Raw genomic sequence first — 56969 nt, 5'->3', positions numbered from 1 at the left:
AAATTGCCAATATTGGTAAGCCTGACAAGGCTGAGATAGAGGAATTTTATAAACAGAATCCTAAGTCGTTTAGTGAGCGAAAATTGGTCGAGATGGAGCAGCTTTTATTGGATTCTCGTTATATAAGTGATGAATTCAAGACTGCATTGAGTGGTTTCAAAACTCTGCAAGAGGTTGGAGGTTGGTTGGATGCCAAGGGTATTCAATATGATCGTGGTCAGGTGGCAAGAAGTGTTGCCGAACTGCCGCCTCAAATCTCTGAAAGGTTGAAGGATGCTCGTCGTGGTCAACTTTTTGTCATTGGTATGGGGCCTCGAACCATGTTGGTATTAATGGATAGCATTAAAGACAGTCCTGTATCACTGAATGATGCTACTCCTGCCATTGAGCAAATATTATTAAATAAAAAACGCAAAGAGGCGGGCGAGAATGAAATTGCAAAACTACGATCTGAAGCCAAAATTGAATATCTGGACAAAAATTTCTCTGAACGAGCACCAAAGGATGATGTTTCAGGAAAACAGGCATTGCCAACTAGCAACAATGCCCAGAGCGATATAGATAAAGGTGTGAGTGGTTTGAAATAAGGCTGGATTTAGAAGTATCGATCCAGGACTACTAAATTTTAACTAAAAGATCTTATGACATTATGAATAAGCTAATTTTATGGTTTGTGACTATATTTCTCGCGATTTTTGTGAATAGTTTGGTTGCTGCAGAAAATGATGTCTTGCTTGGTGCGGGTGACGTTTTAAAGATATCGGTATTTGAACAACCCGATCTTACTCTGGATGTAAGAGTGAGTGAGCGTGGAATGATTACTTTCCCATTGATTGGCGAAGTTCAGGTTGGTGGGGGTACTACGGCTGATGCGGAAAGAAAAATAGCCCATCTGTTGGAAAGTGGTGGTTTTCTGAAAAATCCTCATGTCAATATTATTGTGGCGCAGACCCAAAGTCAGCAAGTATCTGTGTTGGGACAGGTCAACCATCCCGGTCGATACCCTCTAGAGGGCGCGAGAACATTAAGTGATGTGTTAGCTCTAGCTAGCGGTATTAATCCGGAGGGTGGTGATTTGGTGACTGTGTTGCGTAACGCTAAGGAAGGCACAATTCGGGAAGTTGTCGATATCGCTGAAATGATGCGGACAGGGGATGTTCATCGTAATTTTTCTATTTCAGGTGGCGATATCGTATATGTGGAGCGTGCCCAGCGTTTCTATATTTATGGTGAAGTACAAAGGCCTGGTCAGTATCGTTTAGAACGTAATATGACGGTATTGCAAGCACTTTCATTGGGGGGGGGGTTAACACTTCGTGGAACTGAGCGTGGCGTTAAGATCAAACGTTTGGATGCAAATGGCGTAATGCAAGTCTTGAAGGCAAAACATGATGATCTGTTGCAGCCTAATGATGTTGTTTACGTTCAAGAGAGTCTTTTTTAAGCTATATCTGGATGTATTTTAGACAAAGGTAATTAAATGAGTTTTTCTCAGTTTCTGCTTATTTTAAGGTCGCGATACAAACTGATTCTGATCACGCTGGTGCTAACTGTCGCTACGACTGTGATCATTAGTTTGTTGCTTCCCAAGAGCTATAAGGCATCGGCCACTGTCATAGTCAATTACAAGGGGGCCGACCCTGTTACTGGTATGATGATTCCAGCTCAACTAATGCCTGGGTATATGGCGACTCAGACAGATATTATTGCAAGCAGAAATGTGGCACGTAAGGTTATTGACGAACTCAAGCTTGCGGAAAGTCCTTCAGTGCGACAAAGTTTTGTTGATGATACGGAAGGTCAGGGTGACATAAAAGATTGGTTGGCGGATTTGTTGCTAAAGAAACTTGAAGTAACTCCTTCACGGCAAAGTAGCATGATCGAAATCAGTTTCTCGGGCGTAACTCCACAATTTGCAGCAGTAATTGCCAATGCATTTGCTGATGCCTATATGAAAACCTCTGTCCAGCTCAAGGTTGAACCGTCTCGCGAAGCTGCCGCCTATTTTACCGAACAAGTAAAAGAATTACGAGACAATCTTGAAAATGCACAGAAACGTCTCTCTGATTATCAGCAAGAGAAGGGTATTGTGAGTGTGGACGAACGCCTAGATGTTGAGAGAGCAAGATTGAATGAATTATCTACTCAATTGGTTGTAGCCCAAGCGCAAACCATGGAAGCGTTGTCTAGGCAAAAGAATGCCAGCGGTACTAGTGCTTATCAATCTCCGGATATTGCTTCCAATCCTATCATTCAAAACTTGAAAACAGAAATCGCACGTGCAGAGTCGAGATTTGCAGATATTTCTCAGAAATATGATCGCAACCATCCACAATATTTAGGCGCTAAAGCTGAAATCGATAACCTAAAGGAAGAGCTTAATCGTCAAACGCAATCAGTATCAACCAATGTGGCAAGCAATTACAAAATATTACAACAGCGAGAAGCAGAAATTAGGGCTGCACTAGTATCCCAAAAGGCCAAAGTACTTGAGTTAAATCGTGATCGTGATGCCTTGGCAGTATTAACACGCGAATTTGACAATGCTCAGCGTGCATATGATTTGACCACACAAAGATTTACCCAAACCAATATCGAGGGGAAGTCAAATCAATCTGATATATCTCTCCTCAATCCAGCTGTGCCTCCGTTGAAACCTGCAAGTCCAAGGGTGCTGCTCAATACTGCTCTTTCTATTATCGTAGGATTTTTCTTGGGGATTGGGTTGGGGGTGTTGGCTGAGTTAATTGATGGGCGAGTTCGATCTAGACAAGACTTGGTGACTATTTTGCAAGCACCAGTATTTGGCGTACTCACCAAGGAGCAAAAGAAACCTAAAAGAATTTTTCTTGCTAGCAAACAAAATAAATTGACAGCGAAGGGAGCATCTTTATGAGCTCAAATTTACAATCTGAAATAGTGTCGACTACTTCGCTAAACCCAGCAGAAAACAAAAAAATTTCTGATTTTAGTATTGGAAACCTATTGCTGCGTATGGGAAAAATTACCCATGAAGATGCTGAACGCATAATGAAACTGCATAACGAGCAGGGAATGAAGTTTGGTGAGGCTGCACAAAGTCTGGGTTTGGTTTCTGAGTCCGATATTCAACAGGTGCTGGCACGTCAATTCGATTACCCATACTTGCTGCAGGAGCAGGGTATCTTTTCGAGTGAACTGGTAGCTGCATATCAGCCTTTCAGTGCGAGAGCAGAGGTGTTGCGGGAGGTGAGAAGCCAATTAATGCTTCATTGGATTGGCGCAGGGAAGAAGGCGATTCCAATTTCCAGTGCGGATCCTGGCGAAGGGGTATCCTATTTATCTGCTAACTTAGCTATTACATTCTCTCAGCTTAGTGTGCGTACATTGTTGATCGATGCAAATTTGCGTCAACCAAGACAGAGTGAAATATTTAGGTTAACTCAAAAGTCCGGCTTATCTGACATTCTTGCGGGGCGCGCAGGTCATGATGTAATTACTAGGGTAGGATCTTTTGAAAATCTCTCCGTTATTACAGCCGGTACTTTGCCTCCCAATCCGCTGGAATTACTTAGCCGATCAACATTTACTCAATTGATAGAGGCATGTGCTGAAAATCATGATGTTATTGTGGTAGATAGCCCGGCGTTCTCAGCAGGTGCTGATGCATATGCTATTTCTGCACAGTTAAGAGGCGTGTTGCTTGCGACTCGTCAGAACAAAACTAGTCTTAGCGATATTGAATCGATAGCTGAACAGCTGAAAAATAACAGTACTCAAGTCATTGGTTCAGTAATACTAGATTTCTAATTTGATATGCATAATTCGTCGATTCAAAGCCTCTGGGTAAAAACTGCTATTAGTTTTTTACCCATAATAATTGGGCTTTTAGTATTAGCTATCCCTACTTATTATGACCTTTTGACAGGGTTATGGCGATCTGAAGATCAAGCACACGGCCCACTGGTCTTAATGGTAGTTTTGTACTTATTTTATGACAAGCGTGCTGCGTTTTACCAAGAATCGAAGCCCGCAACATTTTCTGGGACGGCTATTTTCTCGGTTGCATTGCTGTTGTACATCGTCGGCCGATCACAGGATATTTTAATTTTTGATCTTGGTGCTCAAATCCTTATATTGTGCGCATTAATATTGTTATTCAAAGGATGGCAGACTCTGATTGCGTTATGGTTCCCATTGTTTTTTATGGGCTTTATGATTCCACTTCCTGGTTTCTTCGTGGATGCTGTTACGATGCCCATGAAGATTGCAGTATCTCATGTGGCAGAGCAAATACTTTATTGGTTTGATTATCCTATTGCTAGAACAGGCGTTATTTTGCAAATGGGACAATATCAATTATTGGTGGCAGATGCCTGTGCAGGAATGCATACACTTATTTCACTTGAGGCACTGGGGTTACTTTATCTCAATTTGGTTAAGCATGCATCATTGAAGCGTAATGTCCTGCTTGCTTTATGTATAGTGCCAATTTCATTTACCGCAAACACCATACGAGTGATTGCCATTACATTAGTAACCTACTATTTTGGAGATGAAGTGGGGCAAGGGTTTGTACATGGTTTTGCTGGTATCGTACTTTTCCTTGTGGCATTAATCTTGATTATCGCTATTGATTCTTTAATTCAATCTGTAGTCAAGTCTAAACCTTTAGAGGCTAAATAGAATGGCTGTGAAAAAAATAATTCTAATGATCCTCATGATAGCCTCGGCAATTGCGGCAGTATATTTGCGGCCTACGCATAAAATAGCTGCAGATAGGAATGATTTTGTATTGGAAGAAATTATTCCTTCTCAATTGGGAAGTTGGCGCATGGATGAAGATGGAGTCAAAGCAATTGTCAATCCGCAGCAGGAAATTCTAATCAACAAACTGTATTCTCAAACGCTATCCCGTACTTATGTTAATGAAAAAGGCGAAAGGATAATGTTGGTGATTGCATATGGTGAAGACCAGAGTGACAGTAATCAAATGCACTATCCAGAAGTTTGTTATCCGGCACAAGGGTTTCAGATTTTAAGAAAAAATGTCGGAGTTATAAATACATCATTTGGTGAAGTAAGAGTAAAGCATCTGGTTGCAGTTCTTTCAAGAAGAGTTGAGCCTATTACTTACTGGACAACCATAGGTGATAAAGTTGTTGTTGGTAATAGAGAGACAAAATTGGAAAAGTTAAAATTTGGCTTTAATGGAAAAATTCCAGATGGTTTGTTATTCAGGGTTTCTAGCATTAATGAAGATGAACAGGCGGCTTTTAATTTGCAGGAGAATTTCATTAATATGCTACTTGAAAGTTTAAATGTGAATAATCGCAAGCAAATAGCGGGCATTTAAATATTTTGTAATTTGATAGATAATTTATAAAGTTAATTCAGTGGGAAACACAGTTTTTACAACAAAAATTATCCCTAAGGTCTTGGTGCCAATTGGTTTTATTGGTGCTGCTTTATTGATAAGTTTGATGCTGGCATTTGGGTTTATTATCCCGGCAATCGTTTTGTCAGTATTGGTATTATCACCTATATTTTTTGCTTTTTTTATCAGTTTTTTTAAGACAAAAACAGATGCTTTATTTTGGTTGCTGCTGATACTCATAATGTTTTCATCAGTGTTAGCCACAATAACGAGACAGTCGTTTTCTTTTTTGCCAACAGGGCTATTGCTGTTATTTAGTCCAATATTGTTATTAAATCTTGTTAGGCAAAATAAAGGTTTTGCTAATAGTGGAGTTTTACTTTTCTTAGTAATTGGCTTTTTCTTGACCGGTATAATTTCTAGTATATTGGGTAGGTCTGGTTTGTTTCCGGCTATCTATAGCTGCTTGCTAGCGTTGAAGCCTTACTTATTAGTGGCCTTTGGTGCTTCTATGCTGTGGACTGCAAGAAGTCAATGGTGGTTTGCCATGATACTGAAATGGGCCTGGTTGCCCTGGCTGTTAGTAGCTTTATTACAGTGGTTTGCTCCTAGCATATTTCACTATATCAATGCTGACTTGGAATATATGCCTGAAATTAATCCTTTTTTCCCAGGTTTTCCTAGAGCAACGAGTATTTTTCCTCAAGCATCTGTAATGGCCGCATTTTCGGCAATATTTGGGTTGATTTTAGTTATCGATGGGATAATGACTAAGAAAATTCAGCCCTATCTCAATAGTTTTATGTATTTTTTCTTGATACTTATGGCTGGACAACGTCAAGAATTTTTGATCGCTTTTGCGGCGGTACCCGCTATCTATATCATATACAAATGGCGCCCCACTCTGACTGTACTTGGCATATTCACAGGATTGGGATTGGGTTTCTCCTTATTAGTGATATATCTAGTCGCTCCCGAGGTAATCAATAGTGAGATGCAGAATTGGGATTTCAGTGGGCAAGGTATTTTTATCAAGTATTTGAGTGCTCGTGCGATTTTATATTCCGATTCAATTCGACTAGCCAATCAATATTGGCCTTTGGGAACAGGCTTTGGTACTTTTGCAAGTGTTGGGGCTGTTAAGTTTGATCAGAGTTTGTTTATGGAGTTGGGTTATGGTGCTTTCTGGTGGTATGTTCAGCAGAAAAGTTGGCTAATGGATGCTTATTGGGCAAAGTATATTGCAGAAACAGGTTGGATAGGTTTTGGTCTACAGCTTTCATTTTATGTATTTATATTGAAAAAAAACATCAACTGGTTAAGAGATCCATTAGTTAATACTGACCAAGCAACATTACGACTTTGTCTAATTTCTTTTGTAGGTGTTTTTTTCGCGTTGCTATCTTCACCTACAGCATTCAATCTGGCTGAGCCACACGGCGGTTTGATATCTCTAATGTTCTTTGGAATTGCCTGGACAAGAGTATCATCATTAAGAAATAAAAGTGGCGATGAAGCCTTCGCTTCATATAATAAAAATTAAATATCTTGTGACTTAAGAATCACTAGTCCTTGCCTTGAGGTGGATTAACATAAATGTTGCTCTCAATAATTATTAAAACGCTTAATGAGGAAATTGGAATTAAAGGGGCAATCGAGAGCGCGTTGCAGGCGATTGCGGAAATAGGGGGCGATGGTGAGGTCATTCTCGCAGACTCTATTTCTACAGACAGAACTATTGAGATTGCTACGGGTTATCCTATCAAAATAGTGCAGTTGATGTTTCATTCAGACAGATCATGTGGGATTGGAGCTGAGCTTGGGTATCGTTTCAGTTCAGGAAAATACATTTATATACTAGATGGTGACATGCGTCTTTCCCCAGGCTTTATTGATGAGGCTATTCGGACGCTAGAAAATTTTCCATCCTTGGCAGGTGTGGCAGGACTTGTTGAAGAAATGGTAGTTACTAATTCTGCGATGGCGGGAAGAAAAGCTAAGGCGGAAAATTCTACACCTGCATCCTCAGTATCTTGCCTTAACATGGGTGGATTATATAGAAGGTCTGCGATTGAGAAGGTTGGGTATTTAACCAATAGAAATCTTCACTCTTTTGAGGAGTTTGAGCTTGGCTTGAGGTTGCATTCTGCTGGGTGGGATCTCAAAAGGATTAATGTACAATCTATCAAGCATTTCGGTCCTAATTGTTCATCGATAAAGTTATTATGTCGTCGATGGAAGACATTATATGCTTGTGGCAATGGTGAGCTGTTCCGAGCTACATGGTCTAAGCCCTATTTTTTAAATGCCCTTATGCAATTGAGAGTTTATCGGATTCAGTTGGCTGTTCTCATTGTGTGGATCGGTTTAATCTTTAACCTTTTTCTAAATAATTTTACATTACACAGCATCGGTCATATTTTCTTTTTATGGGTGGCAATTTTTATTTATATATCAATTGCGAAACGTAGTTTGGCAAGAGGCATGTATTCCATCGCAGCGTGGCATGTCGGCGTATTTGGTTTTTTTAAAGGTATTTTTATAAAGAAGAATCATAAGCCTACAGATCCTATTGCATTTCTAGTAGTTAAGACGGATTAAGACCTGATGAGATTATTCGGCGGAGCCCACTTTAGAAGCTCATTAAGGGATTATGTCATTGGTAGAGTTGGCCAAGCTTGTCTGGCATTACTATTTACATTTCTAACTATCAAACTCATGACTCCTCTAGATTATGGGGTGTATTTGGTATTGTTTGGTATATGTGACTTTTTCCGACCTTTGAGTTCATTAGGCGTGTTACCGACGCTACAGCAATTCCTGCCAGAAATGGCTCTTCATGCATCTAAACAGCAGTTGAAAAGGTTTACAGATGTCATGCGTATTGCACGGTGGGGATTATTGCTGATACTGACGATTGCTGTTTATATATGCTGGCAGCCTTTGCTTGGATTTATTGGAATTTCTGATACTTCGGCGTATACCGTTTACCTTGTTATGCTGATGATTTTTAGCTTTTTGTCGCTGGAGTATTCTGAGGCAGTGCTTGAGGCTATTCTTGATCAGAGATCGGCTCAATATGCCAGGATTTTGCATATGAGCTTGCGATTACTAGGTGTGGTTGTCTTAGGCTATTCTGGGCAGTTGACGGTCGTGACCATGTTAGCGAACGAATGCTTTGCTGCGATTGCGGGAATCATTCTATCTGAGTGGCGTCTGGTCATGAGCTTTTCAAAACTTGAGCCTGATGGCTCTAAGCACTTCACTCGGCAGGAAATAACTTCTTTTGCGACTCATTTGTCTTTTACCCAGGTTATGAATGCGTTTGCCACTCCTGGAGTATTGAGATTGTTTGTGGCAAGAACACTTGGTGTGGAGGTCGCTGGCCAGTTCGGCTTTATGCAGACATTACTGCAACAAGTGAATAAATTTATGCCTTCGTTACTATTTTCCAATCTGGTTCGGCCAATGCTGATTGCTGCTCGTGCAAGGCAGCAATTGGAAAAAGTGTCTCATGTCTGCGGATTACTGTTCAAGATTAATGTCTGGATAGTTTGGCCATTGATCCCAATCATGCTCTTGGTGGGTGATGAACTCATATCTATTATTAGTAGCGGCAAATTGAATGATATGGGGCTGGAGATGACCTTTATGATTTTAGGGCTTTCTGCAATGACCCAGATGCAGGTGGCAGCTATTGTATTGCAAATTCATCGTATGTCTGGTCAATTGGCATGGACGGGATTATTGTCGCTACTGGCGCCATTGTTTGTTTATATCGGGAGTTACTATTCACTCTTGTACGTTAGTATTGGATTGTTTATTGCAAGTGCCATCAGGTATGTGATTACGATGAGAGTCATACAACATTCAAATGCTAAGGTCAAAATGGATGGTGGAGGTTCAATAAGATATTTGCTTGGCTTGATAATTGCTTATTTCATTGTAATGTTGATTCCTTACGATTCTGCGGTGATTTCTCTAGTTTCATATTTTGTTATTTTGTTGATATTGTTGCCAATTATTCAACCTGTCGCAAGGTTTGAGGCTGATATATTCAAGGATACTTTAAAGAGAAGTTTTCCGTTTAGTTCATTTATTGTTAATCGCTGGTATTGAGAAGGGGTAATAATGACCGCGAAGCATGGTTTGATCGTCCACAGGCATAAAAAAGAGGTAAACATTGGCGATTACATACAAGCGATTGCTGTGAAACAAGCACTTGGAATTGATGATTATATCTTGATTGATCGAGAGGAATTGGCTACCTATTCCGGTGATACCATTAAAATGGTAGGGCAAGGTTGGTATTGTCATGGTGAAGGGGCGTGGCCGCCAGCAAGCCAGGTAGATTATCTTCCTCTTGGTATTCATATCAATCCGCAAAGTCATGAGCATTTTCTCAAGCCTCACTCCATGGCTGCTCTTAATAGGCTAGCTCCAATTGGTTGTAGGGATATGATGACACATGAGTTCTTGCAGGAAAATAATGTGGATTCTTATTTCTCTGGATGCTTGACTGTCACTATTCAGCCTTCAGACATCAAACGAGATCCTAAAAAAATATATTTGATTGATGTCGGTAAGGCTGCGATCAAATTACTCCCTAGCCATATGAGAAATTTGCCTGTTGTGGAGCTTTCACATTTGCTTCCTCATCCAGAAGGGCGTGTGTGGGAACATGAAGAACTTTTCAATATTGCTCAGGAAAGACTGGATTTATACTATCGTGATGCCGCTGTTGTTATTACAAGTCGAATCCATGCCTTGATGCCTTCCATGGCAATGGGTATTCCATGTTTATGGGTGGAAAGAAGATTGCTAGATAGAAGACTTGATTTGGCAAGGCGTTATGCAAAGCCTCATTTTTTGCCATGTCCAGACCGGTTTTCACAAAAAATAAGGAGCAGAATCGAGAAGTACCTGCATCCTGTCATTGTATCCTTATATGGATTATTCGGTGGTGACGCAGAAAAAAGACTCATTCCAGTTTTAGATATGAAAAAGGAAAGAGAACGTATTTTGGGTGAATTGGCAAAAGCGAAGACAAGACTTGGATGGTAATTTATCTTAGCCCGATTAGAATCCTGTAGGGATCTATGTTCCGGTATAGCAGAAGAGATTTTGTGAAATATGCATTAGCCACTTTCGGGGTATTTTATGCATATGATTTGTTTTCTGCATCACAGGATAAAGCTAAAGTTTTACTTAAATTAGATGATCTTGTTGGACATTCCCCTGCCGGGATGTCTGCTAAATGGCAATATACGATTGACTTCTTAGTCAAACATAATGTTAATGCATCATTTGGTGTAATTGGAAATAAATTAAAAGATGTTAAGAGCCAATATTTTATTAAGCAGTTGGCTGATATTTCAAATGTTGGAAACTTTGAAATATGGAATCATGGATATTCGAAAAAAAATATTAACGGAAATTTTTCGGATACTGAAGATGAACAGTATGATCAATTAACAAGTATACAAAAAGTTTTAAAAGAAGCAATTGGATATGAGCCCCGATTCTACGGGCCTCACTCTTCAAACTTTAACCAAGCCACATTTTTAGCATTGGATAGAATTTCTGAAATCAAGGGAATTTGGTTCTATGAACCACCTCAGTATCTTGCACAAAGGTTTGTTGTTATCCCTAGGAAAGTTGAGGCTGAGCGTCCAATCTTTCATCCTAATTCGAAATTCATTTTAAACGGAATTAGATCAAACAATATCAATGCCCTACAGTTTCATCCAGATCAATGGGATGATTCAAGATTTAAGATTTTTTGCGATGTGGTTAATACATTGATCAATGAAGGTATAGAGTTTTTGAAGCCTTCTGATTTATTGGGAGATGTGTAATGAATAATTCACGATATAAGCCTAGAAAGAAAAGTTTAATTAGGCATTTTGCTTTATTTGTCAGGAAGACGATTTTTGAATTTAATCATTGGGTTAATCGGCGATTTTTCAAGATGGATCTTCATCCAACATGCCGATACTCATTGAAAGTTAATTTTGATAAAACTAACCCTAAAGGTGTACATGTTGGTGCAGAGACATATATTGCCTTTGGTTCAGTGATATTGACCCATGACATGTCTAGAAGATTTCACACCGATACTTACATTGGAGAAAAATGTTTCATAGGTGCTCATGTAATGATATTACCCGGTATTAGGATTGGTGATCATTGCATTATCGGTGCTGGTGCAGTTGTAACGAAAGACGTACCTACAGGTTCGATTGTGGGGGGTAATCCAGCTAAGATTATTCGTAGCGGTATCAAAACCGATTCCATGGGTAAATTGATAGAGTGATATTCATCATTTAAATGACAATATCTGATTGCTAGAGCAATGGCTATTTCAAGAACCAAGAGATCGCTGGTAGGTGCTTTGTTAGTTAGCCCCGTGGCGATATATATTGCTTGGTCTGAAGCAAAGAAAAATCTTGTTAAGCCTTTGTTTTATCAATATCAATGCTCAATGTCTGCAGTCAAGCTAGATAAGCGCAGAATACTGATTGTTGGAGATTCAAGAGTTGGAAGGTGGCAACCTGTGCCATCGTTGCATAATGTTGAATTTATCATGAGAGGGGTGGGAGGAGAAAAACTGCAAGCTTTATATGAGAGATTGCCATTGGAGATTGAGTGCCATAAGCCTGATTCTATTATCATTCAATCGGGAATCAACGATATAGTTGCAGCCTCGCTAATGAATCGAGATAAGGGCGCAGAGTATATTTCCAAAATATTGTCGTATTTTCAATCAATTTTTCTATTCTGCCAAAAACTGGATATAAAGTGCTATATCTCAACTATTATTCCAGCCTCAACGCCTAGTGGATTCTACCGAGTAGCCGGTGTCAACATCATTAATGAATATGTTCAAAACATTAATTCATGGATAAAAGATTTCTCTGACACTTTACCTCATCAGGATCTCCTTGATTTTTCAGTTGTACTGGCTGATCCGATGTCAGGATATTTAATTGAAAGATATAGAGTTGATACTTTGCACATAAATAATGATGCATATGAACACCTGAATCAGGTTGTGACTAATTCAATTAAGGATGATTGAATCTGGGTAAGTAAGTATATTTTGACCTGTAATTATTAGGTTGACTTTATCAAGAATTGTAAGTTTGAATCCCTGTAAGGATAATATTTTGTCTAAGAAGAGCATTTTTGTACCCGGCGTCGGTCAACATGAGAACATAGGGGATATTATCCTTCGAAGGCCATTGATCAGTTGGTTGAGGGAAGCTGGACAATTGCATATTTATGTCGGTAACTCTTCCGAGGGCTATGATAGAGGATTGGGAATACAACCAAGTGACGTTCTTTATTACTCTTTCATCAGTTGGTATCTAGCTGCTTTTTGGCATGCATTAAGATTCAATTGCCATTACGCCTTCAAGCCCGGTGAAATCCAACTTTCGCTTATTGGCCTGAAAGAGCATGTAGTAATGCTGCCCTTGTTATTGATTGTTCGATTAACAGGTGGAAAAGTAATACGCATTGGCTCAGGTGCTCGTAATTTTGCACCATTGCCTAGATTATTGATGAAGCCGTCAATTTGGCTTACTAATATTTTAATGTGGCGTGATCCAAAAACTACTGCATATATGCAGAGTGGAAAAACTATGCCTGATCTTGCTTTTGCCGAAGGCGATAATGTGAGTTCACATATTGCTCTTGATGCGCGAGATACGCTTGTGGTATCCATGCGGGGAGATAGAGGAGATGTTCTCGGCGAATGGATGAGTGCTGTACGTGATTATGCTCAACAGCATTCGCTAAAAATCTATGTGGTTACACAAGTATTGCGAGATTCCAGCTTGTCTAAGGTCTTAGCGAAGAAACTTGACGCTGACTTGTTAGATTGGGATGGGTCTCGACATGATGTGCAAGAGCATAATTTGCGTGATCTGTATGCGCGTACTCATACAGTTGTGAGTGATAGATTGCATGTATTAATTACGGCATATACACATGGTGCTTTGCCGATGGGCATGCTTGATTATTATTCCGATAAAATTGATCGTCATTTTGCAGCGATTGGAGTGAATAATCTTTCTGTTTTTACAAACGGATTAAGTCATTCGGAAATACTGGCGGCAATGGAAAAAATCTACAATGCACGTTTGGAAATTTTGTCAGCATTGCCTCCGGCCAGGGAAAAACTGCTGACAATCAAAAATAATGTTGTCGACCTTTTGAATCCTTTGGAATAATTTTGGGCTTATGACTTCGAACCATCAAATCAAAAATATATTATTACCAGTGGTATGGCATATTGGACGCCGTGGTGAAGTGGCTGGGGGTATGACACAAGTTGTCAATGGGTACCTCAATTGGCAGTTTGATCAATCCAAGGTGGAGGTCATTGTCACAAGAGATGGATCCAAGTGGTGGAATGCGATCAGGGTCTTTTTTAGTGGGGTAGCCCTTTTCTTTAAAGTGCGGGATGTCAATTCCAATATGTTCGTGGTGCATTTGTCTCAAGGGGGCTCCTTCATTCGGGAAGGATGTTTGCTCATACTCGCTAGCTTGAGGGGGTTTGGTACCGTTGCACATATTCACGGTAGCCGTTTCGTTGAGTTTGCGAACCGTTTCCCTTTTTTGGTACGGTTTGTGCTTGGTTATGCATCCAAGGTCATTGTGTTAAGCAATGCCACTTTAGATAAAGTATCTCAGTTGATACCGGCGGATAAGGTAATACTGGTACCAAATGCAGTGCCTACGGGCATAGGCGCTGCGAAGGAAAAGCTGATTGTGTTTGGAGGTAGTGTTTCTTATCGCAAGGGTGTCGATGTGCTGGTGAATGCATGGTCCAAAATCGATGATAAAAATGGTTGGCAGTTACAAATTGCAGGGCCGATTGCCGACTCGGACATTGTGCCTGATCATCTTGAAGCGGCTGAATTCTTGGGTTCGGTAAATCACGGCAAACTTATGCAAATGCTTGAGCGTTCATCGGTGGCAATCCTTCCATCCAGAGATGAAGCCATGCCGATGTTTATTCTCGAGGCATTAGCGCGGGACAATTGTGTTATATCCACGCGGGTGGGGGGTATACCAGCACTTCTAGCGGATCATAGGGGTATCTTGGTTGATGCTGGAGATATTGAACAATTGACGCTTGCCATTTCGGAAGTCATTCATAATGATGATTATCGACAAAAGATAGCGCGAGCTGGGCGTTTATCATTCGATCAATCATTTTCTGCCGAAACTATTTATCCTCGGGTAGAAAAGTTATGGTTGAGTGTGATACCTAGAGTTTGATTTTAATTTTTGAATGGCAGATATATGGTCAAATTATTAGCAGTTGCTTCAGGTGGAGGTCATTGGGTGCAGTTACGTCGACTCCAACCTGCATTTGAAGGGGCCCAGGTTACTTGGATATCTACTCAGCCTGATTATAAACATGAGGTAGGTGGCAATTTCTATAGTGTTAGCGATGCTAGCTTATGGGATAAGTTAGGATTATTGAAAATGTTCTTACAGATTGCATGGCTAATCATGAAAATCAGGCCAGATGTGGTGATCACAACCGGCGCGGCTCCGGGCTTTGCTGCCATCGTGCTTGGTAGAGTTTGTGGTGCTAGAACAATTTGGCTAGACAGTATTGCGAATTCTGAGACTTTATCGACCTCTGGACAAAAAGCAAAACGGTGGGCGCATGTTTGGCTGACGCAATGGTCACATTTATCAACCGCGGAAGGGCCCGACTTCTGGGGAGCTGTGTTATGATTTTCGTCACTATAGGAACTCAACTTCCTTTTAATCGTCTGATTAAAGCCGTGGATGCTTGGGCTGAAAATAACCCATCTGTCAAGATTTTTGCTCAAATCGGACCAGATGCAGCTATTCCTAAATTCATGGAGCATGTGGAGTTTGTGCCGCCTTCTCAAGTGACAGGCTTGATGAATGAAGCAGAGTTGATTGTCTCTCATGCTGGTATGGGTTCTGTGTTAACTGCTTTGCGTTACCAACGCCCAATTCTCATTATGCCGCGTAAGGCATCTCTGGGTGAGCATAGAAATGATCATCAAATGGCAACTGCCCGCTGGTTGAGCGATAGGCCAGGGGTAACAGTATGTTGGGAGGAAATGGATCTTGCAAAGTTACTCGACAATCGTCACAAGCAATCTACTGGCCCGCAGCTATCAGAATTTGCAACAGGTTCCTTGGTTGAAAAACTTCAAGCATTCATTCATCGCTAAAATGAAAACTAATAACTTCATTATAAGAAATTGTCTTCAGGCGTTGAAGGCCGCAACCATGATTTTCATGCTTGTTGGAATCTCGCAAGTCAACCAGGCATACGCTGCCGATATTTCTTGGTTCAGCCCTTGTGCTGAATTTGATGTTATTCGTTTCGACTCCGGTTTCGAAGAGAATTTTAGTATTATTGAAGGCGAGGGTGGCCTACGAGCTAATATTAATGTGGTTCAGGCGCCTACTCCTTGTTGCCAGGATGCTAAGGCACTCAGGAGTACTTTAGCCTTTGGCAAGATGAACTTCGAATACGAAGGGGGATCATCAACAGATCGAGGTTCTGAGATTATTACGGATCCATTCAATCCAAATAATAAGGTGCTTGCATTCTGGATACGCAACCCAAATGTGATGGGGCCGAAAGGTTTTGTCAACAAGGCGCGAGTTCAGACGAATATATACAATAATAAAGGTATAAAGCGGATCAAGATGACGGCTCGACTTTTCCTGCATCCGGATTTCAATCTGCTGAGTAGCTATCCATCAAAAATTGAATGGTTAACCCTTTCTGAGTGGTGGAATAATGCTTCTTGGTCCAAGGAAAATTATCCATTCCGAATGAGTTTAAATCTTTATAAGGACGCCGGTAATGCACCTTTGTACTTCCAGGTGCATGGGCAAGCATTGAACACAACGACGAATAAGTGGGATAGAACGGTCTGGAGTACCACTAATAAGCAATTTCCAGTTCCTATAGGAAAATGGGTAACGCTAGAATATGAGATTGTTGAAGGAGGAAAAGATAAGGGTAGGTTTGTATTATCCGTGACGCCTGATGGGGAGGAAAAACTTGTGGTTCTCGACGTTCATGATTTTACCCACCATCCTGATGACCCTAATCCTGATGGTTTCAATCACTTCAACCCATTGAAGTTGTACACTTCGGTCCCAATCGTCAATTTTTTGACTACACGTGGAGCTATGCTGCAATTATATTGGGACGATTTCAGTATAGTTGGTGCACCTAATTAGGGAAATGCATCAATCTCTTGAGCTTTACAGTTTATTATTGAACAGGTAAAAAAATGAAAATTGCTGTTGCTGGTACTGGTTATGTTGGTCTTTCGATTGCAGTACTTTTGGCGCAAAAAAATGAAGTCGTAGCACTAGATATTATTGAGGAAAAAGTAGAGATGCTTAACAATAAGCAATCTCCTATTGTGGATGCTGAAATTGAGCACTACTTAAAACAAGTTCCTCTTAATTTGCAGGCGACAACAAATAAGCGACAGGCTTATTTGGATGCTGAATATGTAATTATTGCAACGCCAACAGATTATGATCCAGAAACGAATTATTTTAACACTCAATCAGTTGAGGCTGTAATTCGAGATGTTATGGAGTTTGCTCCTAATGCAGTAATGGTAATTAAATCCACTATTCCAGTGGGGTATACTACGAGAATTAGCCAAGAACTTGATTGCAAAAACCTAATTTTCTCACCTGAATTTCTACGTGAAGGTAAAGCGCTTTATGATAATTTGTATCCTTCACGTATTGTTGTAGGCGAGGTCTCAGATCGTGCCCAGAAATTTGCTCAGTTACTACAAGAGGGAGCTATAAAGCAGGATATTCCAGTATTGCTGACTAATAGTGCTGAAGCTGAAGCTATCAAATTATTTGCTAATACTTATTTAGCAATGCGGGTTGCCTACTTTAATGAGTTGGATACTTATGCATTGACTCATGGATTAGATACGCGCCAGATTATAGAGGGTGTTGGTCTTGACCCTCGTATTGGTAATCACTATAACAATCCTTCGTTTGGGTATGGAGGTTATTGTTTGCCCAAGGATACTAAACAATTATTGGCAAATTATAGTAATGTGCCGCAATCCTTGATTAATGCAATTGTTCAATCAAATACGACACGTAAGGATTTTGTCGCTGATATTATTGTTCGAAAAAAACCTAAAATTGTAGGTATTCATCGACTTATTATGAAAAGTGGTTCTGATAATTTCCGCGCATCTAGTATTCAAGGAATTATGAAGCGAATTAAAGCAAAAGGGATTGAAGTCGTGGTTTATGAGCCCGTGTTGGACGCTGATAATTTCTTTAATTCTCGAGTTATCCGCGATATAGATGAATTTAAGCGCTCGGTAGATGTAATTGTCGCTAATCGTCTAACTCGGGAACTTGAAGACGTTAAGGACAAAGTATTTACTCGAGATTTATTTGGTAGCGATTAATAATCATTAGCTGAATTTTTCCTATTGCAAATGCCTCCCCATTTTTAGACTGGGGTTGCATTTGTTTAAAGGAACTCTGACTCACTCATTACCTGAGTCAAAGCGTCCTGCCATGATGGTAGTGATAGACCTTTAAACGTTGTTAAGAGTTTTGCTACGCTCATGCGGGAGTTCCTGGGGCGATGGGCTGGAGTCGGATACTCTTTTGTTGTAATGCTATTCACATTTTTCAATGTAGTGTTAAGGCTTGGCCATCCATTTTTTTCCTGTAGCTTGGTATATTGCCTGATAATCTCTTGCGCAAAACCATGCCAACTTGTTTCACCTGTATTGACTAAGTGATAAATGCCTATTGTGCTATCTTGCCATTGTTGCAAGACTGTAACCGTAGCATTTCCAATAGAATTACTTGAGGTCGGTGCTCCAAATTGATCTGCTACTATATTTAAGCTATTGCGTTCTGCAGCAAGTCTGAGAATAGTGCGTATGAAATTATTGCCATGAACACCATAGACCCAACTAGTTCTAAAAATGAGGTGTCGGCCGCCGACTGCTTGTATAGCTTTTTCTCCGGCCAGTTTGCTTGCTCCATATACACTTAAAGGCAAGGTTTCATCTGTTTCAGTGTAAGGGTCCGTTTTTGTTCCATCAAATACATAGTCTGTTGAGTAGTGTACGAGCAACGCGCCTAGTTTTTTAGCTTCCTCTGACAGGACGCCGGGAGCTATACCGTTGATCGCATAGGCAAGTTCTGGTTCTGATTCTGCCTTGTCTACTGCGGTATATGCTGCGGGGTTGACGATCAGGTTTGGTTTGATTGTTCGTACGATGTTGCGGATATGGTCTGGCTTTGACAAGTCCAGCTGATCGCGACCGAGCGCGATGGTTTCTCCCAGGCATTGCAGTTTGGGATAAAGGGCGTGGCCTACTTGGCCATTGATGCCAGTGAGCAGGATTTTATTGAAGGTCGCCATTATGCAAACAGCTCTGCTTGGTTAATGCTGAGGCCTTGTTGGTCCTTCATGGATAGCAAAGGCGCTGTGCCGATATCCGGCCAATGAATTTCAATTGCATGATCATTCCAGCTAATGCATCGTTCATGCGCAGGCGCATAGAAATCTGTGGTTTTATATAGAAATTCAGCGGTGTCGGATAAAACTAAAAATCCATGCGCAAAGCCTGGCGGTATCCACATTTGTTTCTTGTTCTCACCTGAGAGGTATTCTCCAACCCATTGTCCAAAAGTCGGGGATGAGCGGCGGATATCGACTGCAACATCAAAAACCTCGCCAGCAACAACACGAACAAGTTTGCCTTGCGCTTGTTCGATCTGGTAATGCAGGCCTCTCAATACACCTTTGATTGATTTTGAGTGGTTATCTTGTACAAAGTCGAAGTGCTGACCTACTGCTTGCTCAAATACCTTTCGGTTGAAGCTCTCGAAGAAAAAGCCGCGATCATCCCCGAATACTTTGGGTTCAATAACGAGGACATCAGGGATAGAGGTTGGGATGATTTTCATTAAAAGATTTTTTCTTTCAGCATTCTGATCAGGTATTGACCATAGCCATTCTTGAGGTAAGGCTGGGCGATTCTTTCAACATCTTCGGCACTGATATGGCCTTTACGGTAGGCAATTTCTTCTGGGCAGGCTACCTTGAGGCCTTGTCGTTTTTCTATGGTTTCGATGAAGAGGGAAGCTTCCAGAAGAGATTCATGCGTACCCGTGTCCAGCCAGGCATGACCACGGCCCATCAGCTCCACGTTGAGTGTGCCTTGGGCTAGATAGGTTTTGTTGACGTCGGTAATTTCAAGCTCGCCACGTGGAGATGGTTTGAGGCTGGCGGCAATGTCTACTACGCGATTATCATAGAAATACAGGCCGGTGACGGCATAGCGCGATTTGGGTTCCTTGGGCTTTTCTTCAAGGCTGATGGCCTGTCCGGCATCGTTGAATTCCACTACGCCATAGCGCTCAGGGTCGTGCACAGGGTAAGCAAATACGGTGGCACCATCCTGCCGTTTGTCTGCATGTGCAAGATCATGTCCAAGGTCGTGCCCGTAAAAGATATTATCTCCCAGCACAAGGGCGCTTGGACTGTTGCCTATAAAGTCTTTGCCAATAATGAAGGCTTGTGCCAGGCCGTCTGGTGATGGTTGAACTGCGTAGGTGATGTTGATGCCCCATTGGCTGCCATTGCCCAGGAGCTGTTCAAAGCGAGGTGTGTCCTGCGGTGTGGAAATCAATAGGATATCGCGTATCCCTGCCAGCATGAGCGTGGACAAGGGATAGTAGATCATGGGTTTGTCATACACTGGCAGCAGTTGCTTGGATACTGCTTGGGTTACCGGGTAGAGCCTTGTGCCGGAACCACCAGCGAGGATAATGCCTTTTCTCATGCTGCGCTTCCGCTATATTGCTTGCTGACCCAGTTGCGGTATTCACCGCTGGTAACATTATTAACCCAGGCTTGGTTTTGCAGATACCACTCCACGGTTTTTCTGATGCCGGTTTCAAAAGTTTCTGCCGGCTTCCAGTTCAGCTCACGTTCAAGCTTGGTTGCATCAATGGCATAGCGCCGATCATGGCCTGGTCGATCTTTGACGAAAGTAATTTGCTCCTTGTAACTCTTGCCATCCGCTTTGGGGCTGAGTTCATCAAGAATGCTGCAGAGAGTCTGCACCACATCGAGATTGGCTTTTTCATTCCATCCTCCCACATTATAGGTTTCACCCAACTTGCCTGCTTCCAACACGCGGCGAATGGCGCTGCAGTGATCCTTGACGAATAACCAGTCGCGGATTTGCTGACCATCACCATAGATGGGCAAGGGTTTGCCAGCCAAGGCATTGAGCAGGCAAAGGGGAATCAGTTTCTCAGGGAAATGGTAAGGACCGTAATTATTGGAGCAATTGGTCGTCAGCACCGGTAACCCATAAGTGTGGTAGTAGGCGCGTACCAAGTGATCTGAAGCTGCCTTTGATGCTGAATAAGGGCTGTTAGGCGCGTAAGATGTGGTTTCGGTAAATGCCGTGTCATTAGGCCCGAGAGTACCGTAAACCTCATCTGTGGAAACATGCAGAAAGCGGAACTGAGGTTTTTCTTTTTCTGCTGGATTGGCTTCTGCCAAGGCATTCCAGTAGGCGCGTACTTCTTCCAATAGATGAAAAGTGCCGACCACATTGGTTTGGATAAAGTCTTCAGGATCATGTATGGAGCGGTCAACATGGCTTTCGGCAGCGAAGTTGATAACTGCTCGGGGTTTGTGTTCCGTCAGCAACCTGGATACTAAAGTGCGGTCGCCAATGTCACCATGCACGAAAATGTGATTGGAATTGTCTTTAATCTCAGCCAGATTGTCTAGATTGCCAGCGTATGTCAATTTATCAAGTGAAACCACCTTTCCAAGACCAGCGTTTATCCAATCTAATACAAAATTGCTTCCAATGAAACCAGCGCTGCCTGTGACAAGAATAAGATTATTTAACATTGTTTTTCTTCAGAAGCATTAAATGCATGACGTTATGAAACTAAAAGCGGCTGCGAGACGTAATCGGCTTGAATTGCGCTAATATATACATAGATGCCATATACCTGAAGGTTGAATTCCATGAGAAACAATTTCTGTGTAGCTTTGGGATGCATTATTTTATCTACTTCATATGCTTATGGGGAGGTTTATAAGACGGTTAATCCTGATGGGACTATTACTTATTCAGATAAGCCTTTGATTGGTTCGGAAAACCTAAAATTATATCCGGGCACTAGTGGTGCTTCCAAGGCAAAAAAATCTACTGTGCAAGAGGTTAATGGAGTCAACGAATCTGATGCAATGAGTCAACAAACCGTCCCCAGTGTTAGTGCTGTGCCTAGATCCAGCAGTATCCAGCGATCCACAGGAAGCACAGGAAGCACAGGAAGCACAGGAAGCACAGGAAGCACAGGAAGCACAGGAAGCACAGGAAGCACAGGAAGCACAGGAAGCACAGGAAGCACAGGAAGCACAGGAAGCACAGGAAGCACAGGCAGCACAGGCAGCACAGGCAGCACAGGCAGCACAGGCAGCACAGGCAGCACAGGCAGCACAGGCAGCACAGGCAGCACAGGCAGCACAGGCAGCACAGGCAGCACAGGCAGCACAGGCAGCACAGGCAGCACAGGCAGCACAGGCAGCACAGGCAGCACAGGCAGCACAGGCAGCACAGGCAGCACAGGCAGCACAGGCAGCACAGGCAGCACAGGCAGCACAGGCAGCACACTTGAGTGTAGATAGTAGTATTGGAGATATGTTTTGATCTTAGTAACAGGCGGTACAGGCTACATAGGTTCCCACGCATGCGTGGAGTTGATTAATGCGGGTTATGAGGTGGTGGTGCTGGATAATTTCAGCAACAGCCAGGCGCATATTGTTGACCGCATCAAGCAAATCACGGGCAAGGCGCCTGAGCTGGTTGAAGGGGACGTGCGCGATGAAGCGTTGTTGCGTGACTTGTTTTCCAAGCACCCGTTCAAAGCGGTGATGCATTTTGCCGGGCTCAAGGCGGTGGGTGAGTCGGTTGCCCAGCCTTTACGCTATTACGATAACAACGTGGCGGGCAGCGTCACGTTGCTGCGCGTCATGCAGGCATACGGCGTCAAGCAGTTTGTCTTCAGTTCTTCCGCCACCGTTTATGGTGATCCCGCCAGCGTGCCTATTCGTGAGGGCTTCCCGTTGTCGGCGACCAACCCTTACGGAGCGAGCAAGCTGATGGTGGAGGATATCCTGCGCGATTTGGCAGCATCCGATCCGGAGTGGCGCATTGCCATCCTGCGTTACTTCAATCCTGTTGGGGCGCATGAAAGCGGCCTGATCGGTGAAAATCCGAATGGCATTCCCAACAACCTTATGCCTTACATTACCCAAGTGGCGCAAGGCCAGCGCGAGTATCTCTCCGTGTTTGGCAGCGACTACCCGACGGTGGATGGCACTGGCGTCCGCGACTATATCCATGTGGTGGACCTGGTGGTCGGTCATTTGCGTGCCCTGGAACGGCTGAACAAGGAAACGGGGGTGTTCACATGCAACCTCGGCACTGGTCAGGGATATAGCGTGCTGGAGATGATCAAGGCCTTTGAAGATGCTAGCGGCCGTACTGTTCCTTATCAATTGGTTGCGCGCCGTCCAGGCGACGTGGCGGCGAGTTATACCGATCCCGCATATGCCGAACAGGCATTGAATTGGAAAGCGACGCGCGGCATCGGGCAGATGTGCGTGGACAGTTGGCGCTGGCAGCAAAATCTCGCCCAGAAGAGCTAATGTTGTGCGGGAAAGCGCTGTTTTTGAGCTGGCGTGATGCTTGTGGTGCAGATTTTTTTCAGTCTACATCATCAAATTTTCTAACTTGTTGATTGTCATGGTAATTTTTTGATATAAATTTCTGGCCTGCTTATTGCTTCTCCTCTCTGGTCTTTACCTTGATGGGAGATGTAATGATGAAACGCTTTGTAATGAAGTGGTTGGTAGGTGCATTGATGCTGGTCATGATGACAGCAGCCAATGCAGCTACCAAGGTTGATGAGGTCGGCTATCTTTACGCTGACGGCGGCTTGCCTAGTGATGCTGTCTTTTCTCACAACCTTGATGCGGGTGTTTATGAGTTGTCCTTGCTGGATTACGGGTTTCCGGTTGCATTTGTAGACGGGAGCTTCGGCATCAGTATATTCAGCGGGGCCACGCTTATCAGCACATTCTATGGTTCCGGCACTTTCCTTCTGCCTGAGCTGACTGCCGGTTCTTATCTGTTCAGTGTGTTTGGCGATGCGAACAATGGCGTTGGAGTCGGCGCTTTCGGCTTTACCGTCTCATTGGTGCCGGAAGCTGACACTTGGGCGTTGCTTTGCGTAGGGATAGGCTTGCTGGTGGCTTACACCTCACGCCGCAGAACGCCTGCTATTTCTGATAAAGCATAAGGACCGGATCATGAAAAAATTATTGAATGCAGTCAAATATCTGCTGGTGGCATTGACCTTCTCTGGCAGCATGGCGGCGCAGGCCGCACCGGTGTTCGAGGTGGATGCCGCGACCACGATCCCGGGTATATACAAATACAATGTGGCATTGCTGGCCGGCGATTATTCACTGACGCTCGAGGACGTGGATAGCAGCTTTTCCTGGCTGGGCGTGACGATCGGGCAAGGCGCAACGCAATTCGGCACCTTGAACTTGCTGGGCAGCGTGGACGAGGGTGTATTGAACTTCTCCATTGCCAACACCGGCATTTATACCGCTTTGCTGTTTGCCCAGGGTAGCATCGGTCCTGTCAACCTGGCGATTACTGCCGTGCCTGAGCCGGAGGTGGCCGCCATGTTGATGGCCGGGTTGAGCCTGGTTGCCTTCAGCGCGCGACGCAGGCGCAAACTGTAATAGCGTCCGACATCCAGTCATTGTAAGATTCATGGGAGCTTCGGCTCCCATTTTTATTGGTTTGGATAGGGACAGGATAAGGCTGACGTGCGATATTTACTGATGTTCTGCTTGATGCTGCAAAGCCTGGGAACGCTGGCGGGTGAGGCAATTTCCCTGCGCACCCCTAATAGGGATGGCTACAATCTGCAGCCGGAGAATGTGGCGGTAGTGGTGAATACCGATCAGCCGGAAAGCGTGCAGGCCGGGGAATATTACCTCAAGGTACGCCGTATCCCGGCGGACAACCTCATCAAGGTCAGTATTCCCGGCAGCCCGAAGAAGCTTAGCGCGCAGTATTTCGGCCAGCTCAAACAGGAGATCGACGCCCAATTGCAGCCCAGGCACCAGGCCATCGTCATGATGTGGACTGCTCCTTATGCCGTGGAGTGCAACTCGATCACCTCCGCCATCACCATGGGTTTCGATCCCGCGCAGTGCGCCAATACCTGCGCGCCTGCCAAGCATCCCAGCCGTTATTTCAATTCGCGCTCGCTCAAGCCGTTCAATGACATGGGGTACCGCTTGTCCATGCTGTTGCCGGTGCAGTCGTTCGAGGATGCCAAGGCCTTGATCGACCGCGGTTTCGCCAGCGACTACAGCGCGCCGGCGGCCACCGCGTATTACCTGACGACATCGGACAAGAACCGCAGCAGCCGTGCCTTGTTTTTCCCGCCTTCGGGCAAGGTGGCGCAGCGCTACCTTGAGATCAAGAACCTCAAGGCTGACAGCATCCGCGACGTGCAGGATGTCATGATCTACCAGACAGGGCTGGTGAAAGTGCCTTTTCTCGAGACCCTGCAGTTTTTCCCTGGCGCGCTGGCTGACCACCTGACTTCTGCTGGCGGAGATTTGCTGGGCAATGGCCAGATGAGCAGCTTGCGCTGGTTGGAGGCGGGCGCGACGGCAAGCTACGGCACGGTGTCCGAGCCTTGCAATCATTGGCAGAAGTTTCCCAACCCGGCTGTGTTGCTCAAGCATTACCTGTTGGGCGCCTCGGCTATCGAGGCTTACTGGAAAAGCGTGGCCTGGCCGGTGCAGGGGGTGTTTATCGGCGAACCGTTGGCCTCGCCTTACAAGCGTTAGGGGCGGCTAACAAACCTCTCCTTGAGTCGTTGCTCTGTCTTGTCGTACTGCTGTACTGCCTGCTGCGGAGCGTCTAGCCAGGATCGCTTCGCTGAGGCTTGTTAGCCGTCCCAGTTCGTGTGCGTGTTGTGGTGCCAGTCGCCTCTATGCGATAATCGGCAGCTAAATTGATTGCGCAAGCAAAAGCCGTTTGACGGCTTTTGCTGTTTATTGGGTAGGGATATATGCCAGTTATTCGTTTGCCAGACGGTTCCGAACGCAAGTTCGACGAACCTGTGACTGTCGCGGAAGTCGCGATGAACATCGGTGCCGGTTTGGCGCGGGCCGCATTGGGCGGCAAGGTCAATGGCAAGGCCGTGGATACCTCGTATCAAATCACGGGCGACGCGGATCTGGCGATCATTACCGACCGCGACGCCGAGGGGCTGGAAATTATCCGCCATTCTACCGCGCACTTGCTGGCGCAAGCGGTCAAGCAATTGTTCCCTGAAGCCCAGGTGACTATCGGTCCAGTGATCGACAATGGCTTTTATTATGATTTCTCCTACAAGCGCCCGTTCACGCCCGAGGATTTGCAGGCGATCGAAGCTCGCATGCAGGAGCTTGCCAAGCGCGACATCCCTATCGTGCGCACCGTGATGGAGCGCGGCGAGGCGGTGGCCTATTTCAAGTCGATCGGCGAGCAATACAAGGCGGAAATCATCGGCTCTATCCCTGCCGACCAGGAAATTTCGCTCTATACCCAGGACGATTTCACCGACCTGTGCCGCGGCACCCATGTGCCTTCCACCGGCAAGCTCAAGGCGTTCAAGCTCATGAAGGTGGCGGGGGCTTACTGGCGCGGCGATTCCAACAACGAAATGCTGCAGCGCATCTACGGCACGGCCTGGGCCAAGAAAGACGACCTTGATGCCTATCTGCACATGCTGGAAGAGGCGGAGAAGCGCGACCATCGCAAGCTGGGGCGCCAGCTCGATTTCTTCCACATGCAGGACGAAGCGCCTGGCATGGTGTTCTGGCATCCGCGCGGCTGGGTGATCTGGCAGGAAGTCGAGCAATACATGCGCAACATGTTCCGCGACTTCGGCTACCAGGAAGTGCGCACCCCGACCATCATGGACCGGGTCATGTGGGAAAAGTCAGGGCACTGGCAGAATTACCACGACAATATGTTCACCACCGCCTCGGAAAACCGTGATTATGCGGTCAAGCCGATGAACTGTCCCGGCCACATCCAGATATTCAATAGCACGCTGCACAGCTATCGCGACCTGCCGTTGCGCCTGGCCGAGTTCGGTTCCTGCCACCGCAACGAGCCGTCGGGCGCTTTGCACGGCCTGATGCGCGTGCGCGGCTTTACCCAGGATGACGCGCATATCTTCTGTACTGAAGACCAGGTCAAGGACGAGGTGGCAGATTTCATCGTCATGCTCTACAAGGCCTACAAGGATTTCGGATTCAACGAGGTGCTGGTCAAGCTGTCTACGCGGCCTGCAAAGCGTGTGGGCACCGACGAAGCCTGGGACAAGGCGGAAGAGGCGCTGGCCGTGGCTCTCAAGCAGAACAACCTTGAATTCGAGTTGCAGCCTGGCGAGGGCGCGTTCTACGGTCCCAAGATCGAGTTCACCCTGAAGGATAGCCTGGGCCGCTTGTGGCAATGTGGCACCATCCAGCTCGACTTCAACCTGCCGGAACGCCTGGGAGCGGAATACGTCGATGAGGACAACTCCCGCAAGCATCCGGTCATGTTGCATCGCGCGATCGTCGGCTCCATGGAGCGCTTTCTCGGCATCCTGATCGAAAATCATGCGGGCGCGATGCCGGCCTGGCTGGCGCCGGTGCAGGCCATGGTGCTCAATATCAGCGACGGGCAGGCTGCATATGTCGCTTCCGTGGTCGAGGAATTGCGGAAAAATGGCTTCCGCATCGATTCGGACTTGAGAAATGAGAAAATAACCTATAAAATCCGCGAGCATAGCTTGCAGAAGCTGCCTTACCTCCTGATTGCAGGTGAGCGCGAAATGCAGACTGGTCAAGTGGCCGTGCGTACCCGCAAGGGCGAAGACTTGGGTTCAATGCCGGTAAGCGCTTTCATTGAGCGCTTGAAAAACGACATTGCCGACAAGGTCTAGGATGCCTGCGCGAGTAGCGCGGTCTATTATTTTGGCCTTCGATATTAAATAACGGGAGATTTTGCGATAGCTCAGGAAAAGGAATTACGGATCAATGGCGATATTACTGCGCCACAGGTTCGTCTGGTTGGGGTGGATAACGAGCCGTTAGGCATCGTCAGTCTGAATGAAGCATTTGCAAAGGCCGAAGAGGTGGATACCGACCTGGTCGAGATTGCGCCGCAGGCGAGCCCGCCTGTATGCCGCTTGATGGATTACGGCAAATTCAAATATGCCGAGAGCAAGCGTCAGCATGAAGCGCGCCTCAAGCAAAAGCAGGTGCAGGTGAAGGAAGTCAAGTTCCGTCCCGGTACCGATGAGGGCGACTACCAAGTCAAACTGCGTAACCTGATTCGTTTCCTGCAGGAAGGTGACAAGGCGAAGGTGACCTTGCGCTTCCGTGGCCGTGAAATCACTCACCAAGAGATTGGCCTCGCGTTGCTGAAGCGGGTTGAGGCGGATTTGACAGAACATGCGGTGGTGGAGCAGTTTCCCAAGATGGAAGGCCGCCAGATGGTGATGGTGTTATCACCGCAAAAGAAAGCAAAGCCTTGAGGCCCTCGGGCGGCAAGGCTTGTGAGTAGTAAGCAGTAAGGAAGCGGCGACGCGGCCAAAGGCATGCCCGATCGCTCTTTTTTCAATATCCCTTTTAGGAGAACAAAATGCCAAAGATGAAGACCAAGAGCAGCGCCAAGAAGCGCTTCAAGTTCTTGGGAAATGGCAAGGTGAAGCGTACCCACTCCCACCTGCGTCATATCCTGACCAAGAAGACCACCAAGCAGAAGCGTAACCTGCGCGGCACGGCCATTATTTCCTCAACCGACGTCAAGCGCGTACGCGCCATGATGCCAACTCAATAAGGAGATAAGAGATGCCTAGAGTAAAGCGTGGTGTCATTGCCCGTGCGCGTCACAAGAAGGTTCTGAACGCTGCCAAGGGTTATCGCGGTCGTCGCAAGAACGTCTACCGCATCGCCAAGCAGGCGGTGATGAAGGCTGGTCAATATGCTTACCGTGACCGCCGTCAGAGAAAGCGTCAATTCCGCGCACTGTGGATCGCACGTATCAATGCCGGCGCCCGTGAGTATGGCTTGACCTACAGCCGTTTCATCAACGGCCTGAAGAAGTCCGCGGTTGAAGTCGACCGCAAGGTGCTGGCCGATCTGGCAGTGTTCGACAAGCAGGCGTTTGCCAAGTTTGCCGAACTTGCTAAATCCGGTCTCGCCGCTGCCTAAGCAACAGCAATAAGAAAAGGAGGCCTCGTGCCTCCTTTTTTTTCCGGGTTTTTCCACAAGCGGCCATGTCCGTCGATGACATATGGCATTAAACATAGTGGTCGTTTATGAAAGCATCCGTGAGGACAACACCATAATATGCAAAATCTAGATCACATCATCAGCGAGGCGCAGCAGGATTTCGCAGCCTGTGCCAGCATCGTCGACCTGGAGCAGGCCAAGGCGCGCTATCTCGGCAAGAGTGGCAGCCTGACAGAGGCCTTGAAGGGCCTTGGCAAGCTGTCCGCGGAAGAGCGTCCCGCAGCAGGCGCGGCCATCAATGTCGTCAAGCAGCAAGTCGAATCCGCGCTCAAGCAACGCCGCGATGCGATCCTGCAGGCGGAGCAGGACCGCCAGCTGGCCAGCGAGACGATCGACGTTACGCTCCCCGGTAGGAGTGCCGGTACAGGAGGGCTGCATCCGGTATCGTTGACCTTGAGGCGCGTGGAAGAACTGTTCCGCTCCATCGGCTTCGAAGTGGCGGAAGGCCCTGAAATCGAATCCGATTTCTACAATTTCACCGCGCTCAACATCCCGGAAGACCACCCTGCGCGTGCGATGCATGACACGTTCTATGTCGACGACAAGCATGTGTTGCGCACCCATACCTCGCCTGTGCAGGTGCACTATATGCAGGACAAGGCGCCGCCGCTCAAGATCATTGCGCCGGGCCGCGTATATCGCGTCGATTCCGATGCCACGCATTCTCCTATGTTCCACCAAGTGGAAGGTTTGTGGGTGGACGAGCACATCAGCTTCGCTAACCTGAAGGGCGTGGTGCAGGACTTCCTGCAGCGCTTCTTCGAGCGTGACGACTTGCAGGTACGTTTCCGCCCGTCCTTCTTCCCATTCACCGAGCCTTCTGCGGAAATGGATATGAGCTGGAACGGCGGCTGGCTGGAGATCGGCGGCTGCGGCATGGTGCATCCCGAAGTGTTCCGCCATGTCGGCATCGACAGCGAAAAATACCGCGGCTTTGCCTTCGGCCTCGGCGTGGAGCGCCTGACCATGCTGCGGTACGGCGTCAACGACCTGCGCCTGTTCTTTGAAAACGATTTGCGCTTCCTCAAGCAATTCGCCTAGCCCTTACTTCTGGACAGATCAACACTATGCAATTTTCCGAACACTGGCTGCGCCAATATGTAAATCCTGCCCTGGAGAGCCAGGGCCTGAGTCACGCCCTGACCATGGCGGGGTTGGAGGTGGAGGAGCTGGAGCCGGTCGCTCCCGGGTTCACCAAGGTGGTGGTGGCTGAAATCATCAGCGCCGAGAAGCACCCGGATGCAGACCGCCTGCAGGTGTGCAAGGTCAATGTCGGTAGCGGCGAACCACTGCAAATCGTCTGCGGCGCGCCTAATGCCCGCGCCGGGCTCAAGGCGCCTTGCGCGCTGGTGGGCGCAGAGCTGCCCGGCTTCAAGATCAAGCAGGCCAAGGTGCGCGGCGTAGAATCCTTCGGCATGATGTGTTCCGCCAAGGAGCTGGGTTTGGCCGAGGAAAGCGACGGCATATTGGAACTGGCTGCCGATGCACAGGTCGGCCAGGATATCCGCGCGCTGTTCGACCTGGATGACAAGCTGTTCACGCTCAAGCTCACGCCCAACCGTGCCGATTGCCTCAGCATTGCCGGCATCGCACGCGACGTGACGGCGTTGACAGGCGCGCCATTGGCCTTGCCCGAAATCACTCCTGTCCCGGTCGCCCATGCGCAGCAGCTGGCTGTCAGTGTGGCCGAGCCGGAGGCTTGTCCGCGCTATGCGGGCCGCCTGATCCAGGGTGTCGACGCCACCGCCGCAACGCCGGATTGGATGGTGCGTAAACTCGAGCGCAGCGGTATCCGCAGCATCAGTGCGATTGTCGATATCACCAACTATGTGCTGCTGGAGCAGGGCCAGCCCCTGCATGCCTTTGATGCGAGCAAGCTCCAGGGCGGCATTCAAGTACGCTATGCGTACAATGGCGAGGAATTGCTGTTGCTCAACGGCCAGCAGGTCGCCCTGGGCGACGACATGTTGGTGATTGCGGACGACAAGGCTCCCCTGGCCCTGGCCGGCATCATGGGCGGCGAAACCAGCGCGGTCGGTGACGCCACCCGCGATATTTTCCTCGAAAGCGCTTTCTTCGCGCCCGCCGTGATCGTGGGCAAGGCGCGGCGTTTGAATTTTTCTACCGATTCTTCTTACCGTTTCGAGCGTGGCGTCGATTTCGGCAATACCCTGCAAGCCCTGGAACGCGCGAGCCAATTGGTATTGGAAATCTGCGGCGGGCAGGCGGGGCCAATCACCGAGGCGTTGCATCAATTGCCTGAGCGCAAGCCGGTGCGCCTGCGCCTGGCGCGCCTGAATTCCGTATTGGGAATCGTCCTGGATGCGGCGGCGGTCGGCACGTTGCTCGAGCGTTTGAGTTTCAAGTTTGCCGCGGTGGAGGGCGGTTTTGAAGTGACTCCTCCCAGCTACCGTTTCGATATCGAAATCGAGGAAGACCTGGTCGAAGAGGTCGCCCGCTTGCACGGCTACGACAATATCCCGGCATTGGCGCCGCATGACGAGCAGCGTATGCTGCCTTTGCCGGAAGCCAGGCTGAACCGGAACCGGCTGCGCGATACGCTTGCGGCCAGCGGCTATCAGGAAATCGTCAGCTACAGCTTCGTCGATGAAAGCTGGGAACGCGATTTCCTTGGCAATGCCAGCCCGATCGCCCTGAAAAACCCGATCGCAAGCAATCTGAGCGTGATGCGTACAGGCTTATGGGCAGGCTTGATGGAGACCTTGATCTATAATCTCAACCGCAAGCAGGAGCGTGTGCGCCTGTTTGAAATCGGCTCGGCTTATTTCGCCGAGGAGGCCGCCTACCGCGAGGTCGGGCGGATATCCGGCTTGGCCTATGGCAGTGCGGAACCGGAGCAGTGGGCCGCGGCTGCTCGCGAGGTCGATTTCTTCGACGTGAAGGCCGAAGTGGACCGCTTGGCAGGAGGGCGCGTGCAGTATGTTGCTGCGCAGCATCCGGCATTGCACCCGGGCCAAACGGCCCAGATCCTGCTGGATGGCTTGCCAATCGGCTGGATAGGAAAGTTGCATCCCAAGTGGCAGCAGCATTACCAGCTGCCGCGCAGTGCGATCTTGTTTGAGCTGGATGTGGAGCCATTGTTGCAGTCCAGCGTGGCATCCTATGTGCAGGTCGGCAAGTTTCCTCCAGTGCGCCGCGACATTGCCGTGGTGGTCGATGAGGCGGTCCCAATCCAGTCATTGCTGGATACCATGCGATCCAGTAAAAATGCGTTGATTAGTGACATTGCGCTGTTTGATGTTTATCAGGGGAAAGGCATCGCTGAAGGGAAGAAAAGCCTTGCATTTCTTGTGCTTATGCAAGATACTCAAAAGACTTTGACCGATGCAGAAGCCGATGCAGTGATAGCCGGGTTGCTGGATTTGTTGGCTCAGCGACACGGTGCAGCATTAAGAAATTAGAAAAAGTAGTAGGGAAGGGTTTTGCATGACATTAACAAAAGCTGATTTGGCTGATTTACTGTTTGAACAAGTGGGGTTGAACAAGCGCGAAGCCAAAGACATGGTGGAAGCATTCTTCGAAGAAATCCGTACTGCCCTGGAAGCTGGCGACAGCGTCAAGCTCTCGGGTTTCGGCAATTTCGAGTTACGCCAGAAGTCCGAGCGTCCAGGCCGCAATCCCAAGACAGGCGAAGAAATCCCGATTACCGCTCGCCGCGTCGTGACTTTCCATGCCAGCCAGAAGCTCAAGAGCAAGGTAGAGGAGGCATATGCCGGAGCAAGCGCCTAAGGTCCAGCTCCCGCCGATTCCCGCTAAACGCTATTTCACCATTGGCGAAGTCAGCGAGCTGTGCGGGGTCAAGCCTCATGTATTGCGGTACTGGGAGCAGGAGTTTACCCAGCTCAAGCCAGTGAAGCGCCGTGGCAACCGCAGGTATTACCAGCATCATGAAGTTCTGCTCATCAGGCGCATACGAGAGTTGCTTTACGAGCAGGGCTTCACCATCAGCGGGGCACGCAACCGCCTGGATGAAAGCGGCGGCAACGCATTGAGCCGCGACGTGGAATTCAGCGCAGGGCTGGCCGTGAACGCGCAGCTCCCGGCAGCTTCCGTGGACGTAGCAGCGCCCGGCGTCGATCTGGCAGCGTTGCGTTCGGAACTGCGTGAAGTATTGAGCTTACTCAGCCAGCATTAACAAATCCCCGTTTTCCCCTGTGCTAAATCCAGTATTTTCGATATAATCTCTTTCTCGCTCCCGGCCTTGCCGGAAGCGTAGGTTCGGGGCGTAGCGCAGCCTGGTAGCGTACTTGCATGGGGTGCAAGGGGTCGTGTGTTCGAATCACACCGTCCCGACCAAAAATCTATTAGCCAGTTATTCTGAATTGAGTAACTGGCTTTTCGCTTTTATAGGCAACAATCTTCTCTATCATCGCAGTAATTCAGCTCACTCCCATTCAATATTGCTAGCCAGATATGAATCTGAAATCATAATCCATCACAATGGTTTTAGTATTTTTCCTCTGAAAATCCAGGCTGAATGTAAGACAAAAATTAGACTAGGTAGTATATTAACGAAAACGTAGGCATGGGATGCATCATCCCGATATCAAATCGTGGCAGTTCTGCACAATCGTCAATAACTCTTGGAGGAGTGTAGTAATGAGTCTTGATAGTTTGAAGGGTCTAGGTATTAAGGTTCCGTACAAAAATAAATACGACAATTATATTGGCGGAAAATGGGTTGCGCCGGTAGATGGCGAATATTTCGACAATATCAGCCCGGTGACCGGCAAGGTATTCTGCCAAGTGCCGCGTTCGAATGAAAAGGATATCAACCTGGCGCTGGATGCCGCCCATGCTGCCAAGGATGCCTGGGGCAAGGCCTCGGGCACCGAGCGTGCCAACATCCTGCTCAAGATCGCCGATGCGATGGAAGCCAATCTGGAAACCATCGCGATTGCAGAAACCATAGACAACGGCAAGCCCATCCGCGAGACCATGGCCGCCGATATTCCGCTGGCGATCGACCATTTCCGTTATTTTGCAGGCTGTATTCGTGCTCAGGAAGGTGGGATCAGCGAGATTGATCATACAACAGTGGCTTACCATTTCCATGAGCCGTTGGGCGTTGTCGGACAGATCATTCCATGGAACTTCCCGATCCTGATGGCAGCTTGGAAGCTGGCGCCCGCATTGGCGGCAGGCAATTGCATTGTCATGAAGCCTGCGGAGCAGACGCCAGCGTCGATTCTGGTGGTACTGGAAATCATCGGCCACCTGTTGCCGCCTGGCGTGCTCAATGTGGTGAATGGGCATGGCGTCGAAGCCGGCAAGGCATTGGCGACCAGCCCGCGCATTGCCAAGATTGCATTTACCGGATCCACTTCCGTTGGCCGCCTGATTATGCAGTATGCCAGCCAGAACCTGATTCCCGTGACGCTGGAGCTGGGCGGCAAGTCGCCCAATATCTTCTTTGAAGATGTCATAGACAAGGATGATGCTTATTTCGACAAGGCCCTGGAAGGGTTTGCGCTGTTTGCCCTGAACCAAGGGGAAGTCTGCACCTGCCCGAGCCGTGCCTTGATCCAGGAGTCTATCTACGAACGCTTCATCGAGCGAGCCATCAAACGTGTGAAGGCGATCAAGCAGGGCAGTCCGCTGGACAAGTCGACCATGATCGGTGCGCAGGCCTCCAGCGAGCAGGTCGAGATCATCATGTCATACATCAAGCTCGGCCAGGAAGAAGGCGCGGAGCTGCTCACAGGCGGCAAGGCGACCAAGCTGAGTGGTGACCTGAGCGATGGCTATTACATTGAACCTACGGTGTTCAAGGGCCATAACAAGATGCGTATCTTCCAGGAGGAAATCTTCGGGCCGGTCTTGTCCGTGACGACGTTCAAGGACGAGAAGGAAGCGCTGGAAATCGCCAACGACACCATGTACGGCCTGGGCGCAGGCCTCTGGACCCGCGATGGCAGCCGCGCCTACCGTGTCGGCCGCGGTATCCAGGCAGGCCGCGTCTGGACCAATTGCTACCATCTCTACCCGGCGCACGCCGCATTCGGCGGCTACAAGCAGTCCGGTATCGGGCGTGAGAACCATCGCATGATGCTGGACCACTACCAGCAAACCAAGAACCTGCTGGTGAGCTACAGCCCTGATGCGCTAGGTTTCTTCTAAACTTTAATGTCGAATGGTTAGGGCCTGTTAACGCAATCTCCTTCAATTGCATTAACAGGCCCTCGTCCAACGCCCAGGTTTGCGAGTTCAAGCCTGGGCATTATTATTTGTGGCAAAGCAACTGCCAAGAAAAGCAAATGCCAAGTTATGAGGAGGACTTATGAGTGCCAGCCGTATTACTGCCACGCCATCGGCCGCAGCTTTGATTGATGAGCTGCGCGCCAGGCATGGCAATCTCATGTTTCACCAGTCAGGCGGATGCTGTGAGGGCAGCGCTCCCATGTGCCTGCAGGAGGGCGAATTCCTGCTCGGCACCTCGGATGTCAAAGTGGGAGAGGTGCATGGCGTGCCGTTCTACATGAACAAGACCCAGTTCGAATATTGGCAGCATACCCATTTGACCCTTGATGCCATTCCTGGACATGGCGGCATGTTCTCGCTGGAGCAGGCAACCGGCAAGCATTTCCTCATCCGTTCGCGCTTGTTCACTGACGAGGAGTTGGCGGACCTGGAGCCTGTGGAGCAGTGCGGAAGCCTTTGAACAGGCTCTTTGGGCCGTTTTCCAGTCTGTTCATGACTTATCAGAAACATTAAACAGGCGCTGATCACTACCTGCCGTCATCCCGGCCTCCGAGCCGGGATCTCGTAAGTATGTTGGAATGCCACAAGATGCCGGATCAAGCCCGGCATGATAGGTGGAGGGGACTGGCTCCGGCATCCTGTTATTAATCAGAAGTCGATTTGCGCCGACACGCGGAATACGCGCGGCGCGCCCGGGATCAGGTAGCCGCCGAAAGCGCTGGATGCATCGCCCCAATAGAACTTGTTGAACACGTTGTCCACGCCGGCGCGGAAGGTGGTTGCGGTATTGCCGAGCTTGGCCGTGTAGCGTGCGCCCAGGTTCAGTACGTGGTAGCCCTCCACTTTCCTGTTCAATGCCGCGATCTCGTTGTTCGGCGCGAAATTTTTGCTGGATGAATAGAGCCATGTCGCGTTCAGTTTAAGGGCTGGCAGGCCTGGCCATGCATACTCGGAATAAACCGCGGATTTGAACCTCGGCACGTTGCCGACCTGCTTGCCTTCGATGCGCGCATCGTCCGTGCCTTCGGCCTTAGCCTGCAGCGCGGTGAAGCTGGCGCCCAGCATCCAGTCGCGCGTGACGCGGCCTTGTGCGGCGAATTCCAGGCCGCGGTTGACTTGCGTGCCATTGATGACATAGGTCGGCGTGGCGTCGACGTATTCGTGGTTGCGCTTGATCTGGAATACGGCGGCAGACAGGCTGACATCGCGCGTCACGTCCGCTTTCACGCCGAGTTCGAGCTGCCTGGACCTGCTGGGGTCCATGATGATTTCGGCGTTCGTGGTGCCGGTCGGCGCTGTGCCGCCCGGTTCCAGGCCTTGCGAATACGAGCCGTAAACCGCCAGTGACGGCTGCAGGTTGTAGAGCAGGGCGACGCTAGGCAAGAGAAAATCATCGTCCGTGCGCCGCGTCGTCTCGCCCGAGGCATTGAACTGGTCGCGCTTGAGTTGCACGTAGCGCACGCCGGCATGCAGCCTGAGCTGGTCAGTAAGCGCCATGACATCCTGCACGAATACTGCACGCTCCTCATCCTTGCGGCGCAAATGCACCGGATTGACGTCGGCGAGCGCGAAATTATCGTAGTAGACCGGATTATAGATATTGCTCTCGCCGACATAGTTGAATACGTAGTCGGCAAAGTGATCGCGACGGTTCAGCGTGGATACGCCTGTGGTCAGCTCGTGGCGCACGCCGCCTGTCGTGAAGCTCCCCTGCAGCAGGGCCTGGGTGGTCGTGATCGAGCGCTTGTCGTTCTTGCGGCGCAAGTCGTACATCGAATAGCCGCCATCACTGCAATAGCCGGGAAGCAGGCTTTGCTGACAGCCTGAAGGCAAGGTCACCGCATCATCACGATGCAAAGTCGATTGGTTGGCTTGCAGGATGGTGCGCCAATCGTCATTCAACGCATAGTCGAATTTCATGCCGAGGTTGTAACTGTCATCGACGACGGGACGGCTCCAGGATTGGTCATTGAGCATCTGCTTGGCGCGGATGCCGGTCGGAATGCGCTGCTCCGGACCGAGCAACTGGAACCCCGGTACGGTCAGTTGCGACTTGTGCTGGTAGTCGAGGTCGAGCTGCAACAGCGCGCGTTCGCTCAGGCGGAAGTCAAACGCGCCCGAAATGAAGTTGCGGTTGCCTGTCGAGCCGTCGACATACGACTTGATGTCTTCTGCCGCGGCATTGATGCGGTAACCGAAGACGCCGTCCTCGGAGCGACCGCCCAGATCTACCGCGCCGTACACTGTGCCGCGTTCACGCAGCTCGAACGTCGCCGAACGCAGCGGGGCGTCGGTAGGGCGCTTGGTCACGTAGTTGAGCATGCCGCCCGACGCGGCAATCCCCGCCTGCAGGCCGGCGAGGCCTTTCAGTATCTCGATGCGCTCCTTGTTTTCCATCGGCACCCTGGCCTGCGCGAGAATCACCATGCCGTCCTTGCGGTAGTTGGCGCCCTGGTCGAGCACGAAGCCTCGGATCGCGAACCAGTCCGCCAGTCCGACCGCATTGTAGGAGTTCTGCACGCTGGCATCCCATTTCACCGCGTCGGTCGCGGAACGGACGCTGCGGTCCTGCATCTGCTCCTGCGTGATGACGTTGACCGAGGCTGGTGTTTCCAGCAGCGATGCTTCGGGAAAGCTGCCGATGCTGGCGCGGCGTGCCATGCCAGCATTCGTGGTGGAGCTGACAACGACCTCTGGCAATTGGGCATCGTCGGTATCGGCGGCCTGGGCCAGCGCAGCAGGCGCAAAGGCGCAGGCGATAGCCAGCACGCTGAATTTTTGACGGAAAGTAAAAGCAGGCATTGTGTGTTCACTCGCGTTAGGGACAATCACGCGCAGGAACGGACAAAAGGCCTACCTCGGGGGAAATGAATCGACCTTGAGTGGCTTTGCGCTTTCCTACGCTGGCATTATCCAGGTCAGGTTCAAGGGTATGTCTCACCCAAAGATCGGCTCTTCAGGACCCCTAGCGTGGGTCGTATACTAACAAAGAATGCGCGGAAAATGCCAATTTCCTTGCGAACAGGGCTGGATGCTGCGCATGTCAGCCAATTAACGCGTGCTCAACCGGGTCGTACGGAAAAGTGTGCAACGCCATTCAATGGAGAGAGGCGGGGGAAGGAGCTTCCGGCCACAGCAAGTGCAGGTGCGGCAACACATTATGTTCGCCAATCTGGCTGGTGAGCCCGGCGCGGCGCAGCTTTTCCAGGATGTTGGGCCTGGCCTCGGCGATCACCAGCTTGATCTGGTGCTGTCTGCAAGTGTCCAGCAGGTTCCACAATGCCTGCATGCCGGTGGCGTCCATGATAGGCACGCGCGCCATTCGCAGCACAATGGTGTCGGTATCCTCGCGCAGGGTTTGCAGTCGGTGTTGCAAGTGCTCGGCAGCGCCGAAGAAGAACGGCCCTTCCAGGCGATAGACCAGCGTGCTGGATGGCAGGCGCCATTCGCGCTGGCCGTATTCCTGCTGCAAGTCGTCATCGCTCAGCTGCGTCACGTTCACCGTGTCCGCCATGCGTTTCATGAACAATAATGCGGCAAGCACGACGCCGATATTGACGGCAATCACCAGGTCGCTGAACACGGTGAGCAGGAAGGTGATCAGCAGCACCGCCACGTCCGCGCGCGGTGCTGTCCTCGCCATGTGCAGGAAGCGATGCGCCTCACTCATGTTGTAGGCCACCACGAACAGGATGGCTGCGAGCGCTGCCAGCGGGATATTCACGGCCAATGGCGCCAGCAATACCACGATCAACACCAGGGTGGCTGCATGCACGATGCCGGATAACGGGCTGTTGGCCCCGTTGCGGATATTGGTCGCGGTGCGCGCCAATGCGCCGGTGGCGGCGAACCCGCCGAACAACGGCGAGGCGATGTTGGCAATACCTTGCCCGATCAGTTCCTGGTTGGACTGGTGGCGCGTGCCCGCCATATTGTCGGCGACGACGGCCGAGAGCAACGATTCGATGGCGCCCAGCAGCGCAATGGTGAAGGCCGGGCCGATCAGCTCTATCATGACGGCGGGGCTGATGCCCTCGGGCAGCGCAAAATGCGGCAATGCCTGCGGGATGCCGCCGAACGCGCTGCCTATGGTGGCGACCTGTTCAGGTTGAAAGACAGACTGCACATAGTGGCTGCCACGATCGCGACCAGGGGGCCGGGGATTTTTTTCAGGTAGCGGTTGGACAGGAGCAGCACTGCCAGCGTGAACGCGCCAAGCAATGCGGTTCGCCATTGCAGCTGCGGCAGGGCTTCCAACAGGTGCCAGAGTTTCTCGTGGAAATGGTGCGAGGCCTGGGGCGTGAGGCCGAAAAAATCCTGCCATTGCCCGACGAAGATGATGACGGCGATCCCGCTGGTAAAGCCGATGATCACCGGTTCCGGGATATAGCGGATCACGCTGCCCATGCGCGTCAGCCCCATGACGAGCAGCATGATGCCGGCCATCAGGGTGGCGATCTGCAAGCCTGCGATGCCGTATTTCGCCGTAATGCCGGCAAGGATGACGATGAACGCCCCGGTCGGGCCGGTAATCTGCAGGCGGCTGCCGCCGAACAGGGAGGCGAGCGTGCCCGCGACAATCGCGGTGTACAAGCCTTGCTCGGGCTTGGCGCCTGATGCGATCGCGAACGCCATGGCGAGCGGGAGGGCGACGACCCCGACGATCAGCCCGGACATGATGTTGCGGGACCAATACCGGCGCGAGAGCAGGCCAGCACGCTTGGCTTCAAGAATGGCGATCATGGTGTAAAGGCGTGGCAAGGGATGTAATGAACAGGCATATCATAGCCCTTTCTCCGCAAGATGATACGAGACTTGAACAAGCGCTTAAAGCGATTCGACAAAATCCAGCAGCAATTGCCGGTCTTGTGGCGACATCTTTTGCACCATGGTGCGGGATTCCTGCGCTTCGCCGCCATGCCAGAGGATGGCTTCCAGGATAGTCCTGGCGCGGCCATCGTGCAGAAAGCCCGCATTCGGTTCCACCTGTTTTGCGAGGCCGATACCCCAGAGTGGCGGGGTGCGCCATTCACTACCGCTGGCGGCAAAGTCCGGACGGTGGTCCGCCAGTTCCGGCCCCATGTCGTGCAACAGCAAATCGGTATAAGGGGCGATGGCCTGGTTGCCCAGGGCGGCCAGCCTGGGAAATTCGCCGGTCCTGATTTCAGGCAGGTGGCAGGCCGCGCATTGCGCCTGGCGGAACAGTGCAGCGCCCCGTTGCACCCTCGGGTCGTCCTGACGGCGCGGCGAGGGCACGGCGAGCGCCAATTGGTAGAATTCCATTTGCGCGAGCTGGGTGGCTGGGATTTCCGGCCTGCCCGAGACCGGAGCTTGCCGGCACCCGGTTTGACACTCGGCGCAGTTGCCATGCGGAAACAAGTGGGAGCTCAAGCCCATATCTCCCGCCAGTGCGCTCGCAGTCTGCTCCCGCACCGTCGCGACATTGGCCTTCCAGCCGAAACGCCCGATGACCTGCTGTTGCTTCTCCACGCTCCAGACGCGGTTCACACGCCCTTTGATCTTGCCTGGTTTTGGCATTGCCTGCAGCGCAAGCAAGGTGTCGTCCGCAATCGCCTCCAGCAGGCCCATGCCATGGATGGCAGGCGCAATGCGGGCTGAGGTTTGAATATTGGCGGGGAGAGGGCCGTAGGCGAGTCCGCTGAATTCTAGTACAGGCTTGCGCAGCCGAACGGCTTCACCGCCATTCAGCGTTACCTCGGTTTCTTCATAATGCAGATGGGCACGCCCTTCGGCCTCGACGCGGGGAGCGCCGAATTCCTGCAATTGGTCGCCGTAGGCTGGATGGGGAACGGGCGCGCCCGTATGCGTTTTGCCAGGCAGGCTCAGGCGTACCAGCATGGCACGCATGGATTCTTCTGGCGCGTTTGGTGCGAAGCCCCGGCCGTTCTTGGCATGACAGGCGATGCAGGCGTTGCGGTTGTATAGCGGCCCCAATCCGGCAATATCGTTGTCCATCGCGGGCGAAATGATCCAACTCTGCCTGACCAGGCTGCGGCCTTGCAGGAATTGCTGCCTTTCTTCGGTGGAAAGCGGGCTGACGGCTTGCGTATAGGCTTCACGGTTGGCGACGTTGGTCATGACCTGAGCCGGCTCATTGCCGCTGGCCTGGATAGCGAACAGGGTAACTAGGACTACCGTGAGGGACAGGATGCCGTGCATTGAGCCTTAATGCGGTGATGCAATCTTTGCGGCTTCTTCATAACGGTCATGCATGATGCGCTGCCAGCGCGTGACTTCGGCCGGATTCAATGTGCGTATCGCTTCCGCGCCTGCTTCGTCGATCGGCAGGGAATGCAGCAATTGTGTTGCCTTCACCACCTCCGAGGCGTCAGGGCCGGATTGGTTGCTGGCATCCTGGATGGCGCTGACCGCTTTTTGCAGGGAGGCCAGGTTCAACGTAATGATGGCGTCGAACAAGGCATTGGTGATGTCCTGGCGCGCAAGCCCGCGCCGGGTGTCATATACGAACGAAGGGTTGTTCTCGAAAGGGTTGAAGTAAGCCGCAGGCTTGTTTGCATAAACAGACGGCCTGACCGGCAGTTTGCGGATATCGGGGTGGAACAACAGCCGTTGGCCTTGTTCAGAAAGCACGAATTTGCTGAATGCCCTGGCTCCTTCGAGATTGCCGGCATTTTTCATAATGGCAAGATGGGCGGGCGAATAGCCGGTCGGTTCCGGGTAAACGAACTGCAAAGGGGCGCCGTTGGCGATAGCCGAGGCGGTGAAGAAATCAATGGTGAGCCCGGCTAACAAGCGGCCGCTGGCAACATCGTCGCTGACAAAGGTAGCTCCCGAAGTCACCAGTTCGGCATTGGCGGCGATGGCCTGCAACAGGTTCCATCCATCCTGCCAGCCATAGCCCTGGAGCAGGATGTCGATGAGGGGAGGCGCATAGCCTACTTTTGACGGTACGGGTAATGCAATCTTGCCTTTGAGTGCAGGATGGCTGAGGTCTGTCCAGTTTCTGGGAATGGTGAGCCCGGCATTTGCCAGCGCTTGTGGATTGCTCACGATGCCGTACCCGGCAATCTCAGTAGCAATGTGGTTGCCTTCCCGCAAGGCAAAGCCGCTCACCTCGGCAGGCAGGCCGTAGAGGTCAAGGTTCAGCGGTTGGAACGCCTGCATCTTCTCAAGCTGGGCGAAGTTGCGCTGGGCAGGCGTCCAATAGACATCCACCGGTTGTCCGGACTCCTTGAAGTAAGCCATGGCATCGCGCGATTGCCGCCATAGCACTTCCAGCTTGTATTGCGGATATTGTTTCTCGAATGCCGCCTCGAATTGCGAAACGACTTCCTGCGGATAACTGGTCATCACGACGACTTTGGCTATGTCTGCCGATGATGACACCTGGCTGACGAGCATCAACCAGATAATGAGAATCCGGACCGGCCAGCGCAATGCTGCCTTGATAGTAAGAGCGCTGGCCATTGGGGTTTCCTATCTATTAGTTAATTATTTAAAACTTGCGTGTTACGTTGACAAACATATTGCGGCCTTCCATATAGAAGCCCTCAGTGTATGCATAGTTTTTGTCGAGAATGTTGTTGATGCCCGCCTCGGCAAACCAATCGGCATTGACTGCATACATGGCCTTGATATTGCCGGTCGCATAACCCTTGGCTGACAGCCAATCAGTGACAGCGGAGTTCTGGCGGGAATAGCGCGAGGATGCCGCTTCGATACTTGCTAGCACTTGCAAGGCGCTATTCACTTTCCATTTGCCGTATGCAAACAGCTTCTGGCGAGGCACGTCGGTCAAGCGCTGGTCATTGCTGAGATTGTCGCGGTTGATAAAGGTATAGTTGCCGCCCAGTTCAACATCATCGCTCGCAAACCAGGTTGCGCCCAGTTCGATACCCTGGCTTTCCACCTTGCCAATGTTGCGGAACTGGAAGCATTGGCCCCCGCCAGCAGAACAGGCGGAATTCGGCAAGCTCGCAGACTGGATCATGTCTTTGGTGTCAATGAAGAATACTGCGCCCTGCAGTTTCAATTCAGGCAGCACAAAAGCACCGGCACCCAGCTCATAATGGGTCGCTCTTTCCGTATCCAGGCCAGGATTGGGAACCGCGCGACCGAAACGGCCGGAGAAGCGATCCTTCATGGTGGCAAAGCGGCTCTTCCTGGCTACTGTAAAGTGAATGTCGCTATCTTCCGTTGGCTTATAGAACAAACCAGCCTGAGGATTCCACGCATGGGCATCGCCATTCGGGAAATCGTAAATCTGATTTACATTGTTCAGCCCTTCGGCCTTGAGGGTGTCACGCTTGTCATAGCTGATACCCGTCACCAGGCTCAGTTTCTTGGTGAAATGATGGGTATCTTCAATACCCAATGAAATGGTGCGGTCTTCAAACGTCTGAACCGGGTTGCCCTTGTTGTGCTCTTCGTGCTTGTCATGCTTGTAGTGTGCGGCGAACTTCAGGGTATTGGCTTTGGCAATATCGAAACCCAGTTCGGCGCTGACGCCATAGGTGTCATCGTTATAGATGCTAGTGAATGAACTGTTCCTGGTCATCGTGGCATAACGCGCATCGTCATAGCTTTCCAATACATTCTTGAACTTGTCATAGAAAGCGCGGATTTTCAGGTAGGCGCTATCGCCGAAGGTGGTGCGCGATATGAAGTACAGGCTTTCTTTGTCCCATTTGGGCCAATCCCAATAGTTTGCACTGCGGCCACCGTCGCTGCCAGCATATACAGGACTGCCTTTTGTGCCTTGCTGGTTGATGTAGTTCAGGCTGTATTCATTGCCTTCGCTAGGGGTCAGGCCGATTTTCAGGTTGATCTTTCCATCCCTGTTGTAAGCGCGCTCCCTGTCTCCGCCGTTTTCATACGCATTGGGCTTGTAATCGCTGGACATACGGGAGCGCTCATTGTCTACGTATGAGGTGCTGGCTTGCCAGTACCATGTTTCGTAATTGCCCCCCATGTTGACATCGGTAGCATATCCATTGAATTTAAGGTTGCGGTCAGTCTTGATGCCTGCAGTGATGCTGCCTTCAAACTCTTTCGTCGGCTTGCGGCTGACCAGGTTGATCGCACCGCCCAACGTGTTGGGGCCGTACAAGACGGAACTGAATCCCTTGGACAATTGGATCTTGGATAGATCGAAAGCGTTGAAACGGCCAAGGTCGACGTAGCCATCGTAGGTGACGTAAACCGGAATGCCGTCTACGAATACAGGCACCTGACGCAAATCAAAACCACGCAATTGCACCAGTTGTTCATTGCGCTGTCCGCCTTGGGTCATGCTGACGCCAGGCAAAGTGTTGAGGGCCGTGCCTACTGTTTCACGGTTGAATAGGCGCATGTCCTCCTGCGTAATGGTGTCGTCAGAGAGCCTGGTATCTTCTGGTTGCTTGGTAGTGGTGACATTGATTTCACCCAAGGTAAAAGGCGCAACTTCCGCCAAAGCGACTTGAGTATTGGCTGCCAGCGCGGCAATCACTGCCAGCTTGAGCGGTTTTAGGTAATTGGACATTGATCTCCCCGATGCTAAGTAGTTGAAACAAAGGCGGGATTAAATATTAATTCAATATATTTGTAAATATATAACGAATATTATTTTAATGAACCTGGAAGATGCACATGCATAGATGACAGGGTTAGGGGAGAAACCTTGCGCAGCTTGAATTAATCAATTGTTCTGGTAGGCTTGCCTGAAACTTTTAATAGGTATTGCCGTGTCGCCGCTATCAGAAATCCGCAAGTATCTTGAGTCCGCTGCGCAGAGCTCCCTGGACGATATCTATGCGATTGATCCGCATAGCTTGCAGTTGGTGGGGGTGCTGGTGGATGGCGCGGAAGCGCAGATTACCGATCATCCCTTGGACGACTTGCTGCAGGCGTTGAGGGAGCCAGAGGCCAGGGAGCTTCTGGATGCGGTGCCGATGGAACTGGCGATGGCGGATATCAGCCATGAGCTGCATACCATCAACCGTTATTTTGGCGAGTTCCGCTTACTCATAGTGGGGCGAGGCAGCGGGCGGGTGCTGTTGGTGATGCGCGACAGCCAGGCGTTCAGCCGGCATATCCTGCACGTGCTGAACGAAGGCGCCAACTTGAGCGCCCTGATTTCGAATGCGCCTGGAGTGGTATACCAAGCCCATATGAGCCGTGATGGCGTCATGGGGTTTCTTTATCTCAGCGATGCTTGCAAGCCGCTGCTGGGCGAAGATGCCGAGGTACTGATTGCCAATCCTGACATTTTTCTTTCTTTGATCGATGAAGAGGATCGCGGAGCTTATGAAAAGAATGTCAGCCAGTCTGCCCATAGTTTGAGTGTGCTGAACTGGACCGGCCGTTTCTGGATGCAGGCGTGGCAGGATACCAAGTGGATCAACCTGCGTGCCAGCCCGCGCAAGATGCCTGACGGTACCGTGGTGTGGGAGGGCATCATGACGAATATCACGCAGAGCCGGCGCGAACAGCAGGCGATTCGGCAATCGCATGAAAAGCTGGCAAGGCTTTCTGCCCAAATGGCCCAGATCAAGGAGAAGGAACGCTTGAGAATCGCCCAGGAGGTGCATGACGACCTGGGCGGCAATTTGACGGCCATCCGGCTTGGACTCTCTTCCATTATCAAGCGGTTGGGGCCTGGGCAGGAGGCCTTGCTTACCAAGGCCAAGCAGCTTGAGGCTATCGTCGACGATACATTTGAAGCTACGCACCGGATTGCGAGCGACTTGCGGCCTAATGTCCTTGAGTTGGGCATCGTGGCTGCCCTGGAGTGGCAGGCTGCCCAATTCGTGGACAAAATCGGCATCCCGTGCGAGTTTGTTTGCAATCATGCGGAAGTCGATGTTTCTACCGACCATGCGATCACCTTGTTCAGGATTTGCCAGGAGGCCATGTCCAATATCGCCAAATATGCCAAGGCCAACCACGTCGAGGTGACGCTGGAAGCTACGCTTGAGGAAATCGTGATGCAGGTCATTGATGATGGCGTTGGCATTGCGCCGGTGGACAGGCTGAAAGCCAACGCATTCGGTATCAGCGGCATGGCGGAACGGGCCGTGGCTCTAGCTGGACAATGCAGGGTGCAAGCCGGCAAGCAAGGGGGTACAATAGTCAGCGTTACTTTGCCGTTGCAACCCGTGAATATCGAGGCTGCCGGTTGAATAATAAAAATTACTTTTAATCATTAGCATTGCTCATGTCGCCCACTTCCACTATCAAAGTCATTATTGCTGACGATCACGCGATCCTGCGTGAAGGCTTGAAGCAGATTCTTGCTGAAACCGAGGATATAGAAGTGGTCGCCGATGCGAAGAACGCGGCTGAAGCCATCAAGCTTGCAGGCACCAAGGGCGTGGACGTGCTGGTGCTGGATATCTCGCTGCCCGATCGAAGCGGTATCGAGGCATGCAACATCATCAAGAAGGAATATTCCCGCGTGGCCGTCCTGATGCTGTCCATGCACCGGGAGGATGCCTATGCGATCCGGGCCCTGCGCGCAGGCGCGGCTGGGTACTTGAGCAAGCAAAGCGCTTCAGACCAGTTGGTGACGGCAATACGTACCGTTGCCAAGGGCAAGAAATACATCAGCGCGGAAGTGGCATTGGCGCTGGCCGACCAAGTGGACGGGGGCCTGGATAAACCTATCCACGATACGCTCTCCAACCGTGAGTTCCAGACGCTGACCATGATCGCGTCGGGTTTGTCCGTCAGTGAAATTGCCGACAATCTGTCGCTTTCGGTCAAGACCGTCAGCATGTACCGGGCACGGCTGCTGGAGAAGCTGAACCTGCGCCATAACGCAGAGCTCACGCACTACGCGATCAAGAACGACCTGATCGATTAAGAGCAGCTGACAAAACACTCCTGCGTCGTTGCTGCCTTGTGTTTTACTGTACTGCCTGCGGCAGAGCGCCTAGCCAGGATCGCTTCGCTGAGGTTTGTCAGCTATTCTGAGTTTCAAGCGCAGATCTGGCGCTTTTTACCCCGCTTTTTATCCCGATTGCCTTGTCTTGCCTCCCGGTAAGATGCCGCTATTGTTTCAAACATCAGCTCTTTTCATTCAGGCAAACCTTCGTAAACAACTGCCTGAAAACTTTAGGGTTAAAAATATAATTTTTTTATATTTTTATTTAACCTGCTGAATTTTATTAATTTTTATTTTCCTGACCATTGCAGGAAGGAGAGGGCTCTAAAGATTTTTTTAATCAATCCGACATCAGGGGCATGGCATTGCAATCAGATGCTACTCGAGAGAAAAACAAGTGCAGTAAAGCTCCTAAATTTTCTCCCGAAGCGACCGATAACAGTCTTAACAGTGATGTGATTCAAGACTGTAAAGCGATACCAAACGCAACAAAGTGTTTGATGGAAATTAACTAAATCGAAGGAGAACCAACATGGCTGCAGTTATCAACACCAACCTGGCTTCGCTGAATGCGCAACGTAACCTGACGACTTCGCAATCCAGTCTGAATTCATCCCTGCAACGCTTGTCTTCCGGCCTGCGCGTCAACAGCGCCAAGGACGACGCTGCCGGCCTTTCCATCGCTACCCGTATGGATGCGCAAATTCGCGGCCAGACAGTGGCAATCCGTAACGCCAATGATGCGATTTCCCTGGCACAGACTGCAGAAGGCGCGCTCGGCAAGATTACCGACGCCTTGCAGCGTATGCGTGAACTGGCTGTGCAGTCCGCCAATGCGACCAATGAAGAAGGCGATCGCGACAATCTGCAGGCTGAATTCAAGCAATTGCAAGATGAAATCACCCGCCTGACGGACGGTACCAAGTTCAATAACAAGGCGTTGTTTGCTGGTACTGCTGGTTCATTGACATTCCAGGTAGGTGCCGGTACAGGTGCTCAAGATACCATCACTGTAGACGAGATTGATTTGACTTCCGGTAGCTCTACTGCCGCTGGCGTGGCTACTGCGGCTGCAACCGGTATTGCGATCAGTGGTACGGCTGCTGACAATGCGACTGCAGCGATTACTGCGATTGATACGGCCTTGGATCAAGTGAACACCAGCCGCGCCACCTTGGGTGCCGTGCAAAACCGCTTCGAGTCCGTGATCAGCAGCTTGCAGGTATCGGTCGAGAACCAGTCTGCTGCCAAGTCCCGTATCCTGGATGCCGACTTCGCTGCGGAAACGGCCAACCTGACCCGGGCACAGATTCTGCAACAGGCGGGTACTGCGATGCTGGCGCAGGCCAACTCCGTGCCAAACAATGTATTGACCTTGCTCCAAGGCTAAGCAGGCGGCAGGTTAAGTATGAAAATCCCGCAGTTTTCTTGAATGAAGGAAGCTGCGGGTTTTGCTTGAGGAGTTCAACATGGCGATCACGAACATAGAAGCATACAGTCAGGCAGGTAGCCTGCCTTCTACAGTACGCAATACTGGGCCTGTCGCATCCTTGCCGGGAGCTGGATCAAAAGAACCGGAGCAACAGGCGTCCGTGGCAAGTGATGCCGATGTCCAGTCCGCGGTGGAACGGATCAACGAGTTTATCTCGCCCATCATGCAGTCGATCCAGTTTTCTACTGATGTCGATTCCGGCCGGGTCGTGGTCAAGGTGGTGGATTCCGAGACGCAGAAAGTATTGCGGCAGATCCCTAGTGAAGAGGTGCTGGCGATTTCCAAGGCGCTGGATAATTTACAGGGATTGATCATCAGGCAGACAGCCTGACTTTAATTTCAAGTATTCAGGGAAGCGAGGATCGTCATGGCAAGCACTAGCGGGATTTCTGCCAGTACCAATTTTGATATTGATGCGATTGTCAGCAGTCTGATGACTGTTGAACAAAGGCCGTTGACATTGCTGAGTGAGCAGAAGACATCCTACCAGTCCAAGATTTCGGCCTATGCGACCTTGCAGAGTTCGCTTTCCAGTTTCCAGACGGCGCTGGCCAACCTTTCCACCAGCAGCAAGTTCAATGTGCAGTCTGCCACTTCGGGCGACAGCGCGGTGTTTACCGCGACTTCCAGCGGCAGCGCAACCGTCAGCAATTATGCGATCAAGGTCGGCCAGCTTGCACAATCGCATAAGGTAGCCACTTCAAATTTCTCCAGCACCAGCGCCGCAGTCGGCACCGGCACGATTACCATCGCGCTGGGCACGTATGACGAGGCCACCAATACCTTTACGGCCAATCCCGACAAGGCGGCGAAAAGCGTGACCATCTCCGCCTCCAACAATAGCCTTGCGGGCATCCGGGATGCCATCAACGCAGGCGACATGGGGGTCACTGCGACGATTGTCAATGACGGCCAGAATGGCGGTGGCCGCCTGGTGCTGACTTCAAAAGAGTCTGGGGAAGTCAACAGCATCAAGGTGAGCATTGCCGATGACGATGGCGACAATATGGACGGCGGCGGCCTCTCCCAGCTTGCCTACGATCCTGCGGCTACTTCAGGCACGGGCAAGAACCTGGTTGAATTGCAGGAGGCCCGCAACGCCAAGCTCAACATCGACGGTATCGATGTCGAAAGCGCTAGCAATGTCGTGACCGGCGTCTTGAACGGCATTACGCTGAATTTATTCAAGGCCAGCCCCGATACGGCTGTTTCCTTGAACGTGACTAAGAACGTGACTGCCATCAAGGAGTCGGTCACCGCTTTTGTCAATGCGTTCAATGCAGTGAATACTACATTGCGCAACCTCACCAAGTTTGACGACAGCACGACGACGGCTGCCGATAGAAAAAACGGCGCATTGCTCGGGGACGCGACAGCGCGCTCGATTTCCTCCCAGATCAAGATGGCGCTCACCAAATCTGTTGGAGGTACGGATAATTTCAGCTCGCTCAGCCAAATCGGTGTCGCCATACAGCGCGATGGCTCCCTGGCCCTGGATTCCAGCAAGCTGGAAAAAGCCATTGAAACCAACCTGGACGACGTTGCCAAGCTGTTCGCCGCCGTGGGGAGCGCTTCGGATGTCGAAACACGGTTCGTGACCCAGGGAAGCAAGACCCAGCCTGGCAATTATGCCATCAACATCACCCAGGCCGCCACGCGCGGCGCATTGACCGGAAGCGCCGCGCCTGACCTGAATATCCTCGCCGGCGTGAACGACACGCTTGCGGTCAAAATCAACGGCTCAAGCTACAACCTGACACTTGCCGCAGGCAGCTATGCCTCGGTGGAAGAACTTGCGCAGCAGCTGCGGACACAGCTTGCGAATGCCAAGTCCTCTGCGGAAGTGGCCGTCGAAGGCGGGATGCTGAAAATCATTTCTCCGGAATACGGTAGCGGTTCAACCGTGGAAGTTACCGGCGGAACAGCGGCGAGCAGCCTGTTTGGCAGCGATCCGGTCTCCGTCGAAGGCCTGGATGTCGCTGGCACCATCAATGGAGCCGAGGCGACGGGTAAGGGGCAAGTGCTGACGAGTACCGCTGTCGGCAATCCGGCAGAAGGCCTGGTGGTTTCGGTTCGCGGAACTGCAATCGGTGACAGGGGCAGTGTCTCGTTAAGTCTGGGCTATGCCGCGCAGTTGAACGAGCTGGTCAAAGGGTTTGTCAGCGATACCGGCCTGCTCGCCAGCAGGACCGACGGCCTGCAGGACTCCATCAAGCGCGTGACCAAGCAGGAAGAGGCGATGCAAGTCAGGTTGACGGCAGTGGAGGCGCGTTATCGCGCCCAGTTTGTGGCGCTGGATGTCTTGATGACCCAGATGCAGACCACCCAGTCCTATCTTACCCAGCAACTAGCATCGATTAGTGCTAACAATTAATTTAAGGAGCTTTCATGTTCGGGTTCAACGCAGGTGTCAATGCCTATGCAAAGGTCGGGGTGGAAACTGGCGTGGTGGCTGCCAGTCCTACCCGCTTGATCGTCATGTTGTATGAAGGCGCGATTGCCGCATGCAACCTTGCCATCAAGCATATCCGCGAGCAGGATTATGCGAGCAAGAGCGCCGACCTGACCAAGGCGATTTCGATCATAGAAAATGGCTTGCGCGCCAGCCTCGACAGCAAGGCCGGCGGAGAGATCGCCGACAGCCTGGACTCCTTGTACGCCTACATGAGCAAGCGCCTGTATCTTGCCAACAGCCAAAGCGATATTGCGGCAGTAGAAGAGGTGGTAAGATTGCTCAACGAACTGAACGAGGCCTGGTCCGCCCTGGCGGGCCAAGCGCCGGATGCGGCTCCGCGTCAGGAAACTCCACAACAAAACCAGCACCAGTTGGAAAAGGCATATTCATGAGCACTCAGCAAACCTTGTCTTTATATGCGGCCGTGGCGGACATTACCGACCAAATGCTGGCGGCCGCCAAGCAGCATGACTGGGAAAAGCTGGCTGTGCTCGAGGCAGAGTGCGCCGCGCGTATCAAGCGTGCGGATGAGGATAAATGCGACGAGCCCTTGCGCGAGCCTGAGCAGAAAATCAAGTTTTCCCATCTCAAGCGCATCCTGGATTCCGACCGTGAAATCCGCAACATCATCGATCCCTGGATGGTGCGTCTTTCCGATATCCTCACCAATAACGCTGCCAACCGGCAGATGTTCGATACCTACAAGCAGTTGATACGGCCCGGCAGATGATTATAAAGCAATCTCCCGATCCTGCCGCCGCTGTCGCCCCGCTTGCCAGGGTCGCGCCGGCGCAGGCGGTCGAGGAGATTGCCAGCAATGTCCAGGACCTTAATTTCCGCATCGCCCAGCTGACCAAGGGGCAGAGTTACTTCGGCCAGGTGATGAGCCGCCTGCAGCCCGGCGTCTTCCAGGTCAACGTGCAGGGCAACACCTTCAAGATGGAGCTTGGCCGGCAGGCTGCCGTCGGTCAGCAGATGCTGCTTCGATTCGTAGGCGACAATCCCGTTCCTACTTTCCGCTTGCTGAGCCAGCAGGCTGGACAGCTCGACACGGCAAAACCGCCGGGCACGTTGCTGTCCGCCACGCCCTTGGCGACACCGGCAGCCGACCAGGGCGTTTCGGCTGCGCTCAGCAGCGGGGCGCGTATCCTGAGCCAGCAACTGGCACAGGCAGCCAATGGTGAAACCTCCAAGACCTTGGCTGGCCAGCAGGTCGTGACGCATGCACCGCAAAACCCGCGCGTGATGGCGCAGGACATCCAGCGGGCATTGACCACTTCCGGCCTGTTCTACGAATCACACCTTGAAAAGTTCACTGCGGGCAAGCTGCCGTTGGCCAACCTGTTGCAGGAGCCGCAGAACCAGCCGCATATAGCCGCTGAATCCATGATCAACAAGCAGATTGCCGTGCTGGAGAACCAACGCATCCATTGGCAGGGAGAAGTCTGGCCCGGGCAGAAAATGGATTGGCAGGTGCAGTTGCACGAAGGGATGGTCAATCCCGACGAGCATGGCGCGAACGCTGATCCCGAGGACAGGCCGGTATCAAGCAATGTGCGGCTGGAGCTGCCGAGCCTGGGCGCCATCGCTGCGAACATCACCTTGCATGCAGGGCGCTTGCGCGTGCGTATTGCCGCGGCGGACCATGCAGTCATCAAGCGCCTGCAGGCTGAGCTGCCGGCACTGGCCACGGCATTGACCAGTCATGGGCAAGCGTTGGATGCCTTGACGGTGGTGCGCGATGAATGATCCCGTATTGCAAAAGCAGGCGATCGCGCTTGCTTACGAATCCGGCGATTTCGCGCCGCGCGTGGTCGCCAAGGGCAAGGGCATCATTGCCGAGCAGATCATCGCCAAGGCCAAGGAACATGACGTATTCGTCCATGAATCCAGGGAGCTGCTGGCGTTGCTGATGCAGGTCGACCTGGATGACCATATCCCGCCAGCCTTGTATCAGGCGATTGCGGAAATACTGGCCTGGCTGTATCGCCTGGAGCATGGCGAGGATGCACCGCCGCCCAAGCCCCTGATTCCATCCGAAATCAGCTAACTGCCTGCATTAGCTGGTATGAGGTGAGGCATTGAACAGGTTCTTACACTTGCATGTTCATGATGTCCTGATAGGCGGATACCAGCCGGTTGCGTACCTGGATGGTGGCTTGCAGCGAGATATTGGCTTTTTGCCCGGCAATCATGACGTCCGACAAGCTGACACTGTCATCGCCCATCGCGAAGCTTTTGCCTAAATCCTCCGCCTTTACTTGTGCCTGGTTGACCTGGTTGATCGAGGATTTCAGCACCTCCGCAAAGTCAACGCGGTTGGTCGCTTGCGGCTTCTGGGCAATGCCGCTACCGGTAACGCCCTGTACCGACGCCTCAGTACTTGGTTTTTGAGCAGCCGCCTTGAGCTGCGCCAGCATGGATTCTATCCTGCCCGAGTCTATCGCTGAAGTTTTCATGGAGTTCTCCTGGTTGCTGCGGTCCTTGCGGACTTATTTCAACATGGCAGCAGCTTATCATTCGCCAACATGCTTCTTTGATGGGAATAGGGCGGTAAAACCTGGCTTATTTTCCTGATTAAATTTGCAAGCTGATCGTGATAATGGCATCGCAGTGATAAGAGCCGCCCACAAACTCAGCGCAGCGATTTCTGGCTAGGCGCTCTGCCGCAGACAGTACAAGCTAGTACGGCAAGGCAGAGCAACAACGCCAGAAGAGGTATGTGAGCGGCTCTAAGGACCAGTATCTTGCCATCGCATGGGAGAAGTAATATGGCAGCAGCCAACGAAGCGGCCCTGGCCGCGGACACCACCACCGGAGCACCAGCACCTGGCTCGTTCAACTTCAAGTCGCTCTTGGAGAACAAGCTGCTGCTGGCCTTGGGTGCCGCTGCCGTGATCGCCTTGATGGTGGTGTTCTGGCTCTGGAGCCAGAAGCCGGAATACCGCGTATTGTTCTCCAGCTATTCCGACAAGGACGGAGGCGCGATTGTCGCAGCGCTGGAGCAGATGAACGTGCCGTACAAGATCGCCGAAGGCGGCAGCGCCATCCTGGTGCCCGCGAACAATGTGCATGACATCAGGCTCAAGCTGGCGTCCCAAGGATTGCCCAAGGGCGGCAATATCGGCTTTGAATTGCTGGAGAACCAGAAGTTCGGCGTTTCCCAGTTTGTAGAGCAAGTAAATTTCCAGCGCGGCCTGGAGGGCGAGCTTGAGCGCACCATCCAGTCGATCGGCGCGGTGCAGGCGGCACGCATCCACCTGGCCATGCCGAAACCTACCGTGTTCACGCGCGACCAGCAGAAGCCGACGGCTTCCGTCATGCTGAACCTGCATCCTGGCCGGGCCCTGGACCAGCGCCAAGTGAGCGCTATTGTGCACTTGGTGGCCAGCAGTGTCCCTGAATTGCCGACCTCCAACGTGACCGTGGTCGACCAGAACGGCAACCTGCTCTCGGACAACGGCAAGGATGCCGGCGCAAATAACCAGCTCGACCCCACCCAGTTGAAGTATGTGGATGAGCTGCAGCAAAACATTGTGCGCCGGGTCGAGTCCATTATTGCGCCACTGGTCGGCGCCAAGAACGTGCATGCCGAAGCCAGCGCCGAAGTGGATTTTTCCGTGGTGGAGCAAGCTGCCGAAATCTACAAGCCCAACCAGGCACCAGACAGTGCAGCCATCCGCAGCAGCCAGAACAATGAGTCACAGACATTGCCTGGGCAAGGGACGGGCGGCGTGCCCGGCGCGTTGACCAACCAGCCGCCGGCGCCAGCCACTGCGCCGATTGTCGCCCCCGGCAGCGAACCCACCACCACGACCAATGCCAATGTGGTGACGACCACGACGACGACACCGCCCGGCACCACGGTGACGACCCCGATCATGAACTCGGAGCGCAATACCACGACCAATTATGAAGTGGACAAGACCGTCCGTTACCAGCAGCAGCCAATGGGCGGCATCAAGCGCCTGACCGTGGCGGTGGTGGTGAACCATAAGTCGGTGGTGGATGCGCAAGGCAAGGTGACTACGCGCCCGCTGACCGACGACGAGAAGACGCAGATCAGCGACCTTGCCAAGCAGGCCATGGGCTTCAATGAAGAGCGCGGCGACTCGCTGAGCGTGGTCAACAGCTCCTTCATGCCGGATATTGCCGAAGTTTTCCCTGAAGTGCCATTGTGGAAGGATCCGGAAAATATCGACATGGCCAAGGAGTGGCTGAAGAACGGCCTGGTCCTGCTGGTGTTGTACATGCTGTACCGCCGCTTCCTGCGCCCTTTGCTGCGCAAGCTTTCCCCAGAGGAGGAAAAGAAGGACGAGCTTGCCAAACTGGATGAAGAGGATCAGGATGCAATCGTCCGCCTGTCCGACGGCGAGGGCGGCATGGCGGCCGGAAGCCTGGAAGAAGAGGAAGCCAGGAGCCCGGCGGAGCGGACCTACAAAAAGAACCTGGAAACTGCGCGGAAGCTTGCAAAGGAAAACCCCAAGGTAGTAGCCAGCATTGTGACGAACTGGGTGAACGGCAATGAGTGATAATGGCGTAGTCAAGAGCGCGGTATTGATGCTCGCCCTGGGCGAGGACGAGGCAGCCGAGGTGATGAAGTACCTCGGACCGCGCGAAGTGCAGAAGCTGGGTACCGCCATGGCGTCGATGAAGTCTATCGGGCACGACCAGGTGGAGGCGGTGCTGACCTCTTTCATGGACGAGGCGGAAAAGAATACGGCGATCGGCCTGGATTCCGACGAATACATCCGCTCGGTGCTTACCAAGGCGCTGGGTGACGACAAGGCTTCGGGCCTGTTGAATCGCATCCTGCAGACGCGCGACTCCAGCGGCATCGAAAGCCTGAAATGGATGGATGCACAGACGGTGGCCGAGTTCATCAAGAACGAGCACCCGCAGATCATTGCCACCATCCTGGTGCATCTGGAGCCGGACCAGGCTGCGGAAATCCTCGGCTATTTCACCGAGCGCCTGCGTCAGGACGCCATGCTGCGGATCGCAACACTGGACGGCATCAAGCCGACGGCGCTGCGAGAGCTCAACGATGTGCTGACCAAGCTGCTGAGCGGCAACGAAAGCATCAAGAAGCAGCAGATCGGCGGCGTGAAGGCAGCCGCCGAAATCATGAACTACATGAATAGTGAAAATGAAACCCACCTGATGGACGGGTTCAAGAGTTACGATAGTGAAATGGCGCAACGGATCATGGACGAAATGTTCGTGTTCGACAACATCATGGATATTGACGACAAGGGCATCCAGATCATGCTGCGCGAGGTGCAGTCCGAAACACTGATCGTAGCGTTGAAAGGCACGACCGACGAGTTGCGGGACAAGATATTCCGCAATATGTCCAGCCGTGCCGCTGAAATGATGAAGGAAGACCTTGAAAGCAAGGGCCCGGTCAGGCTGTCCGAGGTGGAAACCCAGCAGAAACAGATACTGCAGATAGTCCGCAGGCTGGCCGACGAAGGCCAGATCGTACTGGGCGGCAAGGGTGAGGATGCTTATGTCTAATGTGGTGATTCCCAAAGAGAAGCAAACAGCGTATCAGCGCTGGGAGATGGCTTCTTTTGCCGAGGAAGCATCGGAGAAAACAATCGCTGCAGCGCCTGTGGCACCGCAAATTGTCCAGGAAAGCGAGGAAGAGAAGAACGCGCGCCTGGAGGCCGAGCTGGAACAGGCAAGGCGCGAAGGCTACAAAATCGGCTTGCAGCAGGGCTTCGATACCGGTATTGCCGATGCCGCAGCGCAGGTGCAGCAGGACCGCGAGCGTCTGCTTGCCATGCTCGGCAGCATGGAGGAAGCGCTCAAGACGGCCGATGAGGCGATTTCCGAACAACTGCTTGCCCTGGCGCTGGATATTGCCAAGGCGATGGTCAAGGACAGGTTGAGAGTAGACCCCGCCGTGATTCTGCCTATTGTGCAGGAGTCTATTCATTACTTGCCGACAGTGCAGAAACCGGCAAGATTGATTGTGCATCCGGACGATGCGCTGGTCGTGAAAAAATACCTGCAAGAGGATATGGCGGACAGCAACTGGCATATCCATGAAGACAGCAGCCTGGAGCGCGGCGGCTGCATGGTGGAAACGGGCGA

Annotated in this window: 57 protein-coding genes, 1 tRNA gene, 1 pseudogene and 1 riboswitch (2 of these 60 running past the window's edge); of the genes and pseudogenes, 48 read left to right on the top strand and 11 right to left on the bottom strand. The window is 50.9% G+C overall.

What is annotated here, in order from left to right:
- The 19 genes from ACWXTG_RS07145 to ACWXTG_RS07055 form a co-directional block, all read left to right on the top strand.
- Window positions 1–587, top strand: the 3' portion of a protein-coding gene (locus ACWXTG_RS07145) for an EpsD family peptidyl-prolyl cis-trans isomerase (protein WP_480221185.1). It extends 364 nt beyond the left edge of the window; the window shows 587 of its 951 coding nt (coding positions 365–951); its start codon lies off the left edge, out of view; the stop codon is at window positions 585–587.
- A 62-nt stretch (window positions 588–649) separates the two neighbouring features.
- Window positions 650–1444: a polysaccharide export protein EpsE gene (gene epsE / locus ACWXTG_RS07140; RefSeq protein ID WP_480221184.1), complete on the top strand. Its 795-nt coding sequence runs from the start codon at window positions 650–652 to the stop codon at window positions 1442–1444.
- 36 nt (window positions 1445–1480) lie between these two features.
- Complete coding sequence (gene epsF / locus ACWXTG_RS07135) at window positions 1481–2896, top strand: chain length determinant protein EpsF (RefSeq protein WP_480221183.1); 1416 nt, start codon at window positions 1481–1483, stop codon at window positions 2894–2896.
- Window positions 2893–3789: a chain length determinant protein tyrosine kinase EpsG gene (gene epsG / locus ACWXTG_RS07130; protein WP_480221182.1), complete on the top strand. Its 897-nt coding sequence runs from the start codon at window positions 2893–2895 to the stop codon at window positions 3787–3789. The genes epsF and epsG overlap by 4 nt, the downstream gene beginning before the upstream one ends.
- 6 nt (window positions 3790–3795) lie before the next feature.
- Window positions 3796–4665 (top strand): exosortase B, encoded by an 870-nt coding sequence (gene xrtB, locus ACWXTG_RS07125; protein WP_480221181.1) that lies wholly within the window; start codon window positions 3796–3798, stop codon window positions 4663–4665.
- Window position 4666: 1 nt separating this feature from the next.
- Window positions 4667–5335 carry an exosortase-associated protein EpsI, B-type gene (gene epsI / locus ACWXTG_RS07120; protein ID WP_480221180.1) on the top strand — a complete coding sequence of 223 codons (669 nt, stop codon included), beginning with the start codon at window positions 4667–4669 and terminating at the stop codon, window positions 5333–5335.
- Window positions 5336–5375: 40 nt separating this feature from the next.
- Window positions 5376–6899 (top strand): hypothetical protein, encoded by a 1524-nt coding sequence (locus ACWXTG_RS07115; RefSeq protein ID WP_480221179.1) that lies wholly within the window; start codon window positions 5376–5378, stop codon window positions 6897–6899.
- Between the two features lie 53 nt (window positions 6900–6952).
- Complete coding sequence (locus ACWXTG_RS07110) at window positions 6953–7957, top strand: glycosyltransferase family 2 protein (RefSeq protein ID WP_480221178.1); 1005 nt, start codon at window positions 6953–6955, stop codon at window positions 7955–7957.
- A gap of 6 nt (window positions 7958–7963) precedes the next feature.
- A complete protein-coding gene (locus ACWXTG_RS07105; protein WP_480221177.1) occupies window positions 7964–9475 on the top strand; it encodes a lipopolysaccharide biosynthesis protein in 1512 nt (503 codons plus the stop codon).
- A gap of 12 nt (window positions 9476–9487) precedes the next feature.
- The gene (locus ACWXTG_RS07100) at window positions 9488–10420 is read left to right on the top strand and encodes a polysaccharide pyruvyl transferase family protein (RefSeq protein ID WP_480221176.1); all 933 of its coding nucleotides are present in this window, start codon (window positions 9488–9490) and stop codon (window positions 10418–10420) included.
- Window positions 10421–10482: 62 nt separating this feature from the next.
- Window positions 10483–11214, top strand: coding sequence for a polysaccharide deacetylase family protein (locus ACWXTG_RS07095; protein WP_480221175.1), 732 nt, complete (start codon window positions 10483–10485; stop codon window positions 11212–11214).
- Entirely contained in the window at window positions 11214–11672 is a 459-nt protein-coding gene (locus ACWXTG_RS07090) for an acyltransferase (protein WP_480221174.1), read from the top strand. The genes ACWXTG_RS07095 and ACWXTG_RS07090 overlap by 1 nt, the downstream gene beginning before the upstream one ends.
- Before the next feature lie 39 nt (window positions 11673–11711).
- Entirely contained in the window at window positions 11712–12437 is a 726-nt protein-coding gene (locus ACWXTG_RS07085; protein ID WP_480221173.1) for an SGNH/GDSL hydrolase family protein, read from the top strand.
- 88 nt (window positions 12438–12525) lie between these two features.
- Window positions 12526–13593 carry a polysaccharide pyruvyl transferase family protein gene (locus tag ACWXTG_RS07080; RefSeq protein ID WP_480221172.1) on the top strand — a complete coding sequence of 356 codons (1068 nt, stop codon included), beginning with the start codon at window positions 12526–12528 and terminating at the stop codon, window positions 13591–13593.
- A gap of 10 nt (window positions 13594–13603) precedes the next feature.
- Window positions 13604–14647, top strand: coding sequence for a glycosyltransferase family 4 protein (locus ACWXTG_RS07075; protein ID WP_480221171.1), 1044 nt, complete (start codon window positions 13604–13606; stop codon window positions 14645–14647).
- Window positions 14648–14671: 24 nt separating this feature from the next.
- Window positions 14672–15115 carry a hypothetical protein gene (locus ACWXTG_RS07070; RefSeq protein ID WP_480221170.1) on the top strand — a complete coding sequence of 148 codons (444 nt, stop codon included), beginning with the start codon at window positions 14672–14674 and terminating at the stop codon, window positions 15113–15115.
- Window positions 15112–15588 (top strand): glycosyltransferase, encoded by a 477-nt coding sequence (locus ACWXTG_RS07065; RefSeq protein WP_480221169.1) that lies wholly within the window; start codon window positions 15112–15114, stop codon window positions 15586–15588. The genes ACWXTG_RS07070 and ACWXTG_RS07065 overlap by 4 nt, the downstream gene beginning before the upstream one ends.
- Entirely contained in the window at window positions 15557–16615 is a 1059-nt protein-coding gene (locus ACWXTG_RS07060) for a hypothetical protein (RefSeq protein ID WP_480221168.1), read from the top strand. Before ACWXTG_RS07065 ends, ACWXTG_RS07060 begins: the two co-directional genes overlap by 32 nt.
- 53 nt (window positions 16616–16668) lie before the next feature.
- Window positions 16669–17835, top strand: a complete 1167-nt coding sequence (locus ACWXTG_RS07055) for a nucleotide sugar dehydrogenase (RefSeq protein WP_480221167.1) — start codon at window positions 16669–16671, stop codon at window positions 17833–17835.
- Window positions 17836–17900: 65 nt separating this feature from the next.
- Here the strand turns inward: ACWXTG_RS07055 and rfbD are convergent, their stop codons facing one another.
- The 4 genes from rfbD to rfbB are packed head-to-tail and all read right to left on the bottom strand — an operon-like array spanning window position 17901 to window position 21326.
- A complete protein-coding gene (gene rfbD, locus ACWXTG_RS07050) occupies window positions 17901–18809 on the bottom strand; it encodes a dTDP-4-dehydrorhamnose reductase (protein ID WP_480221166.1) in 909 nt (302 codons plus the stop codon).
- Window positions 18809–19357 (bottom strand): dTDP-4-dehydrorhamnose 3,5-epimerase, encoded by a 549-nt coding sequence (gene rfbC, locus ACWXTG_RS07045; protein WP_480221165.1) that lies wholly within the window; start codon window positions 19355–19357, stop codon window positions 18809–18811. The genes rfbD and rfbC overlap by 1 nt, the downstream gene beginning before the upstream one ends.
- Complete coding sequence (rfbA, locus tag ACWXTG_RS07040; RefSeq protein ID WP_480221164.1) at window positions 19357–20235, bottom strand: glucose-1-phosphate thymidylyltransferase RfbA; 879 nt, start codon at window positions 20233–20235, stop codon at window positions 19357–19359. Before rfbA ends, rfbC begins: the two co-directional genes overlap by 1 nt.
- A complete protein-coding gene (gene rfbB / locus ACWXTG_RS07035; RefSeq protein ID WP_480221163.1) occupies window positions 20232–21326 on the bottom strand; it encodes a dTDP-glucose 4,6-dehydratase in 1095 nt (364 codons plus the stop codon). The genes rfbA and rfbB overlap by 4 nt, the downstream gene beginning before the upstream one ends.
- Window positions 21327–21446: 120 nt before the next feature.
- Here rfbB and ACWXTG_RS07030 point away from each other — a divergent pair.
- From ACWXTG_RS07030 to ACWXTG_RS06950, 17 genes and pseudogenes are all read left to right on the top strand, one after another.
- Window positions 21447–21608 (top strand): annotated as a pseudogene (locus ACWXTG_RS07030) (DUF4124 domain-containing protein); the annotation flags it as partial.
- Between the two features lie 88 nt (window positions 21609–21696).
- Window positions 21697–22131: a hypothetical protein gene (locus ACWXTG_RS07025; protein WP_480221256.1), complete on the top strand. Its 435-nt coding sequence runs from the start codon at window positions 21697–21699 to the stop codon at window positions 22129–22131.
- Window positions 22128–23132, top strand: coding sequence for a UDP-glucose 4-epimerase GalE (galE, locus tag ACWXTG_RS07020; protein ID WP_480221162.1), 1005 nt, complete (start codon window positions 22128–22130; stop codon window positions 23130–23132). The genes ACWXTG_RS07025 and galE overlap by 4 nt, the downstream gene beginning before the upstream one ends.
- A gap of 173 nt (window positions 23133–23305) precedes the next feature.
- On the top strand, window positions 23306–23785 hold the full coding sequence (locus ACWXTG_RS07015; RefSeq protein ID WP_480221161.1) for a hypothetical protein: 480 nt from the start codon (window positions 23306–23308) through the stop codon (window positions 23783–23785).
- A gap of 10 nt (window positions 23786–23795) precedes the next feature.
- Window positions 23796–24239, top strand: coding sequence for a PEP-CTERM sorting domain-containing protein (locus tag ACWXTG_RS07010; protein WP_407993901.1), 444 nt, complete (start codon window positions 23796–23798; stop codon window positions 24237–24239).
- A gap of 87 nt (window positions 24240–24326) precedes the next feature.
- Window positions 24327–25364 carry a TIGR03790 family protein gene (locus ACWXTG_RS07005; protein WP_480221160.1) on the top strand — a complete coding sequence of 346 codons (1038 nt, stop codon included), beginning with the start codon at window positions 24327–24329 and terminating at the stop codon, window positions 25362–25364.
- 224 nt (window positions 25365–25588) lie between these two features.
- Window positions 25589–27496, top strand: coding sequence for a threonine--tRNA ligase (gene thrS, locus ACWXTG_RS07000; protein WP_480221159.1), 1908 nt, complete (start codon window positions 25589–25591; stop codon window positions 27494–27496).
- 48 nt (window positions 27497–27544) lie between these two features.
- Window positions 27545–28090, top strand: a complete 546-nt coding sequence (infC, locus tag ACWXTG_RS06995) for a translation initiation factor IF-3 (protein WP_473234718.1) — start codon at window positions 27545–27547, stop codon at window positions 28088–28090.
- A 107-nt stretch (window positions 28091–28197) separates the two neighbouring features.
- Entirely contained in the window at window positions 28198–28395 is a 198-nt protein-coding gene (rpmI, locus tag ACWXTG_RS06990) for a 50S ribosomal protein L35 (RefSeq protein WP_011480222.1), read from the top strand.
- Window positions 28396–28406: 11 nt separating this feature from the next.
- The gene (gene rplT, locus ACWXTG_RS06985) at window positions 28407–28769 is read left to right on the top strand and encodes a 50S ribosomal protein L20 (RefSeq protein ID WP_011480221.1); all 363 of its coding nucleotides are present in this window, start codon (window positions 28407–28409) and stop codon (window positions 28767–28769) included.
- A 138-nt stretch (window positions 28770–28907) separates the two neighbouring features.
- Complete coding sequence (gene pheS, locus ACWXTG_RS06980) at window positions 28908–29891, top strand: phenylalanine--tRNA ligase subunit alpha (RefSeq protein ID WP_309566585.1); 984 nt, start codon at window positions 28908–28910, stop codon at window positions 29889–29891.
- A 26-nt stretch (window positions 29892–29917) separates the two neighbouring features.
- Window positions 29918–32272, top strand: coding sequence for a phenylalanine--tRNA ligase subunit beta (gene pheT / locus ACWXTG_RS06975; RefSeq protein ID WP_480221158.1), 2355 nt, complete (start codon window positions 29918–29920; stop codon window positions 32270–32272).
- Window positions 32273–32297: 25 nt separating this feature from the next.
- Window positions 32298–32600, top strand: a complete 303-nt coding sequence (locus ACWXTG_RS06970) for an integration host factor subunit alpha (protein WP_226757146.1) — start codon at window positions 32298–32300, stop codon at window positions 32598–32600.
- Window positions 32581–33006 (top strand): MerR family transcriptional regulator, encoded by a 426-nt coding sequence (locus ACWXTG_RS06965; protein WP_480221157.1) that lies wholly within the window; start codon window positions 32581–32583, stop codon window positions 33004–33006. Before ACWXTG_RS06970 ends, ACWXTG_RS06965 begins: the two co-directional genes overlap by 20 nt.
- Before the next feature lie 84 nt (window positions 33007–33090).
- Window positions 33091–33167: transfer RNA gene (locus ACWXTG_RS06960), tRNA-Pro, on the top strand.
- A gap of 303 nt (window positions 33168–33470) precedes the next feature.
- On the top strand, window positions 33471–34991 hold the full coding sequence (gene adh, locus ACWXTG_RS06955; RefSeq protein WP_407993896.1) for an aldehyde dehydrogenase: 1521 nt from the start codon (window positions 33471–33473) through the stop codon (window positions 34989–34991).
- Window positions 34992–35151: 160 nt separating this feature from the next.
- Window positions 35152–35532, top strand: coding sequence for a DUF779 domain-containing protein (locus ACWXTG_RS06950; RefSeq protein ID WP_480221156.1), 381 nt, complete (start codon window positions 35152–35154; stop codon window positions 35530–35532).
- A 188-nt stretch (window positions 35533–35720) separates the two neighbouring features.
- Here the strand turns inward: ACWXTG_RS06950 and ACWXTG_RS06945 are convergent, their stop codons facing one another.
- From ACWXTG_RS06945 to ACWXTG_RS06920, 6 genes are all read right to left on the bottom strand, one after another.
- Window positions 35721–37874, bottom strand: a complete 2154-nt coding sequence (locus ACWXTG_RS06945) for a TonB-dependent siderophore receptor (protein ID WP_480221155.1) — start codon at window positions 37872–37874, stop codon at window positions 35721–35723.
- A 76-nt stretch (window positions 37875–37950) separates the two neighbouring features.
- Window positions 37951–38049: riboswitch (TPP riboswitch) on the bottom strand.
- Window positions 38050–38169: 120 nt separating this feature from the next.
- Entirely contained in the window at window positions 38170–39198 is a 1029-nt protein-coding gene (locus tag ACWXTG_RS06940) for a SulP family inorganic anion transporter (protein ID WP_480221154.1), read from the bottom strand.
- Window positions 39159–39815: a SulP family inorganic anion transporter gene (locus ACWXTG_RS06935; RefSeq protein ID WP_480221153.1), complete on the bottom strand. Its 657-nt coding sequence runs from the start codon at window positions 39813–39815 to the stop codon at window positions 39159–39161. Before ACWXTG_RS06935 ends, ACWXTG_RS06940 begins: the two co-directional genes overlap by 40 nt.
- 84 nt (window positions 39816–39899) lie before the next feature.
- The gene (locus tag ACWXTG_RS06930; RefSeq protein ID WP_480221152.1) at window positions 39900–41252 is read right to left on the bottom strand and encodes a di-heme oxidoreductase family protein; all 1353 of its coding nucleotides are present in this window, start codon (window positions 41250–41252) and stop codon (window positions 39900–39902) included.
- A gap of 6 nt (window positions 41253–41258) precedes the next feature.
- Entirely contained in the window at window positions 41259–42521 is a 1263-nt protein-coding gene (locus tag ACWXTG_RS06925) for an ABC transporter substrate-binding protein (protein WP_480221151.1), read from the bottom strand.
- A 28-nt stretch (window positions 42522–42549) separates the two neighbouring features.
- On the bottom strand, window positions 42550–44577 hold the full coding sequence (locus ACWXTG_RS06920; RefSeq protein ID WP_480221150.1) for a TonB-dependent receptor plug domain-containing protein: 2028 nt from the start codon (window positions 44575–44577) through the stop codon (window positions 42550–42552).
- 202 nt (window positions 44578–44779) lie between these two features.
- On the opposite strand from ACWXTG_RS06920, the gene ACWXTG_RS06915 reads away from it, so the two are divergent.
- The 9 genes from ACWXTG_RS06915 to ACWXTG_RS06875 all read left to right on the top strand — a co-directional run bounded on the left by ACWXTG_RS06915 (window position 44780) and on the right by ACWXTG_RS06875 (window position 52917).
- Window positions 44780–46216, top strand: a complete 1437-nt coding sequence (locus tag ACWXTG_RS06915) for a sensor histidine kinase (RefSeq protein ID WP_480221149.1) — start codon at window positions 44780–44782, stop codon at window positions 46214–46216.
- A gap of 35 nt (window positions 46217–46251) precedes the next feature.
- Complete coding sequence (locus ACWXTG_RS06910; protein WP_309566574.1) at window positions 46252–46899, top strand: response regulator transcription factor; 648 nt, start codon at window positions 46252–46254, stop codon at window positions 46897–46899.
- A 553-nt stretch (window positions 46900–47452) separates the two neighbouring features.
- On the top strand, window positions 47453–48310 hold the full coding sequence (locus ACWXTG_RS06905; protein WP_309566573.1) for a flagellin domain-containing protein: 858 nt from the start codon (window positions 47453–47455) through the stop codon (window positions 48308–48310).
- A 79-nt stretch (window positions 48311–48389) separates the two neighbouring features.
- Window positions 48390–48743 carry a flagellar protein FlaG gene (locus ACWXTG_RS06900; protein WP_309566572.1) on the top strand — a complete coding sequence of 118 codons (354 nt, stop codon included), beginning with the start codon at window positions 48390–48392 and terminating at the stop codon, window positions 48741–48743.
- Window positions 48744–48779: 36 nt separating this feature from the next.
- The gene (gene fliD, locus ACWXTG_RS06895; protein WP_309566571.1) at window positions 48780–50786 is read left to right on the top strand and encodes a flagellar filament capping protein FliD; all 2007 of its coding nucleotides are present in this window, start codon (window positions 48780–48782) and stop codon (window positions 50784–50786) included.
- A 14-nt stretch (window positions 50787–50800) separates the two neighbouring features.
- Window positions 50801–51259 carry a flagellar export chaperone FliS gene (fliS, locus tag ACWXTG_RS06890; RefSeq protein WP_309566570.1) on the top strand — a complete coding sequence of 153 codons (459 nt, stop codon included), beginning with the start codon at window positions 50801–50803 and terminating at the stop codon, window positions 51257–51259.
- Window positions 51256–51597: a flagellar protein FliT gene (locus ACWXTG_RS06885; RefSeq protein ID WP_309566569.1), complete on the top strand. Its 342-nt coding sequence runs from the start codon at window positions 51256–51258 to the stop codon at window positions 51595–51597. Before fliS ends, ACWXTG_RS06885 begins: the two co-directional genes overlap by 4 nt.
- Window positions 51594–52616: a flagellar hook-length control protein FliK gene (gene fliK, locus ACWXTG_RS06880; RefSeq protein ID WP_309566568.1), complete on the top strand. Its 1023-nt coding sequence runs from the start codon at window positions 51594–51596 to the stop codon at window positions 52614–52616. Before ACWXTG_RS06885 ends, fliK begins: the two co-directional genes overlap by 4 nt.
- Window positions 52609–52917: an EscU/YscU/HrcU family type III secretion system export apparatus switch protein gene (locus ACWXTG_RS06875; RefSeq protein WP_480221148.1), complete on the top strand. Its 309-nt coding sequence runs from the start codon at window positions 52609–52611 to the stop codon at window positions 52915–52917. The genes fliK and ACWXTG_RS06875 overlap by 8 nt, the downstream gene beginning before the upstream one ends.
- A gap of 43 nt (window positions 52918–52960) precedes the next feature.
- Here the strand turns inward: ACWXTG_RS06875 and fliE are convergent, their stop codons facing one another.
- Window positions 52961–53326, bottom strand: coding sequence for a flagellar hook-basal body complex protein FliE (fliE, locus tag ACWXTG_RS06870; RefSeq protein WP_309566566.1), 366 nt, complete (start codon window positions 53324–53326; stop codon window positions 52961–52963).
- A gap of 312 nt (window positions 53327–53638) precedes the next feature.
- Between fliE and fliF the strand changes: the two genes are divergently transcribed.
- The 3 genes in view from fliF to ACWXTG_RS06855 are tightly spaced (each overlapping or abutting the next) and all read left to right on the top strand, a layout consistent with a single transcriptional unit that may run on beyond the window.
- On the top strand, window positions 53639–55399 hold the full coding sequence (gene fliF, locus ACWXTG_RS06865) for a flagellar basal-body MS-ring/collar protein FliF (RefSeq protein ID WP_309566565.1): 1761 nt from the start codon (window positions 53639–53641) through the stop codon (window positions 55397–55399).
- On the top strand, window positions 55392–56387 hold the full coding sequence (gene fliG, locus ACWXTG_RS06860; RefSeq protein ID WP_480221147.1) for a flagellar motor switch protein FliG: 996 nt from the start codon (window positions 55392–55394) through the stop codon (window positions 56385–56387). Before fliF ends, fliG begins: the two co-directional genes overlap by 8 nt.
- Window positions 56380–56969: the 5' portion of a flagellar assembly protein FliH gene (locus tag ACWXTG_RS06855; protein ID WP_480221146.1), read on the top strand. 91 nt of this gene lie beyond the right edge of the window; the window shows 590 of its 681 coding nt (coding positions 1–590); it begins with the start codon at window positions 56380–56382; its stop codon lies beyond the right edge, outside the window. Before fliG ends, ACWXTG_RS06855 begins: the two co-directional genes overlap by 8 nt.

It is taken from the genome of Methylobacillus sp. DLP286 (assembly GCF_056636515.1).
The sequence above is the reverse complement of the archived record's forward strand: the minus strand, read 5'-3'. Positions and strand labels throughout refer to the sequence as shown.

What these genes read in the sequence shown, in the direction of transcription:
- epsE (WP_480221184.1), top strand. Translation starts at nt 650, where the DNA reads ATGAATAAGCTAATTTTATGGTTTGTGACTATATTTCTCGCGATTTTT.
- epsF (WP_480221183.1), top strand. Translation starts at nt 1,481, where the DNA reads ATGAGTTTTTCTCAGTTTCTGCTTATTTTAAGGTCGCGATACAAACTG.
- epsG (WP_480221182.1), top strand. Translation starts at nt 2,893, where the DNA reads ATGAGCTCAAATTTACAATCTGAAATAGTGTCGACTACTTCGCTAAAC.
- xrtB (WP_480221181.1), top strand. Translation starts at nt 3,796, where the DNA reads ATGCATAATTCGTCGATTCAAAGCCTCTGGGTAAAAACTGCTATTAGT.
- epsI (WP_480221180.1), top strand. Translation starts at nt 4,667, where the DNA reads ATGGCTGTGAAAAAAATAATTCTAATGATCCTCATGATAGCCTCGGCA.
- ACWXTG_RS07110 (WP_480221178.1), top strand. Translation starts at nt 6,953, where the DNA reads ATGTTGCTCTCAATAATTATTAAAACGCTTAATGAGGAAATTGGAATT.
- ACWXTG_RS07105 (WP_480221177.1), top strand. Translation starts at nt 7,964, where the DNA reads ATGAGATTATTCGGCGGAGCCCACTTTAGAAGCTCATTAAGGGATTAT.
- ACWXTG_RS07100 (WP_480221176.1), top strand. Translation starts at nt 9,488, where the DNA reads ATGACCGCGAAGCATGGTTTGATCGTCCACAGGCATAAAAAAGAGGTA.
- ACWXTG_RS07090 (WP_480221174.1), top strand. Translation starts at nt 11,214, where the DNA reads ATGAATAATTCACGATATAAGCCTAGAAAGAAAAGTTTAATTAGGCAT.
- ACWXTG_RS07085 (WP_480221173.1), top strand. Translation starts at nt 11,712, where the DNA reads ATGGCTATTTCAAGAACCAAGAGATCGCTGGTAGGTGCTTTGTTAGTT.
- ACWXTG_RS07075 (WP_480221171.1), top strand. Translation starts at nt 13,604, where the DNA reads ATGACTTCGAACCATCAAATCAAAAATATATTATTACCAGTGGTATGG.
- ACWXTG_RS07070 (WP_480221170.1), top strand. Translation starts at nt 14,672, where the DNA reads ATGGTCAAATTATTAGCAGTTGCTTCAGGTGGAGGTCATTGGGTGCAG.
- ACWXTG_RS07065 (WP_480221169.1), top strand. Translation starts at nt 15,112, where the DNA reads ATGATTTTCGTCACTATAGGAACTCAACTTCCTTTTAATCGTCTGATT.
- ACWXTG_RS07055 (WP_480221167.1), top strand. Translation starts at nt 16,669, where the DNA reads ATGAAAATTGCTGTTGCTGGTACTGGTTATGTTGGTCTTTCGATTGCA.
- rfbD (WP_480221166.1), bottom strand. Translation starts at nt 18,809, where the DNA reads ATGGCGACCTTCAATAAAATCCTGCTCACTGGCATCAATGGCCAAGTA.
- rfbC (WP_480221165.1), bottom strand. Translation starts at nt 19,357, where the DNA reads ATGAAAATCATCCCAACCTCTATCCCTGATGTCCTCGTTATTGAACCC.
- rfbA (WP_480221164.1), bottom strand. Translation starts at nt 20,235, where the DNA reads ATGAGAAAAGGCATTATCCTCGCTGGTGGTTCCGGCACAAGGCTCTAC.
- rfbB (WP_480221163.1), bottom strand. Translation starts at nt 21,326, where the DNA reads ATGTTAAATAATCTTATTCTTGTCACAGGCAGCGCTGGTTTCATTGGA.
- ACWXTG_RS07015 (WP_480221161.1), top strand. Translation starts at nt 23,306, where the DNA reads ATGATGAAACGCTTTGTAATGAAGTGGTTGGTAGGTGCATTGATGCTG.
- ACWXTG_RS07010 (WP_407993901.1), top strand. Translation starts at nt 23,796, where the DNA reads ATGAAAAAATTATTGAATGCAGTCAAATATCTGCTGGTGGCATTGACC.
- thrS (WP_480221159.1), top strand. Translation starts at nt 25,589, where the DNA reads ATGCCAGTTATTCGTTTGCCAGACGGTTCCGAACGCAAGTTCGACGAA.
- rpmI (WP_011480222.1), top strand. Translation starts at nt 28,198, where the DNA reads ATGCCAAAGATGAAGACCAAGAGCAGCGCCAAGAAGCGCTTCAAGTTC.
- rplT (WP_011480221.1), top strand. Translation starts at nt 28,407, where the DNA reads ATGCCTAGAGTAAAGCGTGGTGTCATTGCCCGTGCGCGTCACAAGAAG.
- pheS (WP_309566585.1), top strand. Translation starts at nt 28,908, where the DNA reads ATGCAAAATCTAGATCACATCATCAGCGAGGCGCAGCAGGATTTCGCA.
- pheT (WP_480221158.1), top strand. Translation starts at nt 29,918, where the DNA reads ATGCAATTTTCCGAACACTGGCTGCGCCAATATGTAAATCCTGCCCTG.
- ACWXTG_RS06970 (WP_226757146.1), top strand. Translation starts at nt 32,298, where the DNA reads ATGACATTAACAAAAGCTGATTTGGCTGATTTACTGTTTGAACAAGTG.
- ACWXTG_RS06965 (WP_480221157.1), top strand. Translation starts at nt 32,581, where the DNA reads ATGCCGGAGCAAGCGCCTAAGGTCCAGCTCCCGCCGATTCCCGCTAAA.
- adh (WP_407993896.1), top strand. Translation starts at nt 33,471, where the DNA reads ATGAGTCTTGATAGTTTGAAGGGTCTAGGTATTAAGGTTCCGTACAAA.
- ACWXTG_RS06950 (WP_480221156.1), top strand. Translation starts at nt 35,152, where the DNA reads ATGAGTGCCAGCCGTATTACTGCCACGCCATCGGCCGCAGCTTTGATT.
- ACWXTG_RS06945 (WP_480221155.1), bottom strand. Translation starts at nt 37,874, where the DNA reads ATGCCTGCTTTTACTTTCCGTCAAAAATTCAGCGTGCTGGCTATCGCC.
- ACWXTG_RS06935 (WP_480221153.1), bottom strand. Translation starts at nt 39,815, where the DNA reads ATGATCGCCATTCTTGAAGCCAAGCGTGCTGGCCTGCTCTCGCGCCGG.
- ACWXTG_RS06930 (WP_480221152.1), bottom strand. Translation starts at nt 41,252, where the DNA reads ATGCACGGCATCCTGTCCCTCACGGTAGTCCTAGTTACCCTGTTCGCT.
- ACWXTG_RS06925 (WP_480221151.1), bottom strand. Translation starts at nt 42,521, where the DNA reads ATGGCCAGCGCTCTTACTATCAAGGCAGCATTGCGCTGGCCGGTCCGG.
- ACWXTG_RS06920 (WP_480221150.1), bottom strand. Translation starts at nt 44,577, where the DNA reads ATGTCCAATTACCTAAAACCGCTCAAGCTGGCAGTGATTGCCGCGCTG.
- ACWXTG_RS06910 (WP_309566574.1), top strand. Translation starts at nt 46,252, where the DNA reads ATGTCGCCCACTTCCACTATCAAAGTCATTATTGCTGACGATCACGCG.
- ACWXTG_RS06905 (WP_309566573.1), top strand. Translation starts at nt 47,453, where the DNA reads ATGGCTGCAGTTATCAACACCAACCTGGCTTCGCTGAATGCGCAACGT.
- ACWXTG_RS06900 (WP_309566572.1), top strand. Translation starts at nt 48,390, where the DNA reads ATGGCGATCACGAACATAGAAGCATACAGTCAGGCAGGTAGCCTGCCT.
- fliD (WP_309566571.1), top strand. Translation starts at nt 48,780, where the DNA reads ATGGCAAGCACTAGCGGGATTTCTGCCAGTACCAATTTTGATATTGAT.
- fliS (WP_309566570.1), top strand. Translation starts at nt 50,801, where the DNA reads ATGTTCGGGTTCAACGCAGGTGTCAATGCCTATGCAAAGGTCGGGGTG.
- ACWXTG_RS06885 (WP_309566569.1), top strand. Translation starts at nt 51,256, where the DNA reads ATGAGCACTCAGCAAACCTTGTCTTTATATGCGGCCGTGGCGGACATT.
- fliK (WP_309566568.1), top strand. Translation starts at nt 51,594, where the DNA reads ATGATTATAAAGCAATCTCCCGATCCTGCCGCCGCTGTCGCCCCGCTT.
- ACWXTG_RS06875 (WP_480221148.1), top strand. Translation starts at nt 52,609, where the DNA reads ATGAATGATCCCGTATTGCAAAAGCAGGCGATCGCGCTTGCTTACGAA.
- fliE (WP_309566566.1), bottom strand. Translation starts at nt 53,326, where the DNA reads ATGAAAACTTCAGCGATAGACTCGGGCAGGATAGAATCCATGCTGGCG.
- fliF (WP_309566565.1), top strand. Translation starts at nt 53,639, where the DNA reads ATGGCAGCAGCCAACGAAGCGGCCCTGGCCGCGGACACCACCACCGGA.
- fliG (WP_480221147.1), top strand. Translation starts at nt 55,392, where the DNA reads ATGAGTGATAATGGCGTAGTCAAGAGCGCGGTATTGATGCTCGCCCTG.